The sequence below is a fragment of the Nocardioides sp. Root1257 genome, from assembly GCF_001425175.1.
In the GTDB taxonomy this organism is placed as follows: Bacteria; Actinomycetota; Actinomycetes; order Propionibacteriales; family Nocardioidaceae; genus Nocardioides.
Window position 1 is genome coordinate 850,022 of sequence record NZ_LMDV01000009.1, and the last position, 55,710, is coordinate 905,731.

Below are 55,710 nucleotides of genomic sequence, written 5' to 3' on the forward strand. Positions count from 1 at the left end.
GCGCCGTCATCGGTGAGCAGGCCCTCCCAGGCCTTGCACGCCGTGGTGCCCGTGAACGGGACGGCGTCGCCGCCGTCGATGGTGACGACGGTGCGGCACGAAGGCTGGGAGTCGTCGAAGCTCAGCACGGACTCGCCGGCCTCCGTGATGTGGGCGGCGTTGAAGCCCTGCCGCTTCGGGGCGCACCAGGCGACGGTCGACCTCTGCGACGCCAGGTCGACCTCGGCGAGGCAGTAGGCGCCCCCGTCGTACGTCGCGTGCAGGAGCGTGTCCTCGCCCAGCGCCCAGGTGCCGCCGGTCGTGGTCGGCGCGTCCGAGCGGCCGTTGAGCTCGTAGGCCTTGCCGGTCTCCAGGTTCGTGACCGTGGCGCGGCTGGGCCGTTGCTCCTGCTCGTCCTGCAGGACCACGACCGCCCAGTCGTCGTCGAGCATCGCGTCGCTGACCTGCCACCCGGGGTTGGCGGTCACCCGTCCCGAGCTGGTCGCGCCGCCGGACGTCTCCTCCAGCCGCCAGGTGGAGCCGTCGTCGGTGACGGTGAGCGTCCAGCCGTCGCCCCGCGTGACGGTGTCGTCGACGGAGCCGTCGACCGGCTGCCAGTCGAGCAGGTCCGTCCGCGGCGTCGCGGCCGCCGGAGCGTCCGCCGTACCGCCCTGCGTGGCGCTCTCGGTCGCGCTGGGCGTGGCCGACGACGCCGGCGGGGAGGAGCTGCTGGCGCTCGGGGTCGGCGTCGCTCCCGCGTCGGGCTCGTCGTCGGAGCCGTCGTCGGAGCCGCACGCGGCCAGGGCGAGCACCAGCGCGGCCGCGCCGGCGACGTACCGCAGGCTTCCGGTGCTCCGCCGCATCAGACGCCGACGTTGTGGAGGAAGTGGTCCTGGTTGGCGCGGTAGCTCTTGTAGGCGCCCCGCCACTGGACGCGGTCGATGTAGGGCTCGGACGGGTCGAAGCGCTGCTGGTTCCAGGGCTCGAAGTAGCCGAGCATGGCCGGCTTCTTCCCGTTCTTGTCGAAGCCGCGACCGACCTGGTAGTGCCCGGACGCGTCGTCGTCGAGGTAGGGGTAGTAGCGCTTGAGCAGGATCGGGTGCAGCACGACCGGCGCGTGGTAGTCCGCCACGTGCCGCATCATCAGCAGCATCCACTGCTTGTAGGACCAGTCGCCGATGTCGAGCGTGACGTACTTGCCGGCGTACGACTTGCGGTCCCAGCCGGTCGCGCGGTTGACGACGCGCACCATGTCGGTCATGCCGGTGCCGCTCGTGGTCGTGCCGAGACGGTGCGCCCAGTAGTCCTGGCTGCGGGCCTTGCCGGCCCAGCCCCAGGTGATCATCTGCATCGAGGTGGGGCCGCAGTAGTAGGTCCGGGTCTGCTCGGACGTCTGGTTGGTCTTCAGGATCTCCACGCGGCGCGGGTAGTCGCGACCGGTCTTGGCGACGGCCGCCGGCGGGGTGGTCGGGGCCGCGGTTGGCGTCGCCGCCGGGGTCCCGCTCGCGGCGGCGTTCGCCGTCGGCTGCGCCGCGCCCGTCGGGGTGGCCGAGGCCGTGGGGGTCGGCGTGGGGGTCGGGGTGGCGGACGGCTTCGTGCCGGCGGCCGGCGCGGCACGCCGTGCCTCCGGGTGCTCCGCGAGGAAGTCGTCGGGCAGCGCGACGCCCTGGATCTCGTGGCGGAGCAGCCAGACCTTGGCGACCGCGGTCGCCGCCGACTCGAGCTCGGCACGGTCGGCCGCTGCGCGGGCCTTCGGCGTCATCCGGGCCGAGCGCGCCAGGACGGCGGGGGCGTCGAGGTCGCCGGTGCTGATCCGGTCGGTGCGGCGCTCGGCCGCGCGGGCGGCCGAGGCGACCCGGGCGCGGACCTGCGCCTCGGTGTCGTCGGTCCAGCCGACGCCGAGGCAGTAGCGCTGACCGTCGAGGTCGGCGCAGCGGACCAGGTGGGAGTCGCTGCGCGCGAGGGCGGCCTTGGAGCCGGTGCGCCCGATCGAGCGGCCCTCGGCGACGACCCGGTCGATCTCGGCCTGCATGGCCGGCGTGATCCGCGACGGGCCCACGGCGTTCGCGCTTCGGAGCATCGCGGCCTTGGTGCTGCCGTCGCCCGAGGGGCGCAGCGCGCCGTCCTCGTCGCCGCCGCGCGGGATGAAGGGGGTGAGCGCGAGCAGGACGGCCAGGACGCCGATGGCAACGACGAGGGCGCGGGGGCGGGACATCAGTACCTCGAGTCCGAACGGGGAAGGGGACGCGGCCCGTCCACTGTCACCCTGGCCACTTGAATAGTCAAGCGAACCATGAGTCACAACAGTCACAGACCAGGTGTCGGATCGGCCGGGAGGGTCGCGGCCTGAGGAGTTGGTGATCCCAGGGATACCCGGTTGACCGGGTATCCCTGAACTTCTCGGGCTTTGCAAAGGCCAACAAGTTGATGAAGTGCCCGAGGAGTCCGGCCGCGCGCGGCCGGACGGAGGAAGTGGAGCGGATGACGAGATTCGAACTCGCGACATCGACGTCGAGCAGAGTGTCGCGCTCGTSAGCGCGRCCTTCCAGCTGAAGTGGAGCGGATGACGAGATTCGAACTCGCGACATCGACGTCGAGCAGAGTGTCGCGCTCGTGAGCGCGGCCTTCCAGCTGAAGTGGAGCGGATGACGAGATTCGAACTCGCGACATCGACCTTGGGAAGGTCGCGCTCTACCAACTGAGCTACATCCGCACGTCCGAGGGCTGGCTGCCCCTCGGTCGCGGCGATACTAGTCGATGGGCGCGAGCGTCGGACGCTTCGGGTCCAGTCCGTCGCCGGAGGAGCGCCCGGTGAGCCGGCGGTGCACCCACGGCAGGGCCATGCCGCGCACCCAGGCGATGTTCTCCCGGCGCTGCTCCGCCCTGGTCAGCGGCGGCCGATCCGTCAGCGGGAGTGGCTGCAGCCGGTGGGGTACGCCGAGGGTGTCGAGCACCTCGATCGCCATCCGCTGGTGCCCGGCCGGACCCATGTGCATGCGGTCGGCGTCCCAGTAGCGCCAGTCGCGGTACTCGCGCAGCGTCCAGTAGTCGACGATCGTCGCACCGTGCGCCCGGGCGCTGGTGCGGACGAGCTCGTTGTAGAGCGCGAAGCGGCCCCGCAGCGGGCGGTAGATCGCCGAGCCGCCCGGGTCGAACGCCGTGAACACGAGCAGCCGGGCACCGGTGGCCGCAAGGCGTCCGAGTGCGGCGTCGTACCGCTCGATGAGCGAGTCGAGGTCGACCTTGGGGCGCATGATGTCGTTGGCGCCGGCATAGATGGTGACGAGGTCGGGGTCGAGCGCGATCGCCGGCTCGAGCTGCTCGTCGAGGACGGCGGGCAGCTTGCGGCCGCGGATCGCGAGGTTGGCGTACCCGAACGACGGGGTCTGGTCGGCGAGGACCTCGGCGACCCGGTCGGCCCAGCCTCGGACGCCGTTGGGGCGCGACGGGTCGGGGTCGCCGACCCCTTCGGTGAAGGAGTCGCCGATCGCGACGTACCGCTGGAAGCTCACCGTCCCATTGTCGGTCTCGGCAGGCTCGACCACCGAGGCGGGGGCCACCGGTAGGGTGCGAGCGTGCTGCTGTCAGACCGCGACATCCTGGCCCAGATCGACGCCGGCCGGATCGCGATGGACCCCTGGGACCCGGCGATGCTGCAGCCGTCGTCCATCGACGTGCGCCTGGACCGGTTCTTCCGCGTCTTCGAGAACCACAAGTACCCGCACATCGACCCGGCGGCCGACCAGTCCGACCTCACCCGCGAGGTCGAGCCGGAGGGCGACGACCCGTTCATCCTGCACCCGGGTGAGTTCGTGCTGGGCTCGACGTACGAGGTCGTGACGCTGCCCGACGACATCGCCGCCCGCGTCGAGGGCAAGTCCTCGCTCGGTCGGCTCGGGCTGCTCACCCACGCGACCGCGGGCTTCGTCGACCCGGGCTTCTCGGGGCACGTGACGCTCGAGCTCGCGAACGTGGCGACCCTCCCGATCAAGCTCTACCCGGGCATGAAGATCGGCCAGTTCTGCTTCTTCCAGCTGACCTCGGCCAGCGAGCACCCGTACGGCTCGGAGAAGTACGGGTCGCGCTACCAGGGCCAGCGCGGCCCGACGCCGTCCCGGTCCTTCCAGAACTTCCACCGCACGCAGATCTAGCTCCTGCCCTGGGGCACCAGTGCAGGTTAGGCTAGCCTTACCTGCATGACGACGACCCAGCAGTCGCTGCCGATGATCCTCGACGTGGTCGAGGTGGTGCGCGTCGACCGGCTCTCGCCCGCGTTCGTGCGGGTCGAGCTGGGCGGCGCCTGCCTGGCCGACTTCGGCGTCGACGGTCCGCTGTACGACCAGCGGATCAAGCTCGTCTTCCCCGGCGTGCCCGGTGGACCCCCGCCGTCGTTCGAGGGTGCCGACGACTCCTGGTACGACACCTGGCTGAAGCGTCCGGTCGAGGACCGCGGCCACATGCGCACCTACACGATCCGCGACGTCCGGGGCGCGGGCGCGGACACGCGACTGGTGGTCGACATCGTCGTCCACCCCGACGACCACGGTGAGCCGGGCCCGGGCTGTGCCTGGGCCGCGGCCGCGACGGTCGGCGACCGGCTCGCGGTGATCGCGCCCCGGCGTGGGCAGTTCTACGGCGGCATCGAGTTCGAGCCCGGCACCGCGCGTCGCCTGCTGCTCGTGGGCGACGAGACGGCGGTGCCGGCGATCTGCGCGATCCTCGGGCAGCTGCGTCACGACGCCGTCGGCGCCGCCTTCCTCGAGGTCCCGAGCGCTGCGGACGTGCTCACCGTGCAGCACCCGGAGGGCGTCGAGGTGGTCTGGCTGGCCCGTGACGAGGACGACCACGGTGCCCGCCTGCGTCAGGCGGTGCTCGAGCACCTCGGTGTCGGTGGCGCCCCTGCGGCGGAGGTCGACGAGGTCGATCCGGACCTGTGGGAGACCCCGACGTACTCGTCCTCGGGTGAGGAGGTCGACGTCGCGACCTCGGTGGTCGGTCACGACCTGGACGACATCTACGCCTGGATCGCCGGTGAGTCCGCCGTCGTGACGGGCCTGCGCCGGGTCCTGGTGAAGGACCTCGAGGTCGACCGCCGCCAGGTCGCGTTCATGGGGTACTGGCGCAAGGGCGTGTCGATGTCGTCCTGATCGACGGCGGCGGCACTCAGTTGTCGACGCGGTCGGCGATGCGGCGCAGCCGCTGGGCGAGCAGGTGGCGGTGCGTGGTGGACGAGATGCGCGGGGTGGCGGCGCGGGCGATCCGCTCCGCGAGCTCCTGACGGTTGGCCTCGGCGTCGAGGATGACGTTGCTGTACTCCATGACAGTTCTCCTCTGGTGCGCGTTGCGGTGGGGGGTTGGGGACTGGATCAGGCCTCGGCGAGCACGATGTCGCCGCTGACGGTGCGGGCCCGGACCTCGACGTGGTCGGCGCCCGCCTCGGGCTGACCGGTGCCGGCGAGGGTCGAGCGGATGGCACCCGTGACGGTGGTGATGTCGGTCCAGACGGGGACGCCGGCGGGGACGCCGATCCGGACGTCGCCGGAGGCGCCCTTCGCGCTCACCTTGCCCCGGTGGGCGCGGCTGACGACGAGGTCGCCGGAGCCGGTGGTCAGCGAGACGTCACGGGTGGTGTCGCCGACCTCGAGGTCGCCCGACCCGGTCTTCACGACCGTCTGCCCGTGGGTCGTGGACATCCGGACGTCGCCGGAGCCCGTCGAGATCGAGGTGACGTCGTCGGTCTGTCCGATGGTGATGTCGCCGGACCCGCTCTTGATCTTGAGCGCCTCGCGGGCGGCTTCGATCCGGATGTCGCCGGAGCCGGTCTCGACGAGCAGCGGGCCGGTGGCGACGTCGAGCCGGACGTCGCCCGAGCCGCTGCGCACCTTGGCGTTGCCGACCGTGCCGTGCACGGTGATGTCGGCGCTGCCGGTCCGGACTACCGGCCGACTCCCGGTCGGCACGGTGACGCGTACGTCGAGGCGGGACTCGCCGCCGAAGAGGCCGCCGCGCTTGGGCCCGATGACCGAGATCTGCTCGCCGTCCTCGCGGACGACGGTCTGCTCGGCGTCGCGTCCGGTGACCTCGACCTGGGTCTGGTCGGTGTCGGCCGCGGTGATGTCGACGGTGCCCTTGGCGATCTCGACGAAGAGCTCGACGGGCTTCGGGGTGTCGAAGGTGTGCTGGGTCATGACGATGCTCCTGGTTTCGGGTGTGTTCATCCACGGGACCGGCGGTGCCGGGCCCGGAAGTGGGGGTGCTGGTGGGTGCTAGACCCAGCCGGACATGCGCTTCCCGGGGCGCTTGCCGCCGAAGGGGTCGCCGCCGGTGGCGAACGGGATGCTGGAGAGGTCGATGTCGACGTTGATCGCGCCCTCGCGGGTGGCGCCGCGGACGATGTTGACCAGCCAGGTGTTGAGGGAGTGGCCGGACCTGCTGGCGAGCTCCTCGGCCTTGGCCTTCACCGACTCGGGGATCCGCAGCGTGATCCGGGCGACGCTGCCGTCGTCCTCGGTCTCGTCGGCGTCCGCCGGTGCCGGCGGGAGGGCGCTCGGTGCAGCGGCCGGCGGGGCATGCACGGCGAACTCGAGCTCGCGTCCGTTGAGACGGACGTCGACGCCGCCGTCGGGGAGCTCGGCGGTGATCTCGGCGGCCGCCTGCGAGATGGCCTCCATCAGGGCCAGCCGGGCGGCGGGGTCGAGGGCGTAGCTGAGCCGCTCGGTGGCGGCCCGCGCCTCCGGGCCGGCGGCGTCCGCGGCCGCGAGCAGGTCGCGACGCAGGCTCTCGACGTACGGGGTGATGTCCATGAGCACCACGATGACATCATCGTGACGTCACGTCAAGCATCATGTGACGTCACGTGGCGTCAGCGGTGGTACGGCGTGCTCCGTCACGGGTTTGTGGGGCGCGCTCGCTGGGCACGAGGTCCGATGGTCCTTCCGGGTGTCCGCCACCGGATCGGTGCACGAAAGAGGCACTAGATGTCGAGTCCGACAGTTTTGGCCGCGCCCACGGCGATGGCGAGCACCATCATCGACGCGAAGTTCGTCGACTACCTGATGATCGGCATGTACTTCGCGGTCGTCCTCGGGATCGGCGTCCTCGCCCGACGGCAGATCTCCGACTCCCTCGACTTCTTCCTCTCCGGGCGCTCCCTGCCGGCGTGGGTGACGGGCCTGGCGTTCATCTCCGCCAACCTCGGTGCCGTCGAGATCATGGGCATGTCGGCGAACGGCGCGCAGTTCGGCATCCCCACCGTCCACTACTTCTGGATCGGCGCCATCCCGGCGATGCTCTTCCTGGGCGTCGTGATGATGCCCTTCTACTACGGCTCGAAGGTCCGCTCGGTGCCGGAGTTCATGTTCCGGCGGTTCGGCACCGGCGCGCACCTGGTGAACGCCATCTCGTTCGCGGTCGCCCAGCTGCTGATCGCCGGCATCAACCTCTTCCTGCTCGCGAGCATCGTGCACGCCCTGCTCGGCTGGCCGCTGTGGGTGGCTCTGATCGTCGCGGCGGCGATCGTGCTCTCCTACATCACGCTCGGCGGGCTCAGCGCCGCGATCTACAACGAGGTCCTGCAGTTCTTCGTGATCGTGGCCGCGCTTCTGCCGCTCACCCTGATCGGCCTGCACCGCGTCGGCGGGTGGGGCGGCCTCAAGGACGGCATCACCTCGGCCGCCGGCGCCCACCCCGACAGCATCGCGCCCGCCGAGCAGCAGCTGAACTCGTGGCCGGGCAACGCCCTGACCGGTTTCAGCTCCGACATCTGGTCGATCGTGGGCATCGTGTTCGGCCTCGGGTTCGTGCTGTCCTTCGGCTACTGGACGACGAACTTCGTCGAGGTCCAGCGCGCGATGGCCTCCAACTCGATCTCCTCGGCGCGCAAGACGCCGATCATCGGTGCCTACCCGAAGATGTTCGTCCCCTTCATCACGATCCTGCCCGGCATGATCGCGGCCGTCCTCGTCCACGAGGTCGCGAGCGTCAAGGCGGGGGAGGCGGTCCCAGGCGGGTCGTCCGGAGACGGGGTGACCTACAACGACTCGTTGCTCTACCTGATGCGCGACATCCTGCCGAACGGTCTGCTGGGCCTCGCGATCGCGGGACTGCTCGCGGCGTTCATGGCCGGCATGGCCGCCAACGTCTCGGCGTTCAACACGGTCTGGAGCTACGACCTCTGGCAGCGCTACATCGTCAAGGACCGCAGCGACAGCTACTACCTGCTGGTGGGCCGGATCGCGACGGTCGCGGCCGTCGTGATCGCGATCTTCACCGCGTCGCTGGCGTCGAACTACACGAACATCATGAACTACCTGCAGACGCTGTTCGGGTTCTTCAACGCACCACTCTTCGCCACCTTCATCGTCGGTATGTTCTGGAAGCGGATGACGCCGACCGCCGGTTGGGTCGGCCTCGTCTCCGGCACGCTCGCCGCCGTCGTGGTCGGCATCGCCAGCGAGGACGCGCTGGGCTCGCTCAGCCAGGGGTGGATCGGCATCAGCGGCCAGGGCGCGTCGTTCGTCGCGGCCGGTGCGGCGTTCGTCGTCGACGTGGTCCTCAGCATCGCGGTCTCCGGCTTCACCAAGCCGAAGCCCGTGGAGGAGCTGCGCGGCCTCGTCTACTCGGAGACCCCACGCGAGGACCTCGTCGATCCGGACGAGGCCGGCCGCCCGTGGTACCAGCGCACCCTGCCGCTCGCCGGCATCGCGCTGGTGCTGGTCATCATCCTGAACGTGATCTTCTGAGGAGCCAGTCATGCCACAAAGCCAGCACACCGCAGGTGCACTCGACATTCGCAACATCATCGGCGGCCTGATCGGCGCGTACGGCGTCATCCTCACGCTGATGGGCCTGTTCGGCGACAAGGAGCTCGACAAGACGGGCGGCGTCAACGCCAACCTCTGGGCGGGCATCGTGATGCTCGTGATCGGTGGGGCGTTCCTGATCTGGGCGCGGCTGCGTCCTGTCGTCGTCCCCGAGCACCCGACGACTCAGGACGACGCGGGGTAGAGCGCCAGGCTCTCGATCCGGCGGTCGTCGTCGCGATAGACCTCGAGCCGCAGCGGACAGCCGGTCCGGTCGGCCGACCTCACCAGGAAGGTGATCACGTCGGCCGACCCGGCCATCGACGGGTCGGGCACGCCGCAGCGCCCGAGGCCCTCGGTCACGGGCACCACGCGCACGGCCGGCACGGCGTACGTCAGCGGGTGCTTCTCGACGAGCGCGACATCGGTGGACGCGTCGCGCAGCGCTTCGAGCACACCTGAGCGACGCCAGGAGGCCGGGTCGGCAGCAGCGGCACCGCTGAGGACCTCACGCGGTGCGTCGCCGGGGTAGACCCACACGCGCGGCGCGAAGGTCGGTGCCGCGCCGTGGCCGTTGGCGAAGTCGAGCAGCTGCCACGCGACCTCCCGCTCGCCGTAGTCGGTCAGGCACGAGACGTCGGCCGGCAGTGCGGTGTAGACGACCACCCGGTCGCCCTTGTCGTACGACGCGCCCGCGGGCGGGGCGCTCGCGACCACGCGGTCGCGCACCTCGCAGGAGCGGAACGGGCGCAGCGACACCTCGAGGCCGCGCTTCTCCAGGAGGCTGCGCGCCGCCTCGCCGTCGTACCCGAAGAGCGAGGGGATCTGGTCGGCGCGGAGGTGGTCGGTCGGCGGCGGCTCCGGCCGCGTCACGGCGAACACGATCCCGACGGCGACCAGCGCGGTGGCCAACCCGGCGACCGCGAGCCAGCGGCGCCGGTGCTCGCGCGATGCGGGGGACGGGGGTCCGAGGACGGCGTCGGCCAGCGCCGCGTGCACCAGGGGGTCCGGGTCCTCGGCTCGTCGGATCCGGCGCTGCTGTCGCGCCAGCACCTGCTCCACGAGACCCGGTGCGGCCTCCGGATCCACCCCCAGCTCCTCCGCCGTACGCAGCAGCGAGTGCCAGCGTGCGTCGCGGTACTCCCGGGGATCCATGTCGACTCCTGTTCGGAGCCGACGCTACGCCTGGATGGGGTGGCTGCGGGTTTTGGCGGTCAGCCGGTGAAAGCCGCACGACACGCCGGTGGCACGCGGCGTGTCGTGCAGGTTTCGGACGACAGGTCGGTCGGTCAGAGGTCGAAGAGCGAGCCGGCCTCGTGGATGTCGACGTCGGTCTTCGGCTGGTGTACGTCGCCGCTGGCGGCCGGCTTCGGCTTCTCCTCGACCTCGGGCTCGGCCTTGTCCTCGGGCTCGGGCTCCGGGTCGGCCTTGTCCTCGGGCTCGGGCTCGGGCTCGGCCTTGTCCTCCGGCTCTGGCTCCGGCTCGGGCTCCTCGGGGGCTGCCGGTTCGTCGCTGGCGGCGGCCGTGGCGGCGGCGCTGAGTGCGGCGCCGTCCGGGATCGCCGCGGGAGCCTCGTCGGGCGCTGACTCCGGCTCGGCCTGGGCCTCGGGCTCCGGCTCGGGCTCCGGCTCGGGCTCCGGCTCCGGCTCCGGCTCCGGCTCGGCTTCGGGCTCCTCGGCCTTCGGCGCAGGGGCCGCTGCCGGCTCGGGGGCGGCGATGTCGAAGAGCGAGCCGCTCTCGGGGATGGTCGAGGTCGGGGCGGCGGCGGCAGGCGCGGCCTCTGCCTTCGGTTCCTCTGCCTTCGGTTCCTCTGCCTGGGGCTCCTCTGCCTGGGGCTCCTCTGCCTGGGGCTCCTCTGCCTGGGGCTCCTCTGCCTGGGGCTCCTCGGCCGGGGGCTCCTCGGGCGTCGGCTCGGGCTCCGCCGCCTTCGGCTCGGGAGCCGCGGCGGGCTCGGGGGCGGCGATGTCGAAGAGCGAGCCGCTCTCGGGGATGGTCGAGGTCGGGGCGGCGGCGGGCGCGGCCTGTGCCTTCGGCTCCTCCGGCTCCTCGGCCTTCTCCTCGGCTGCGGGCTCCGGTTCGGCCTCTGCCTCCGGTTCGGCCGCGGCGGACGTCTCGGCCTGCGGGGCCGGGGTGGGCTCGTCGGCGGCGATGTCGAAGAGCGAGCCGCCGGACCCGAGGTCGGCCTGCTTCGCCGCGGGCTTCTCCGGCGCGGGCTCCGCCTCCACCTCCGGCTCGGGGTCGGACGTGGCCTCCGGCTCCTTCTCGGCGGCCGGCTCGTCGCCGGCCACGTCGAAGAGCGAGCCGCCGGACCCGAGGTCGGCCTGCTTCGCCGCGGGCTTCTCCGCGGGCTTCTCCGCCTCGGGCGCCGGCTCGGCCTTGGGCTCGGCCGGGGCGTCGTCGCCGCCCAGGTCGAACAGCGAGCCACCACCGGCGGCGGGCTTCGTGGCCGGCGCCTCCTCGGTGGGCTCCTCGGCAGGGGTGTCGGACTTCGCCTCGGCCGGCTCGTCGAACATCGAGCCCGCGTCGTCGAAGAGCGACGAGCCGCCGGAGGCCTTGGCGGCCGGTCCCGCGTCCTCGGTCGCGACGACCGTGTCCTCCGTGATGGTCTCGTCACCGGCCTCGGGCTCGGCCTTGGTCTCGACCGGCTGCTCGCTCGGCTTCTCTGCCGGCGACTCCTTGGCGGCGGGCGGGGTGGCCGTCGTACCGGCGCCGGGTGCCAGCTTCGTGGCCATCTCGCCCTTGACTGACGCGAGCAGCATCTGGGCGACGTCGAGGATCTCGACCTCCTCGCGCGCCTCGCCCGCGGCCTGCTGGGCGGTGAGGCCGTCGGAGAGCATCACCCGGCAGAAGGGGCAGCCGACCGCGATCTGGTCGGCACCGGTGCCGACGGCCTCCTTGGTGCGGTTGACGTTGATCCGCTCGCCGAGCTTCTCCTCCATCCACATCCGGGCACCGCCGGCGCCGCAGCAGAAGGACCGCTCGGAGTTGCGCTCCATCTCGACGAACTCGGCGCCGGGCAGGATCTGGAGCAGCTCGCGCGGCGGCGTGTAGACGCCGTTGTGGCGGCCGATGTAGCAGGGGTCGTGGTAGGTGATCGAGCGCTTGTGGGCGCCGGCGCCGTCCTGGACCGGGGTCAGCTTGCCGTCGCGCACGAGCCGGTTGAGCAGCTGCGTGTGGTGCACGACCTCGAGCTCGACACCGAACTCCTTGTACTCGTTCTTGAGCGTGTTGAAGCAGTGGGCACAGGTCGAGACGACCTTCTTGACCTTGTACTCCTTGAAGGTCTCGACGTTCTGCTGCGCCAGGCCCTGGAACACGAACTCGTTGCCCGCGCGCCGCGCCGGGTCACCGGTGCAGGTCTCACCGTTGCCGAGCACGCCGAACGAGACGCCCGCCATGTCCAGCAGCTCGGCCACCGCGCGGGTGGTCTTCTTCGCCCGGTCCTCGTAGGCGCCGGCGCAGCCGACCCAGAAGAGCCAGTCGACCTCGTCCAGCGACCCGATCGTCTCGCCGACGACCTTCACCTCGAAGTCGAGGCCCTTGGCCCAGTCCATGCGGGCCGAGGCCGACATGTTCCACGGGTTGCCCTTGTTCTCGAGGCCCTTGAAGAGGCCGTTGAGCTCGGCGGGGAAGTTCGACTCCACGAGGACCTGGTAGCGGCGCATGTCGACGATGTGGTCGACGTGCTCGATGTCGACCGGGCACTGCTGCACGCAGGCACCGCACGACGTGCAGGACCACAGGACGTCCTCGTCGATCACGAAGTCGCCGCCCGGGGGGTTGTAGAACCAGTCCGTGACGTCGGTGCCCGCGCCGACCTCGGCGTCCTGGTCGGTCTTCCCGATCAGCGTGCGCTCGAGGGTCTGCGTGTTGCCCTCGGCGTCGTCGGCCGGCGCACCCGCGGTGGCGTACGCCGCCTCGCGCAGCCCCATCACCAGTAGCTTCGGGGAGAGCGGCTTCTCGGTGTTCCAGGCGGGGCACTGCGACTGGCAGCGACCGCACTCGGTGCAGGTCGTGAAGTCGAGGATGCCCTTCCAGCTGAAGTCGGAGAGCGACCCGACGCCGAGGACGGAGTCCTCGTCCAGGTCGTCGATGTCGTCGAGCGTGATCGCCTTGCCGTTGGACGTCAGCGGCTTGAGCGCGCCCAGCGCCGTACGCCCGGACGAGTCGCGCTTGAACCAGATGTTGAACCACGCGGTGAACCGGTGCCACGCGACGCCCATGGTGATGTTGCGGGCGATCACCAGCAGCCAGACCATCGCCAGCACGATCTTGAACATCGCGATGAAGAAGACGATGTTCTCGAGGGTGGCGTGGGTGTCGGGGTAGAGCAGGTCGCCGACGTACGAGCTGACCGGGAAGTGGAACCGGGTCGCGTCGGGGACGAGCTTCCACTCTGCGCCGCGGATGAAGAGGATCGCGGAGCCCTCCAGCAGCGCCATCGCCTCGACGAAGTAGGCCTGCCAGAAGGTCGAGCCGTAGAAGCGGCTCTGCCGGCCGAGCCGGCGCGGGTGGTTGAGCTGGCGGTAGACGATCAGGAAGACGATGCCGACGGTGCTGAGGACGCCGAGGGCCTCGATGACCCACTCGTAGAGGAAGAAGTGGCCGATGATCGGCAGCGCGAACTCGGGGTCGAAGAGCTGGAAGTACGCCGTGAACACGGACGCGCTGAGCACGATGAACCCGAGGTAGACGAACCAGTGCATGATCCCGACCCAGTGCCACTGCAGCATCCGGGTGTGGAGGAACGTCTCCTTCAGCATCGTCACGGTGCGCTTGCCCGGGCGGTCGGTGCGGCCGAGGGCCGGCTGGCCCTGGCGCAGCACGGCCAGCATCTGGCGCACCGCACGGGTCAGGAAGACGACGGCGACCGCGGTGATGGCGAGCGAGACGACGATGGCGAAGATCTGCATGGAGCGGGACTCCCTCGAGCGGCGGCAGTCGGGCGGATGACCACGCCGTACGGCGCGCCCGGTGAGCCTATTCCCAGCGACCGGTCGCGTCAGTCCCGTACCAGCGTGAGAAGGATCCTACCCGCAGGTAACTTGGGCTCGGGGTTCCGGGTCGACCCGGCGGGGTAGGACGCCGGCATGAGCGAGGACCCGCCCCCGGCGCAGATCCCTCCCGAGGGCGAGTGGGTGTTCGTGCGGCAGGACGACCGCTTCCTCGTCGGCGCCTTCGGCCGCGGGAAGTTCCGCACCTACGAGGTCGTCGGCAGCAGCGAGGCGGCGGTCGCCATCGTCGATCGACTCAAGTCCACGCCCCTGCACCGCGTCGCGGCGAGGATCGACCCCGACGACCAGGCCCGCGGGGTGCGGACGGCGGCCACCATTCTCGACCGCTGCCGGGCCCGCGGCGACCGGCCCGCTCCCGCCGACCTGCGGCCGGGCGACCTCCTCGACTGCCTCGGCCCCGAGACCGGACACCACCTCTACGCGCTCGGCACCCCGTTCTCCCGGCGCTCCCAGCCACCCAGCGACGTCGGCGCCCCCCGATTCGCCTTCCAGCTCGCGCGGCCGTTCCCGCCCGAGGTGCAGGAGGGGGTCACGGCGCCCTGGTTCGGGCAGCCCGGCGGCGGCGCGATGGTCGTCCTCGACCGGCCGATCCGGTGGTACGTCGACCAGGGCTTCCTCGACCCGGTCGGCGAGCCGATGCCACAGCGCTTCGTCGACTTCCTCAACGGGCTCGACAAGCTGCCCCCGTGGACCGGCCTCAGCTTCCGCGGCCTGCCGCCCGGCCCGTTCCCCGAGGAGGGCGCCACCATCCTTGCGGAGGGGGTGACGGCCACGTCGCGTGATCCGCGGGTCGCCACCGAGAACTTCGCCGTGCGCGGCCTGTGGGCGATCAGCGGCCGCAGCGGACGCGCGATCGAGCAGCTCTCGGCCGCGCCCGACGAGCGGGAGGTCGTCTTCCGGCCCGGCTCCCTCTTCACGGTCCTCAAGGTGGCCCGGCTCGGCGACCTCGCCGTCGTCCTGCTCGACGACGTGGCGTTCTGGGCCACCGGCGACCAGCCGGTCTCGGCCACGCCGCTCGCGGACTTCGCGAGGCTGGCGAAGGCTCGCATCGATGACGCCCTCGAAGGGCCTCAGGTCCAGGTGGCCGCCCCCGGGAAGTTCGTCGGCCCGATCTACTGACCGATCAGGTCCGCTTGATCCCGGTGACCTTGCCGGCCTTCGAGAAGGTCACGCGGACGACGACCCGCGGGTCCGAGTCGGACTTCGCGCAGAAGCGGTACGTCGCGCCGAGCCGCTGGAAGGGCTGGCCGACGGCCTTCATCACGGCGGTCGTGGTCATCCCGCGGTGCAGCAGCGAGCCGACGCGGGCGACGCTCTTGCGCAGACCCGGGTTGCGGCAGGAGTCGGGCTTGACGCCGTCGGCCCGCTCCCACATCTGCAGGTAGGCCTCGGCGCCGCGCGCCATGTCGTCCTCGATCTTCGCGCCGTCGCCGCGCTTCTGCTTGTCGGCGACCTTGGTCAGGTCCTGGATCCAGTCGGGGTAGAGGCCGTACTGCGCGACGCCGTCGGCGTTGATGTCGTAGACCCGCTCGCCGGCTTGCTGCTTGTCGATCGTCACGCCGCCGAGGCCCTTGAACGGGTAGGTGACCGGGTTGGACACGTCGGTGCCGCGCGGGTCGCCCTGGGCGCCGAGGCCGTTCATGTCGGCGCCGTAGCCGATCCCCCAGTAGTAGCGGGGATCCGCCCACCCGACGTGGGCGCGCCACTTCTCGACGAAGCCCGTCGAGTCGCCGGCGTACGGCGTGATGAAGCCGCCCTCCTGGTAGATCCGCGGGTAGGAGTCGGGGGTCGCCCAGGAGTGGCTGGAGATCACGCCGTGGTAGCCGAGATCGTCGATCTGGTCGAGCGCGGAGGCCCGCGCCTTCACGCTCATGTGGTCGGGGTCGAAGATCATGTGCCGCTTGGCCAGCCCCGGCGATCGTGTGCTCGCCCAGCGTCGTGAGGCCGCGGGAGTTGCAGTGGTGCGCGGGACCGTAGACCGGCAGCGCCGTGTGCAGCGTCGAGAAGAGCTCTCCGACGGCGCCGAAGAGCGCGTCCTGCTGCTCCGCCGAGATCTCGGGCCCCGCGAGCTGGTCGCGGTCGTGGGACTCGCCGTCGGCGGGCTCGCAGTGCCGCATGTCCCAGAACGAACCGGTCTCGAGGAAGTTCGCGGCGTTGACCGCGACGCCGACGGCTCCGTTGTCGCCGGCGACGCCCGCGAGGGCGTTGTCGAACTTGTTGACGAGCTCGACCTGCCGCAGGCCCATCCGCTGGAGGCTGTCGAGCTGCTCGTCGATGTCACCGATGTCGCACTGCGGGACGTCGAGCTTCATCGTGCAGCCGAACGGGACGCTGGTCTCCATGCCCATGACCACCGCCATCTTCCCGGCGTTGATGACCTTGCGGGCCTGGAAGGGGTTGGTGACGATCCGGTAGAAGCCCTTGCCGGGGCCGCCGAACTGCGCGTCGATGTAGTCCTGCATCTCGCGCATGTCCTTGGCCTGCCGGCGCACCGACTCCATGTCGTCGCACTTCGCGTACTCGGCGCTCTTCTTGAGCGGGTAGATCTTGCACAGCTGGTCGTTCTCGACGAGCAGGTTGACGAAGATCCGCTGGCCGCCGCGCCAGGACCGCTCGAGCCAGCGGTAGTAGGTGCCCTCGTGGGTCAGCGACTCCGGGGCCGGCCAGTCCTTGAAGGTCGGCCAGCCGATCGGGTCGTGGTGCGGCTCGCCGGACAGCACGGACTCGAGCACGCCGCCGTACCCGCCCGTCGCGGTGTGGTCCGGGCAGTCGACCAGCGCGTACGGCGCGCCGTACTGGTCCCAGGGCTTGCCGCAGTGGGCGGCTCCACCGAGGAACTCGAACGCCATGCCGTGAGTGTGCGCGTCGACGTACCCGCGCACCTCCTGGTACGGCGTCACGCCGGCGTGCGGGCGCCCGGAGATGTCGATCTGCGACTCGGGGTAGGCGGCGCAGCCGCTGCCGCGGGTGAGGCGGAAGGCGCTGGCGCCGCCGATCGTCAACGGCGAGCCGTTGTTGGTGAAGGTCATCGCGGCGCCGGAGCGCCGAGCTGTCCAGACGGTCGCGGGACCGGGCGCGGCGGCGGTCTTGCCGCCCGCGGTCAGGAACCTGCGGTCGGCGGTGTAGAGCAGGTAGTCGCCGAGGTCCGTCGGCTTGAAGAAGATCGGGGCGCCCGCGAGCGAGTAGCAGCCGTTGGCCATCGCGTAGCGGTCAGCGGGGTGCAGGGTGCGCGGCTGGGTCACCGCGGCGCTGGTCAGCTGCGGGTCCGGCATCCGGCGCTCGCGCTCGACGTACGACGCGCTCGCGGTCCGCTGGGCCGCGGTGGTCGGGTCCTTGGTGGACGCGCCGAGGTCGCCGGCGCGACTCAGGGCGTTCTTGTCGGCCTTCATCGTGGCCAGCGCGTTCTGGGCGTAGGCGTAGCGGGCCTGGAGGCCCCCGGAGCGGACGCCGGCCGCGCCCCCCAGGGCGACGGCAGCGACGACGAGCGCCGTGGCGGCGGAGAGGGCGATCACCAGGCGGCGGTGGCGGCGCGCGTCGTTCACGGGTGCTCCTTCGTGGTTGCTCGAAGCAACCAACGAGTGGACTACCCCGGGGGTACGGAGGTCGAAACCATCTCGGCCTCGCGGCGCCCGAGGCCCGCGACCGCCAGCAGGATCAGCGCGGTCCCCACGATCCCGGCCATACCGAGGCGCTCGTCGAGCCACAGCGCGGCGACGAGGGCCGCCGTGACCGGCTCCAGCAGGGTCGCGATGACCGCGGCGCTGCCCGGCACGGAACGCAGCCCGGCGTAGAAGAGGCCGTAGGCGAGCGCCATCGTGAAGACGCCCAGGTAGACCAGCGTCAGGCTGACGGTGGGGTGGTCGAGGTCCGCGGTCAGCGGGCCGCCGAACGCGGCGCAGGTCATCAGCGCGACGGCCCCGACGGTGGTCGTGGCCGTGGTGAGCGTCAGGGGGCTGGTGACGAGGGTGAGGGAGCGACCGACGGCCGTCGTGGTCGCGTACGTCGCCCCGGAGCCGGCCGCGAGCAGCACGCCCAGGGTCGGGTGCGGACCCGGGTCGTGGGCGCCGGCCGCCAGGCTGACCAGCACGAGCCCGGTGAGCGCCAGCACCAGCACGCCGATCTGCCCGACCGCCGGCACCGAGCGGCGGCGTACCGACTCCGCGATCGTCAGCAGCACCGGTGCGAGGCCGAGGCTGACCACCGTCGAGACGGAGACGCCCACGGCGACGACCGAGCCGAAGTAGAGGGCCTGGTAGGCCGCGGTCCCGCAGCCCACGAGCACCACCCGCCGGGGGTGCGCGCGGGCGAGTGCCAGCAGCGTCGGCAGCTGGCGCAGGGCGACGAGCACGACCAGCAGCACCACCGCGGCGATCGCCATCCGCCAGGCGCTGATGGTCAGCACCGGCATCGGGACGTCGTCGCGGATCACCTGGACGCCGAGCCCGCCGGTGCCCCACAGCACGCCGGCCAGGCAGATCTGGAGGAGGCCGAGGCCGGCACGCGGGGTCGGCGTCGTCACCGCACCATCCAACCGGGTGCCGCTCAGCCGGTCCAACCGCTTATCCGCCGGGTCAGACCGGCCGCAGTCGCGCCCACCTCGGCGGCCAGGGCGACCGCGTCGGTCGAGCCGCTGGGCTGGTCGGGGTAGGTGACGGCGACGGCCGCGACGGGGTGCTGGTTGTGGTCGGACACCGCCACGGCCACGCTCGCGAGCCCGGGAGTCACCTCGCCGTCCTCGACGGCGTACCCGCGTTGGCGAGTGTCGGTCAGCACCCGGCGCAGCGCGCTCAGGGTGCGCGGCCCGTGGCCGTGCCGGTCGACGAAGTCGGACGGCTGGGAGTAGAGCGCACGCACCTGCGGCGCCGGCAGCTGCGCGAGGATCGCGCGGCCGCTGGCGGTCAGCTGCGCCGGCAGCCGGACCCCGACGTCGGTGACCAGCGGCGGGCGGCCGGGCGCCCGCTCCTCCACGACGTACAGCACCTCACGTCCGTGCAGCACGGCCAGGTGGGCCGAGTGACCGACCCGGTCCACCAGGGTCGCGAGGGCCCGGCGGGCCAGGCGCTGCAAGGGCTCCTGGCGTGCGTAGCCGCTGCCGAGCTCGAACGCCGCGAGGCCGAGGCCGTAGCGGTGCTCCTCGGCGAGGTGGACGACGAAGCCCTCCTCGATCATGGCGTTGAGCAGGTGGTACGTCGTGCTTCGCGGCAGGTCGCAGGCGCGCATGATCCGGTCGAGCGGGACCGGGTCGGGCTGGCCGGCCAGGAACCGCAGCACCCGCATCGTGCGGGTCGCCGCGGGCACCTGGCTCATGCCCGAAGGCTACGGCTCCCGGCTACCCGGAGCGCCAGGACGGTAGTCGTCGGCCCGGTGGTCGACGTCCGGGTCGATCGCGTCGGCGGTCCGCAGGGAGTCCTCCTGGCGAGCCTCCTCGACGTGCAGCCCCTGCCGGGCCTCGGCGGCCTCCTGCTCGGCGCGCTCGGCCTCCGCGCGGGCGACCTCGGCCTTCGCCTCGGCCGCGGCGGCGTCGCGCTGCGAGGAGTCGATCGCCCCGGACTGGGCGACGGCCTCGGTGCGCAGGTGCTCGGCGTGCTCGCGTCGCTTGGCGTTGCGCCGCGCGGTGAGCGCGACGGCCAGCCCGACGATGACGAGCACGACGACCACGATGACGATGATCGTGACGGTGGTGGACATGGGTTCCTCCCTCTCTCCCGGAGGCCCGTACCCAGTTCAGCTCAGGGCACGCTCCTCGCGCACCGGGACCAGCGGAGCGGCCACCAGCGGGAAGAGCGCGGCCAGGGCGAAGGCCGCGGCGTACCCGAGCTCACCGATGGCGAGCCCCGCGAGCGGCGGTACGGCGGAGCCGGCGAGGAACTGCGCGGTGTTCTGGGCGCCCATCGCACGGCCCGACCAGAACGGGCCGGCACGCTCGGCGACGGCGGTGAACGCGAGGCCGTTGTCGGCGACCGTCACCAGGGTGGCCACGACGACGAGCAGCACCGCGACCGCGAGATCGAGCGCTGCGGTCAGGCCGAGCAGCGCCATCGTGACGGCGGCGGCCAGGGCGACCCAGCGCAGCGGCCGCAGCCGGCTGCCGACCACGTCGGAGAGCTGGCCGACCGCGATCCGGCCCAGCGCGCCGGCGACCTGGGCGAGCGCGACCAGCGATCCGGCCGCAGCCGGCGACCAGTCGCGCTCCTGCACGAGCCAGACCAGCGCGAAGGACCACACCAGGAACTGCGGGACGACGAGGAGCACCGAGACGCCGTGGATCCGGGCCAGGAAGGAGTCCTGCCGGTACGGATTGGCGACCGGTGTGCCCGCCGTCCGCTCCGGGCGCGGCGGGTCGACGACCACGGCGGCGGCGAGGAGCGCGGCGAGCGCGCAGGCGATCGTTGGCACCCAGAGCGCCGCCTGGACGCCGTGCCCGTCGGCGACGACGGCGATCGAGATCGCCGCCACCCCGACGCCGATCGGCTGCGACATCTGCCGGATGCCCATGGCGAGGCCGCGCCGTTGCGGTGGGAACCAGCCGACGACGACGCGGCCGCTCGCGGCGTTCGTGCTCGCTGCGGCGGCACCGGCGAGGAAGAGCGTGACCACCAGGAGCGACAGGCTGTCGGTCAGCGCGCTGGCGAGCCCGGCCAGCGTCGTGGCCGCGAGCCCGGTGAGCATCACGAAGCGCTCACCGCGCCGGTCGGTGACCCAGCCCCACGCGACCAGCGTGAGCATCACGCCGACGGTCGGTGCCGCGGCGACCAGGCCGGCCTCCGCCAGGCTGAGGCCCTCTCGCTCGTGGAGGGTCGGGATCAGGAACGCGGGCCCGTGGATCATCACGGCCGCAGCCGCCTGGGCCAGCGTGCTGGCGGCCAGCATCGACCACCGACGAGCGGTGGAGACGGTGCGGACCGGCGCGGTCGGCAGCTGACGGAGGCTCACGCCCCCAGTCAACGCCGCGCCGGTCCGCCTCTCGTGCTGCGTCTTGCAGGGTGATCTGTGAGATCGACGACCAGCGTCAGCTGACGATCTTCTTCAGCCGCTTGACGACGAGCCGCGCGTTGCCCAGTTCGATCACGGCGCCGCTGCCGTCGAGGACGGTGATCCGCAGCGCCGTCACCTTGATGCCGCCGGGGATCCGGGTGGTGATCGAGGGCTCGAGCTTGGCGACGCCGGGGATCTCCAGACCCTGGGCGGGCAGCGTCTGCGACTGACCGTTGACCACCAGCCTGCCGAGCGTCGTGCCGCGGGTGTTGGCCTTGAGCTTGGTGCGGTTCGGGCCGTAGCGCGCGACGTTGACCTGGCCCACGATGCCGGTGACCTGCAGCGCCCCGCCGAGGTTGATCGAGGCGACCCGGCTGCGCTCGCGACCCCACGCGCGACGCTTGTCCTGGTCGCCGACCGAGGAGCTCGAGGCGGCGCCGATGACGACCTGGCCGCCGAGGTCGAGTCCCGCCAGCTCGCGCTTGCGCTCGACGCCGTTCGTGCCCTGGCAGGGCATCTTCGTCAGGGGGTTGCGGCCGAGGCGGACGATGTCGCCCGCGGCGTTGCCCCCGATCGCGTACGCGTCACCGGAGAAGACGCCGATCGTCGCGCCGCGGCCGATCTGCGCGACGGCGTGCGCCACGCGGACGACCGAGCCGCTCTGGTAGAGCCGGACCAGGATGCCGTTGGCGAACACCTGGGCACCGTTGGCGGAGGCGTTGGCCTTCTTGTGGGCGAAGAACACCTTGCCGAACTGCGGGATCTCGACGGGCTGGCTCGGCGTCGGGAGCGGGAGGTCCATGGCGGGCCCCACGGGCGGCTGGAACTGGAGCTTGGCCAGGTCGGTGTTCGCCTCGGTCTTGAAGCCGGTTCCGTCGTGGAAGGCGTGCGCGGTGGTGGAGACTGCCGAGAGCGTCAGGGTGCCGAGCGGCGAGTCGCTGAGCACCACCTTGCCGATGGTGTTCTCGGCCCAGGAGGAGACCACGCCGTTGCTCCGGGTCGTCCACACCCGCGTCTTGATCCCGCTCAGCGTGCCCAGGCCGGGCAGCGCGACGTCGGCGACCTGGTTGTTCTTGTCGATGCCGGCCAGGTTGGTGCAGCCGATGACCTCGTACGCCGGCACGCCGGACTGCGCCGGCGCCTGACCGCCCTGGACCCGGGTGCCGTAGCCCCAGCTCTTGAGGGCGAACGGCGTGGCTGCGGGGTTCTTCGACCGCTCCTGCGCGGCCGGTGCCGCGTCCGCGACGGTGAGCCCGGTGCCGACGAGGGTGACGGCGAGTCCTGCTGCCATCGTCGCAAGCAAGGTCCGTGTACGTGCCATGGCCGTTTCCCTCCAGTTGCCGGTCCGTCCCCACGAACCGCCCGATGAGTGCACCTGTCCCCTGACAACGGTGGTGGCAGTCACTAAGTCACCTGTGACACCGGTCACGTCTCGGATCTCAGACGGTGGTGGGTTGTCGGGACCTGTCCCGTACCCGGAGCGGCGGCGAGGATGGAGCCATGACGACCGGCACCCGCGACCTGACCCAGCCCGTCGAGATCGGCGTCGGTGCGGTCTCCTTCGACGACCTGCTCGCCGTGGCCCGCTCCGGTGCGCCGGTGCGGCTCTCCGGGGACGCGCTCGTCGCGATCGACCGGGCGCGGGCCGTGGTCGACGAGCTCGCCGAGGCGCCCACCCCGGCGTACGGCATCTCGACCGGCTTCGGTGCGCTCGCGACCCGCCACATCCCCACCGAGATGCGGGCCCAGCTGCAGCGCTCGCTGGTGCGCTCGCACGCCGCGGGCTCGGGTCCCGAGGTCGAGCGCGAGGTGGTGCGCGCCCTGATGCTGCTGCGTCTCTCGACGCTGGCGACCGGGCACACCGGCGTACGCCGGGAGACGGCGGAGCTGCTGGCCGGGCTGCTCACCCACGGCATCACGCCAGTGGTGCGGGAGTACGGCTCGCTCGGCTGCTCGGGCGACCTGGCGCCGCTGTCGCACTGCGCGCTCGCACTCATGGGCGAGGGCGAGGTCCGCGACGCCACCGGGACGCTGCTGCCGGCGGCAGAGGCGCTGGCCGCGGCCGGTCTCGCCCCGGTCGAGCTGGCGGCGAAGGAGGGCCTGGCGCTCATCAACGGCACCGACGGGATGCTCGGCATGCTGGTCATGGCGATCGCCGACCTGCGGATGCTGCTCCGCACGGCCGACGTCGCGGCCGCCATGTCCGTCGAGGGTCAGCTCGCGACCGACCGGGTCTTCGCCCCCGAGCTGCAGGCGATCCGGCCGCACCCCGGCCAGGCCGCGTCGGCCGCCAACCTGGTCGCCCTGCTCGCCGGCTCGGGCGTGGTCGCGTCGCACCGCGGACCCGACTGCAACCGGGTCCAGGACGCCTACTCACTCCGCTGCTCGCCGCAGGTGCACGGCGCCGCACGCGACACCGTCGAGCACGCCGCGAGCGTCGCCTCCATCGAGCTGCGGTCGGCCGTCGACAACCCCGTCGTGCTCGCCTCCGAGGGACGGGTGGAGTCCAACGGCAACTTTCACGGCGCGCCCGTCGCCTACGTGCTCGACTTCCTGGCGATCGTCGCCGCCGACGTCGCGTCGATCAGCGAGCGGCGTACGGATCGCTTCCTCGACAAGGCCCGCAACCACGGGCTCCCGCCGTTCCTCGCCGACGACCCGGGCGTCGACAGCGGGCACATGATCGCGCAGTACACGCAGGCCGCGATCGTCTCGGAGCTCAAGCGGCTCGCGGTCCCCGCGTCCGTCGACTCCATCCCGTCCAGCGCGATGCAGGAGGACCACGTGTCGATGGGCTGGTCGGCCGCGCGCAAGCTGCGCCGCTCGGTCGACGGCCTGACCCGGGTCGTCGCGATCGAGGTCCTGACCGCTGCTCGGGCGCTGGACCTGCGCGCCCCGCTCGAGCCGGCGCCGGCGACCGGCGCCGTCATCGACCTGCTGCGCTCGTCCGGGATCGAAGGTCCTGGGCCGGACCGTCACCTGTCGCCCGAGATCGAGGCCGCCGTCCAGCTGGTCGCCTCCGGCGCGGTGCTGAGCGCCGCCGAGGGGGTGCTCGGGCGCCTGGGCTGACCCGTGACCTCTCAGGTCGGAGCCCGCCCGGTCGATCCACTCCGCATGACTCGGATCGACGGACGATCCGAAACGGAGGTGGATCGTGTCCAAGTCGTCCCTGTCGTCCCTCTCGCTGAGGACCAGGCTCCTCGCGGCGTTCCTGGTGGTCTCGTTGGCGAGCGTCATCGTCGCGGGCTTCGCGCTCACGCGGATGAACACCATCAGTGACCGTGCGCAAGCCGTCTACGAGCAGGGCACCGTCCAGCTCGACGGCACCCGCAACCTGCAGGCGCTGTGGTGGGAGTACGAGACCCACGACGCCCGTATGTCGATCACGGGCCTGCCGCCCGCGGTGCTGGCCGAGGAGCAGAAGGCCCAGGCCGCGTCGCTCGACGAGCTCAACTCCAGCATCGATCGCGTCAAGGGGATGGATCTCCCCGCGGACGTCGCCACCAACGTCGACGCGTTCGCCACGGCCATCCAGAGCACGATCGACGCCGTCGACCAGCTGAAGACCGGCACGCTCACCCCCGCCGAGTCGGGCGCGATCCTCAGCCAGCTCACCAGCCTGGCCGTCGACGCCCAGAAGGCGATCGACGCCGCCAACGCGGCCGAGCAGAAGTCGGCCGCCGACCAGGCGCAGTCGGCGCGCGACGCCTTCGAGTCGGCCCGCACCCTCACCATCGCGATCATCGTGGTCGGCCTGGCGCTCAGCGTCGGCCTCGGCTTCGCCTCCTCGCGCAGCGTCGCCGGTCCGGTCGACGCCACCCGCGACGTGCTCGCCCGGGTCGCCGAGGGCGACCTGACCGTCCGCGTGGACGAGTCCGGCGCCCGTGAGATCGCCGAGATGAACCGCTCGCTCAACCAGACCCTCGAGGCCTTCAGCTCCGTCATGGTCATGGTCCGCGACTTCGCCCAGCGCCTCGCCGGCTCCTCGGCCAACCTCAACGGCACCGCCGGCGCCATCGCCGTCAACGTCGAGGGCGTCGCCCAGCAGGCCGAGCTCGTCTCGTCGTCGGCGAGCGACGTGTCCCGCAACGTCGGCACGGTCGCCGACGGCTCCGAGCAGATGGAGTCGGCGATCCGCGAGATCGCCCAGAGCGCGAACGCGGCCGCCCAGGTCGCCGGCAACGCGGTGGGCATCGCCGAGAACACCACCGAGACCGTCGGCAAGCTCGGCGCGTCCTCGCAGGAGATCGCATCTGTCGTCAAGGCGATCACCTCGATCGCCGAGCAGACCAACCTGCTGGCCCTCAACGCCACCATCGAGGCGGCCCGGGCCGGCGAGGCCGGCAAGGGCTTCGCCGTCGTCGCCGGCGAGGTCAAGGAGCTCGCGCAGGAGACCGCGCGCGCCACCGAGGACATCTCGCGTCGCGTCGTCGCCATCCAGGCCGACACCAGCGGGGCCGTCGAGGCGATCAGCCAGATCAGCGCCGTCATCGCCGAGATCAACGACTTCCAGATGACGATCGCCTCGGCCGTGGAGGAGCAGACCGCGACCACGAACGAGATGAACCGCAACGTGCTCGAGGCCGCCAACGGGTCCGAGGGCATCGCCGACAACGTCGCCGGGATCGCCGGGGCTGCGGCCCAGACGCTCGCGAGTGTCAACGACGCCCAGCGCGCCGCCGGCGAGCTCGCCGAGATGGGTGCTCAGCTCGAGGAGGCGGTCGGCCGCTTCCAGGTCTGATCGAGGCCGCGCCACTCACCGACCCCGGTCGTCTCGCATCCGAGACGGCCGGGGTCGCGGCGTACTGGCGGCGGCCCGCCCCACCTCGTTCACTGGTGCCATGGCCTCGAACCCGCTGCCCGAGAACCCACGGCTCCCCATCCACGCCGCCCACGGCACCGAGCTGACCGCGAAGTCGTGGCAGACCGAGGCGCCGCTGCGGATGCTGATGAACAACCTCGACCCCGAGAACGCCGAGCGTCCCGAGGACCTCGTCGTCTACGGCGGCACCGGCAAGGCGGCCCGCAACTGGGAGTCGTACGACGCGCTCGTCCGTACGCTCACCACGCTCGAGGACGACGAGACGATGCTCGTGCAGTCGGGCAAGCCGGTCGGCGTGATGCGCACGCACGAGTGGGCCCCGCGGGTCCTGATCGCCAACTCCAACCTCGTGGGCGACTGGGCGAACTGGGAGGAGTTCCGTCGGCTCGAGGACCTCGGTCTGACGATGTACGGCCAGATGACGGCCGGCTCCTGGATCTACATCGGCACCCAGGGCATCCTCCAGGGCACCTTCGAGACGTTCGCGGCCGTCGCGGACAAGAGGTTCGACGGGACGCTCGCCGGGACGATCACCGTCACGGCCGGTCTCGGCGGCATGGGCGGCGCGCAGCCGCTCGCCGTCACCATGAACGACGGTGTCGTGATCTGCATCGAGTGCGACCAGTCGCGCATCCAGCGCCGGATCGACCACCGCTACCTCGACGTCCAGGCCGACTCTCTCGAGCACGCGGTCAAGCTCGCGGTCGAGGCCCGCGACGAGCGCCGGGCGCTGTCGATCGGCGTCCTCGGCAACGCGGCCGAGCTGCTGCCGGCGCTGCTGGAGATGGACGCGCCGATCGACATCGTCACCGACCAGACCTCGGCCCACGACCCGCTCTTCTACCTCCCGGTCGGCGTGCCGTTCGAGGAGTGGGAGGCGCGTCGTACGTCGGACCCGGCGGGCTTCACCAAGGAGGCGCAGGCCGCGATGGCCGCGCACGTCCGGGCGATGGTCGAGTTCCAGGACAAGGGCGCCGAGGTCTTCGACTACGGCAACTCGATCCGCGACGAGGCCCGCAAGGGCGGCTACGACCGGGCCTTCGAGTTCCCGGGCTTCGTGCCGGCGTACATCCGCCCGCTCTTCTGCGAGGGCAAGGGCCCCTTCCGCTGGGCCGCGCTCTCCGGCGACCCGGCCGACATCGCGGCCACCGACAAGGCGATCCTCGAGCTCTTCCCCGACAACGAGCGGCTCCGGAAGTGGATCACCATGGCCGGCGAGCGCGTGCACTTCCAGGGCCTGCCGGCCCGGATCTGCTGGCTGGGGTACGGCGAGCGCCACCTGGCCGGCCTGAAGTTCAACGAGATGGTCGCGTCGGGCGAGCTCAAGGCGCCCGTCGTGATCGGCCGCGACCACCTCGACTGCGGGTCGGTCGCGTCGCCGTACCGCGAGACCGAGGCGATGCTCGACGGCTCCGACGCGATCGCCGACTGGGCGCTGCTCAACGCGCTGGTCAACACGGCGTCGGGCGCGAGCTGGGTGTCGATCCACCACGGCGGCGGCGTCGGCATGGGCCGCTCGATCCACGCCGGCCAGGTCTGTGTCGCGGACGGCACCGACGTGGCCGCGCAGAAGATCGAGCGGGTCCTCACCAACGACCCGGGCATGGGCGTCATCCGCCACGTCGATGCGGGCTACGACCGCGCCGCCGAGGTCGCCGCGGAGCGCGGCGTCCGGATCCCCATCTCCGAATAGTCATCGGCAGGAGCGCCCGGACGCGGCGGACACGCACGACTTGCGGGCCGCGTGCCGGGCGGACGGGGTGGGGGCGAGGCCGTTCGCGAGCACGGTGACCGAGCCGACGCCGGCGGTCCCCGACGTCGCGCTGCCTCCGTTGGCGCCGGAGGTGCAGCCGCCCGCCAGTGCGACGGTGTGGTCGCCGGCCGGCACCGCGTCCGCCGTGATGCCGGTGAGGTGGATCGCGGGGAACCCGGCGTAGTCGAAGCTGATCGTCACCGCCTCGCCGAGCTGCATCGAGCTCGACAGGATCGGCGTGCCGTCGACCTGGATCCACCACCGCACGAAGCTGGACGACGGGCACTGGAGCTGGCCGCTGCCGGTGAACTCGACGAGCAGCCGTCCCGTCTTCGTCGTGGTGAAGGTGGCGGTGGAGGTCGTGACACCGGCCGCCGGGAGGGTCGGGGTGGCGCCGAGACCGACCACCTCGTTGACCTCCGCCTTCGTCAGGTAGGAGGCGGCCGGTTGCCCGCCGAGGTTCGCGGCGTTGCCCGCGTTCGTGGCCGTCGTCGCGGTCTTGGCCTTCGGCGCCACCGCGATGATGTTGTTGGGCAGCAGCCCGGTGCGCTTGTCGGTGGCGACCAGCTTGCCCTTGCGGGCCTTGACGCTGGCCTTGGCGCCGACCGCGTGCTTGTGGTCCACGGTGTCGGCGTTGAGGGCCTTCGCGATGGCGGGACCGCCGGCGAAGCCGACGGACATGACGAGTGCGGCCGCGGACAGCACGACGGCGATCCGGTTGCCCCTGCGGGGTTCGGTGGTAGACATCTCCCCACCATCGGCGCGGCGGTGTCGAGCCGCATGCCCCGTTTGGGTTGTATCTGAAGACGCATCCCCTGCTCGCGTGATGTGCCACAGTGAACCGCGTGAGCCAGCAGCCGGCCCGTGCTCGGGCGACGTTGACCGACATCAGCTCCCGCGCGTGGGAGCACCCCGCCGATCGGGGCGCCCTCGTCGCCCTGCGGAAGCTGAAGGGCTTCGACTCGCTGCTCAAGGCGATGTCCGGCCTGTTCAACGAGCGCGCCGTACGCCTGGTGTTCCTCGGCTCCGCCATCCGCGTGGACGAGAGGCAGTTCGCCCGGATCCACCGCCTGCTCGGTGAGGTGGGTCGCATCCTCGACGCACCGGAGCTCCCGGAGCTGTACGTCGTCACCAACCCGATGCCGGGCGCGATGACGATCGGCATGAACAAGCCGATCATCGTGCTCAACTCGGGCCTGGTCGACCTGCTCGACGAGGACGAGCTCCGCTTCGTCGTGGCGCACGAGCTCGGCCACGCGATGAGCGGGCACGCCGTCTACCAGACGATGCTGCAGCGGCTGCTCCAGTTCAGCGGGGTGCTCACCGCGATCCCGCTGACCGGCCTCGGCGTCCGCGCGGTCGTCGCCGCCCTCTACGAGTGGTCGCGCAAGTCGGAGCTGTCGGCCGACCGGGCCGGGCTGCTCGCGACCCAGGACCCGGCGACCGCCTTCCGGGTGCACATGAAGCTCGCCAGCGGCGGCCACCTCGACGACCTCGACGCCACGTCGTTCTTCGCGCAGGGCCAGGAGTACGACGAGGCCGACCTGCGTGACTCGGTGCTCAAGATGCTGCTGGTCGAGAACCGCTCCCACCCGTTCCTCGTCGTCCGCGCGACCGAGCTGCGGCGCTGGGTCGACTCGGGGGAGTACACCGCGATCCTCGGCGGCGACTACCCGCGCCGCCAGGACGACGACCAGGCGAAGGTCAGCGACGCGGCGAAGGCGGCGGCCGCGAGCTACTCCGAGAGCTTCCGGCAGAGCCAGGACGCGGTCGGCAAGATGGTCCACGACGTCGCCGGCGTCCTCGGCAGCGTCAAGGTGTGGCTGGACGAGACGTTCCGGCGGGGCGAGGGCTGAGCTCGCTCCTCCCGCTCATCGAGCGGGTCCCGGACGGCTGGTCGTCGGCGACGTACGACGGCCGGCGGTACGGCGTGACCAAGACCCTGCGCGCCGACGGCCGCGCCGTCTCGGTGTACGCCGAGGAGCTCGGCGGCACCGACGTGGTGAGCACGAACGTCTACCTGACCGGCGACAGCGTGGAGCTGCGGCCCTGCGAGATGCCCGCGGAGAAGGTGCTCGCGTTCCTGCGTGACGCCGCCTTCGATCAGGTGGACTGACGCGCCAGGAACGCCGACAGCGGCCCCGGCATCTCGGCCGAGCGCTCACCCCAGTCGTAGACCGAGACGGTCCCAGCGACGAGGTCGTGCAGCGCCCGGTGCTCGCGCTGCACCAGGATCATCAGGAAGCCGATGCCGAAGAGCAGCGCACTGAACGGGAACGCCAGGGTCCGCACCAACGCCTGGCGAACGGTCAGCGGGCTCCCGTCCGCGCCGACGACCCGGATGCCGACGATGCCCTTGCCGAGGGTCCGGCCGGCGACGGCGTGCGAGCCGAACGAGTAGACGAAGGCCCACAGCGCGAGTGCGCCGAGGGCCAGCGGACCCTGACCGCTGAGGTCGGTGAGCGAGCTGCCGAAGAAGATGCCGGACAGGAAGGCGAGACCCGCGACGCCCAGCGTGTACGACGTGGTGATGATCGCGACGTCCGCCGCGGCCGACACGCCGCGGGTGACCGGCCCCGCGTAGTGGCCGCTCACCGACATCCGCCGGCGGTCGTCGAGAGCGCCGTCGTCGTGCGCCAGCAGCAGCGGCGGTCCGATCGGCTGGGCGTCGAGGTCGCGGCGCAGCAGCCGGTTGATGATCCGGTCGATGACGACGTCGAGCGCGACCAGCTGGCGGCGGACCAGGTCGAGCGCCGATCCGGCGAGCTGGTTGGTGCTCTCCGCGACCAGCTCGGGCACCCCGGAGCGGCGTACCAGCGCCTCCAGGTCGACGTCGGCCAGCAGCGCCTCGACGTCGACCTTGGCGAGCAGGGCGTTGAGGTCCACGCGGTCGAGCAGGGCGTTGATGTCGATGCGACCCATCAGCGCGTCCGGGTCGATCCGCGCCACCAGCTCGTCGGGGTCGACGCGCGCCAGCAGGGCGGCGACGTCCACCCGCGCCATCAGCTCGTTGGGGTCGACGCGCGCCAGCAGGGCCGCGACGTCCACGCGCGCGAGCAGGCGGTCGGGGTCGACCCGGTCGAGCAGGTCGTCCGGCTCGATGCGGTCCAGCAGGGCGTTGACGTCGACCCGGGCGAGCAGGGCGTTCATGTCCACGCGGGCCAGCAGCGCGTCGGCGTCGATGCGGTCGAGGACGGCGTTGACGTCGACCTGCTCGAGCACGATGTCGGGGTCGATGACGCCGACGACGCGCTCGGTCACACCACCGGTGATCCGGTGGAAGAGCCCTCGCCCCTCCGGGTGCGCGTCGGCCATGTGCCGACGCTAGCGGTCCGAGGGGCTCTGGAGAATCATCGTGATCGGCCCGTCGTTCACCGACGAGACCTGCATGTCGGCTCCGAAGGAGCCGGTCTGCACGTGGGCGCCGAGCTCGCGGAGGGCGGTGCACACCGCGTCGTAGAGCGGTTCGGAGACCGGGCCGGGCGCGGCCGCCTGCCAGGTGGGTCGTCGGCCCTTGCGGGCGTCGCCGTACAGCGTGAACTGGCTGATGACCAGGATCGGCGCTCGTACGTCGGACGCGGACTGCTCGTCGCGCAGGATGCGCAGGTCCCAGATCTTGCGGGCGACCCAGGCGACGTCGGCCGGTCCGTCGTCGTGGGTGACGCCGAGGTAGACGAGCAGCCCGGCGCCCTCGATGGCGCCGACGGTCTCGCCGCCGACCGTCACGCTCGCGCCGAGGACGCGCTGGACGACGGCGCGCATCAGCCCTGCAGGGCCTGGATCGCCTCGTGGATGTCGAGCGTGCGACGGGCCGACTCGACGTGGAGGTTCTCGACCATCCGGCCGTTGTAGGTCACGACCCCGCTGCCAGCGCCGTCCTCGAAGGCCTGGATCAACCCGCGGGCATCCTCGACCGCCCGCTCCGACGGTGCGAAGGCGCTGTTGGCGCCCTCGACCTGGCCCGGGTGGATCAGGGTCTTGCCGTCGAATCCCATCTGGCGGCCCTGCTCGCACTCGGCGAGGAAGCCGTCGACGTCCTTCACGTCGTTGTAGACGCCGTCGAGGATCGCGATGCCGGCGGCGCGGGCCGCGAGGAGCGCGGTGTGCAGGCTGGGCAGGATCGGCGCGCGGCCGGGCACGTGCTCGGCGTACAGCTCCTTGACCAGGTCGTTGGTGCCCATCACGAAGCAGGTCAGCCGCTCGGACGCACGGGCGATGCTGAGCGCGTCGAGGATGGCGACCGGCGTCTCGACCATCGCCCAGAGCTTGGTGTGGTCGGGCGCGCCGTACCGCTCCAGCGCGTCGACGAGCTGCGCGACCTCGGCGGCGCTGTTGACCTTGGGGACGACGACCGCGTCCGGCCCGGCCTGCGCGGCCGCCTCGAGGTCGGCGTCGTGCCACTCGGTGCCGATGCCGTTGGCGCGGATGGTGAGGGTACGGCGGCCGTAGTCGCCGCTCGCCACGGCCGCCGCCGCGGCCTCGCGGGCGCCGGGCTTGGCATCGGGGGCGACGGCGTCCTCGAGGTCGAAGATGACGGCGTCGATCGGCAGCGTCTTGGCCTTCTCCAGCGCCTTGGCGTTGGAGCTCGGCATGTAGAGGACGCTGCGCAGCGGGGTGAACTCGGACATCAGGCCTCGACCTCGATCGCGTCGTACGCCTTCTTGAGCTCGGGATCGATGGCGGCCAGCTGCTCGGCCAGCTCCACCATCACCAGGCACTGCTTGAGGGAGGCGTCGTCCTCCATCTTGCCGTCGAGCATCACCGCGCCGGTGCCGTCGCCCATCGCGGCGGCGACCCGGCGCGCGTGCGCGACGTCCTCGACGCTCGGGCTGAAGACCTTGTTGGCGATGGCGATCTGCTTGGGGTGCAGGCTCCACGTGCCGACGCAGCCGAGCAGGAAGGCGTTGCGGAACTGGTCCTCGCACGCCACCACGTCGCTGATGTCGCCGAACGGGCCGTAGTAGGGGTAGATGCCGTGCATCGCGCAGGCGTCGACCATGCGCGCGATCGTGTAGTGCCAGAGGTCCTGCTGGTACGTCGTACGCGCGGCGTCGTAGTCGGTGACGCCGAGGTCGTTCTTGGGCGGGTCCTGGCGCACGAGGTAGCCGGGGTGGCCGCCGCCGACGCGGGTGGTCTTCATCCGACGGTCCGCGGCGAGGTCGGCCGGGCCGAGGCTGAGGCCCTGCATGCGCGGGCTGGCGCCGCAGATCTCCTCGACGTTGGCGACGCCGCGGGCGGTCTCGAGGATGGCGTGCACGAGGATCGGCCGGTCCAGGCCGGCCTTCGCCTCGAGCTGCGCGAGCAGGCGGTCGACGTAGTGGATGTCCTCGGCGCCCTGCACCTTCGGGACCATGATCACGTCGAGCTTGTCACCGATCGCGGGGACCAGGGTCGTGAGGTCGTCCAGCGCCCACGGGCTGTCGAGGGAGTTGATCCGGGTCCACAGCTGGGTGGGTCCGAAGTCGGTCTTCTTCGCGATCTCGACGAGGCCCTCGCGGGCGGCGACCTTGTTGTCCGCCTTGACCGCGTCCTCGAGGTTGCCGAGCAGCACGTCGACCGTGCCGACCATGTCGGGGATCTTCGCGGCCATCTTCGGGTTGCTCGGGTCGAAGAAGTGGATCGCCCGGCTCGGCCTCGCCGGGATGTCCGTCAGGGGCGTCGGGGCCCCCACGGCCAGGGGTCGGAAGAAGTCCTTCGGGCTCTGCGATCCGCTCATGTCGCGGAACGTAGCAGCGGATCGCTACCCGCCGGTATGACGGATCTGACAGCCGGCACCCGTTTCCCCGGTCGACCGGTGAAACGGGTGACGGGCGGAACTCAGGCGTAGGTGTAGAAGCCGCGGCCGGTCTTGCGGCCGAGCAGGCCGGCGTCGACCATCCGCTGCAGCAGCGGCGGGGCGGCGTACAGGGGCTCCTTGAACTCGTCGTAGAGCGACTCGGCGACGGCCTTCGTGGTGTCCAGGCCGATCAGGTCGGCGAGGGCGAGCGGTCCCTGCGGGTGCGCGGCACCGAGCACGAGGCCGCGGTCGATGTCCTCCGCGGAGGCGAAGCCGGACTCGTACATCCGGATCGCCGAGAGGATGAACGGGATCAGCAGCGCGTTGACGACGAAGCCGGCGCGGTCCTGGCAGTCGATCGCCTGCTTGCCGAGAGATCCCTCGACCCACGCGCGCGAGCGGGCGGTCGTGTCCTCCGACGTCAGCAGCGACGGGACCAGCTCGACGAGCTGGAGCACCGGCACCGGGTTGAAGAAGTGGATGCCGATCACCTGGGTCGGGCGCGTGGTGACGACGCCGAGCTTCATGATCGGGATCGACGAGGTGTTGGACGCCAGGATCGCGTCCGGCGCCTCAACGATCGCGTCGAGCGACTTGAAGAGCGCGACCTTGGCCGCCTCGTCCTCCACGATCGCCTCGACGACGACCTCGCGGTCCGCCACGGCCCCGAGGTCGGTCTCGACCCGGATGAGGCCCAGCACGTCAGCGGCCGACGCGATCTTGCCCTTGGCCTCCGCGCGCTGCAGCGACTTCTCCAGCCTGCCGAGCGCCGCCTTGGCGGCGTCGTCGGACGACTCCACCACGACCACGTCGTGCCCGGCGCGCGCACTGACCTCGGCGATGCCCGACCCCATCAGGCCACCACCGACAACTGCCACGTTCTTCATCTGACTCCCTCTCGAGGCCCTCGGCCATCAGCGTCGATTCCACCAGTGCCGCCTCCGGGGCGGTGCGGCGGGTTCGCTCCGTGGGACGCGGCGGGCCTCGCGGCGCTCCCGCCAGGAGGCGACGGTCTCGTCGACGTCGCGCGGCATCGTGATCAGCGGCGGCCCGGCGGAGAGCGAGTAGCGCGCCCGGATCACGCGCTCGTTGAAGTCCTCGACCTCACGTCGTACGTCGCGCTCGACGTTGATCGCGTCGAGCCGCTCGTCGAGCTCGGCGTCCTCCTTGCGCAGCGCGATGCTGGGCGGCAGCACGGCGATCCGCTCGCGCTCGACGAGCTTCTTGAGCCACCAGTCGGGGTCGTGCTCGCTGCCGAGGCCCTCGATCGGCTTGCCAGCCCCGGGCAGGTTCTCGAACTCGCCGCGCTCCTGCGCCTGCCGGATCTGCAGGTCCACCCAGGTGTTCTGGTGCTGGATCCGGGCCGCCGCGGCCGCTCGGTCGGCCTCGCGGCTGCGCGGCTGCTCCGGCTCGTCGGGCTGGTCCTCGGTCGGGTCGTCGGTCGGGGGCATCGGGCTCACCTCCTGCCCCACCCAGGTTACTGAACCAGCGGGAGGGCCGGCTCCTCGGCGACGTTCTTGGGCAGCATCAGCAGGGCGAGGGCCGCGCACAGGGCGGCGACGGCGCAGACCGTCCAGACCGTGAGGTAGCCCGACAGCGGGGCGTGGCCCTCGGTCGGGTCGTCGATCGAGCCGGTCGCCGACAGCGCGATCGCGAAGATCGCCGACGCGATCGCGCCGCCGATCGTCTTGGTCGCGTTGGTCATGCCGGTGGCGAAGCCGGTGCGCTCCGGGGGTGCGGCGGCCGCCGCGGTCGCCGGCAGGGCCGCGACCAGGGCGCCGGAGCCGAGGCCGGCGACGGCCATGTTGATCAGCGCCTGCCAGGTCTCGTGGTGGAAGGGCAGCCACAGCGCGTACCCGATCGCGACCAGCAGCGACGACATCACGAGTGCACCGCGCGGGCCGAGCACCCGGGAGGTCAACGGGAGCGTGAAGGCACCGATCGCGAGGAAGATGACGTAGACGCCGATCAGCGTCGACACGAAGCCGGCGCTGGCGCCGAGGCCGTAGCCGGCGACGTCCGGATCGGTGCGGGCGAACGTCGACAGCGGGATCTGGGCGCCGAGCACCGACATGCCGAAGAGGAACGCCGTGAGCTGCACGGGCCACTGACCGGCGGTCTGCAGCAGGCGTACGTCGACCAGCGGCTCGGCCTGCGCGAGCTCGTAGCGGCCGAAGACGTAGAGCACCACCAGGCCGAGCGCGATCAGCGCCCACGGCAGCGGGCTGCCCGGTCCGTCCAGGCGAATGGCGATCAGGCCGCCCATCACGAGACCGATCGACGAGGTGATCAGCACCAGGCCACCGACGTCGATGCCGCCGGTGGCGGTGCCCTCCATGTCCTCGATGCCGAACCAGATGACGACGAAGCACAGCGTCACGGCGATCGCGGGGAGGGCGAGCAGCACCGTCATCGACGTCGCCTCGACCAGCGCACCGGAGGTGAGCGCCCCGATGATCACGGCCAGCTCGAGGGCACCGACCAGGATCGCGGCCGACCGCCGCGTGAGGTGGTTCTGGCGGGGAGAGCCCGCCGTGCGCCGGTAGATGATCGCGACCTCGAGCGGCAGCCAGACGACGTACGCGCCCTGCAGCGCCGAGCCCACCAGGAAGGTCGCGAACGACGGCGCGAACGCCATCACCCAGGAGCCCAGCGCCGTGACGGCGGTCGAGAGGAGCAGCACCTTCTTGTGGCCGACCAGGTCGCCCATCCGCGCGAGCGGCGGCACGACGAGGGCGGAGACGATCAGCTGCGCGGCTTCGAACCAGTTCACGTCGGCGTCGGCGATGCCGAGGTGGTCGGCGATGTCGCTGAAGATCGGCGTGTAGTAGCCCTGCAGGATGCCGCTGGCGAGCTCGACGCAGACCAGGAACCCGACGATCGCGAAGAGGCCCTTGGTCGCCGTCGCGGTCGGGCTCGGGCTCGGCGACGTCGTCATCCGGGGATCCTCTCGATCAGCAGCTGGTACCAGCGCACGCCGTCGACGAAGGCGTCGACCCCGAGGTGCTCGTCGTACGAATGGATCGACTCACGCTGCGCCTTGGTCATCCGGAACGGTGCGAACCGGTAGACCCGGGAGCAGATCTGGGTGAAGAACCGCGAGTCGGTGGCCGCCATCATGACGTACGGGGCGGGGATCGCGTCGGGAAAGACGTCGGCGATCGTGGACTCGATCAGGGCGAACGCCTCGTCGTCGATCGGGGAGATCGGGCTCGGCTCGTTCTCCTCGACGACGCTGATCTGGACCTGGTCGTCGGCGATCGTCTTGCGGACGTGCTCGAGCACCCCGGCGACGGTGTCGCCGACCATGATCCGGATGTTGACGCCGGCCTTGGCGGTCGAGGCGATCACGTTCAGCGCGGGCGAGCCCGAGAGGGTGGTGATCGCGAACGTCGTACGCGTCATCGCGGCCGGCTCGGGTCCGGCGGCGATCAGGGCGCGGGTCAGCACGGGTCGCAGCCGGCTCGCGTTGGCCATCAGCGGCCGCAGGGCCCGCGGGGCGTGCGGCGCCATCCGGCGGAACAGCTCGACGGTCGGGTCGGGGACGCTGGCGGTCATCGGGTTCTTGTCGAGGCGGGCCAGCGCCTTGGCGAGCCGCACGGTCGGGCCGTTCCTGGCGGGGGTCGAGGCGTGCCCGCCGCGGCCGTCGACGCGCAGCTCGAGCGAGGTGACCCCCTTCTCGGTGACGCCGACGACGCCGACCGGCACCGCCACCCCGGGGAACGCCTCGGCCGCGATCGCGCCGCCCTCGTCGATCACGAACCAGGGCGCGACGCCGCGGCGGGTGAGCTCCTCGACGGCCAGCACCGCCGACGTGCCGGACACCTCCTCGTTGCAGCCGAAGGAGAGCCAGACGTCCTGGGCGGGGGTGAAGCCCTGCTCGAGCAGCGTCTCGACGGCCACGCAGATCGCGACCAGCTCGCCCTTGTCGTCGAGGGTGCCGCGGCCCCAGATCGAGCCGTCGTGGATCTCGGCGCCGAAGGGCGGGTGCTGCCAGGGGGCGTCCTCCTCGACGGGGACGACGTCGAGGTGGGCCATCAGCACGACCGGCCGCGCGTCGCTCGCGCCAACCCAGTGGAAGAGCAGTCCGTGCGTGTCGACCCGGGTCAGCTCGAGACGCTCGTGCAGCAGCGGGAACTGGCGCGCGAGCTCGGCGACGAACGCGTCGAACGCCGCGACGTCGACGAGGTCGGGGTCCCGGTTCGAGACGGTCGGGATGCGGACCAGGGCTTGCAGCTTGGCGACGGCGGGATCGATCACGGACGGAGGCTATTCGTCTCGGATGTGAGACTGCAGGCTGGTGTGGCTCGTTGACCCGGCGGCACTACGCCGATGGACTGGGCTGGTGCTCCTGCCGAGTCCCCCACCGCCCGCGATGCACGACGTCCGTCGTCCGCTTGCGCGCGCGCCGCGTGGGGGAGCCCGCGGCGCCTGCGCCGTCGTCGACCGGGTGGTGGCCGATCGTCACGACGCCGACCGGGTCGAAGTCGCTGGGGATGCCGAACGCCTCGCGCACGGCCGCGTCCTTCTCGGGTGGCACGCCGATGAAGCAGGAGCCGAGGCCTGCGTCGGTCGCCGTCTGCAGGATCAGCAGGCTCGCCATCGCGGTGTCCATGTCCCAGAACGGCTTCGGCCAGCGCGCCTCGTCCTGGTCGGTCCAGCCCTTGTCGTCCTCGGCGTACCGCCGCAGGTAGGCGGCCTTGCTGGAGCACGGCAGGATCACGACCGGCGCCTTCATCATGCCGGTCAGCCACTCGTCGGGGTGGTCGATGTCGTCGGCGGTGGCGACCCAGAAGCGTCGTACGTCGTCGGGGGTGTCGAGCACCAGGAACGCCCAGCCCTGGCTGAACCCGGCGTTCGGTGCGCGGGTCGCGTTGTGCAGCGCGAGGTCGATGACCGCCGGGTCGACCGGGTCGGTCGAGTAGGTGCGGACCATCTTGCGGTGACGGACGACGTCCTGGAACTCCATGGCAGCCAAGGATAGGGAGAGCGATGCCTGACGACTTCGAGCGGATGTGGGGCGACCTGTCCCCGGTGGGTCGCTCGGCGTCCTCGGGCGGCTACTTCCGGCAGCCCTTCGCGTCCGCGGAGCGCGAGCTGGCGGCGTGGTTCGAGGAGCAGTGCGTGGCGCGCGGGCTGCGCATCGAGCGCGACGACTTCGGCAACGTCGTCGGCTGGTGGGACGTCGGCGACGGCCCTGCGGTCCTGACGGGCTCGCACCTGGACTCGGTGCTCGACGGAGGCGCGTACGACGGCCCGCTCGGCGTCGTGTCGGCCCTGGCCGCCGTCGACCTGATGCGCTCGCGCGGCGTCGTGCCGACCCGACCGGTCGGGGTGTCGGTGTTCGTGGAGGAGGAGGGATCGCGCTTCGGCCTCGCCTGCCTGGGCTCGCGGCTGGCCGTCGGAGCCATCTCCTGGGACGTCGCCCGCGAGCTGACCGACCGGGACGGGGTGGCGCTGGGTGACGTGCTCGCCGGCGGGTCCTCCACCCTGCTGGACGGCGTCGGCACCTTCGTCGAGCTGCACGTCGAGCAGGGTCGCGACCTCGTCGACCGCGGCGCTGCGGTCGGGGTGGCGAGCGAGATCTGGCCGCACGGGCGCTACCGCTTCGACTTCACCGGCGCCGCCAACCACGCGGGGACCACCCGGATGGAGGACCGCGCCGACCCGATGCTGACCTACGCGATGACCGTGCTCGCGGCCAACAAGCAGGCCCGGGTGGCCGGCCAGCGCGCGACGTTCGGGCGGGTCGCGGTCGAGCCCAACGGGACCAACGCGGTGCCGTCGCGGGTGACGGCGTGGCTGGACGCGCGGTGCTCCTCGGACGACGCGTTGGCGGCGCTGGTCGACGAGATCACCCGCCAGGCCTCGGAGCGCGCCGGGCGCGACGGGACGGCGCTGGCGGTCGTGGCGGAGTCCGTGTCGGGCTCGGTGGCCTTCGCGCCGGACCTCGCCGCCGAGGTGGCCGCCGACCACGAGGGCGGCGACTGGCCGATCATCCCGACCCAGGCCGGCCACGACGCCGGCATCCTGTCTGCTGCTGGGATCCCGACCGCGATGCTCTTCGTCCGCAACCCGACCGGCATCTCGCACTCGCCGCTCGAGGAGGCGTCGGTCGCGGACTGCCTGGTCGGCGTCTCCGCCCTCGCCGACACCCTGGACAGGCTCACGCGATGACCGGCCAGAGATCGAGCTTCCTCCTCGAGCGCGCCTGGGTCGACGGCGCCGTCCAGTCCGACGTGCTCGTCGAGATCGAGGACGGCCGGTTCACCTCCGTCACGCCGGGCGGCTCCGGCGGCACCCGCCTCCGCGGCCTCACCCTCCCGGGCCTGGCCAACTGCCACAGCCACGCCTTCCACCGGGCGCTGCGGGGGCGGACCCAGCGCGAGCGGGGGACCTTCTGGACCTGGCGCGACCAGATGTACGCCGTGGCCGGACGGCTCACGCCGGACACCTACTTCGAGCTCGCCCGGGCGACCTACCGTGAGATGGTCGCGGCCGGCTACACGAGCGTGGGTGAGTTCCACTACCTGCACCACCAGCCCGACGGGACGCCGTACGACGACCCGAACGCGATGGGTCACGCGCTCATCGCCGCGGCCGCCGAGGCCGGCATCCGGATCGCGCTGCTCGACACCTGCTACCTCAGCAGCGGGTTCGGGCGGCCGCCGGAGGGCGTGCAGGTCCGTTACACCGACGGCGACGCCGACGGCTGGGCCGCACGGCTGGCGGGTCTCGACGGGCTCGACCACCCGACAGTGATCGGCGCGGCGATCCACTCGGTCCGGGCGGTGCCGCGCGACCAGGTCCCCACGGTCGTCGAGGCGGCCGCCGGCCGGCCGCTGCACGTCCACCTCTCCGAGCAGGTCGCCGAGAACGACGCCTGCCTCGCGACGTACGGCGTGACGCCGACCCAGCTGCTGCACGACGCCGGCGCGCTCGGGCCGCGCACCACGGTGGTGCACGCCACCCATCTCACGGGCGCCGACATCACCCACCTCGGCACCACGCGGACGAGGGCCTGCTTCTGCCCCACCACCGAGCGCGACCTCGGCGACGGCATCGGCCCCGGCCGCGCCCTCGAGCTGGCCGGCGCGGTGCTGACGCTCGGCTCGGACAGCCACGCCGTCATCGACCCGTTCGAGGAGATGCGCGCGCTCGAGCTCGACGAGCGGCTGGCCACCCAGCAGCGCGGGCACTGGACGGCCGCCGAGCTGCTCGCGGCCGGCACCGCCCACGAGTCCCTCGGCTTCGACGACGCCGGGACCATCGCGGTCGGCCAGCGCGCCGACCTCGTCACCCTCAGCACGGAGAGCACGAGGACCGCCGGCGCCGGCGACGACGAGGCCACCGCCGTCTTCGCGGCCACCGCCGCCGACGTGACCCACGTGGTGGTCGACGGCCGCGTCGTCGCGACCAGCGACGACCACGAGGACATCGGGCGCGAGCTCGCGATCGCGATCGGGAAGGTCCACGCATGAGCAGCACCCTCATCACCCACATCGGCGAGCTGGTCACCAACGACCCGGATGCCGACGACCTGCTCGGGGCCATCTCCGACGCCGCGCTCGTCGTCGAGGGCGGCAAGGTCGCCTGGGTCGGGACCGCGGCCGTCGCCCCGCCCGCTGACGAGCAGGTGGACGTCGCGGGGCGGGCGGTGCTGCCCGGCTTCGTCGACTCCCACTCCCACCTGGTCTTCGCCGGCGACCGCTCCCAGGAGTTCGCGGCGCGGATGACCGGCACGCCGTACGCCGCCGGTGGCATCCGCACCACGGTCGCCGCGACCCGCGCCGCGACCGACGAGCAGCTGACCAGCCACGTCGCGCGGCTCGTCGACGAGATGCGCCGCCAGGGCACCACGACGGTCGAGATCAAGAGCGGCTACGGGCTCACCGTGCGCGACGAGGCGCGAAGCCTGGCGATCGCGCGCCAGTTCACCGAGGAGACGACGTTCCTGGGTGCGCACGTCGTGCCCGAGGGCGACCCCGCGGCGTACGTCGAGCTCGTGACCGGCCCGATGCTCGACGCCGCGAAGGAGCACGCCCGCTGGATCGACGTCTTCTGCGAGCGCGGCGCGTTCGACGAGGACCAGGCCCGCGCCGTCCTGGCCGCCGGCGAGGCGGCCGGACTGCGCGGACGGCTGCACGCCAACCAGCTCACCTACGGCCCCGGCGTCCGGCTGGCTGCCGAGCTGGGCCTCGTCGCGGTCGACCACTGCACCTACCTCTCCGACGAGGACGTCGCCGCGCTCCGCGACTCCGGCACCGTCGCCACCCTGCTGCCCGGCGTCGAGTTCTCCACCAAGCAGCCCTACCCGGACGCCCGCCGGCTCCTCGACGCCGGCGTCCGGGTCGCGCTCGCGAGCGACTGCAACCCCGGCTCCTGCTTCACCAGCTCGATCCCGCTCTGCATCGCCCTGGCCGTCCGCGAGATGGGGATGACCCCCGCCGAGGCCGTCCACGCCGCGACGTACGTCGGCGCTCAGGCCCTCGACCGCGACGACATCGGCGCGCTCACCGTCGGCCGTCGAGCCGACCTGGTCGTGCTCGACGCCCCGAGCCACGTCCACCTCGCCTACCGCCCCGGCGTCCCGCTCGTCGCCGCGACCTGGATCGGCGGGCGCCCGGTCTAGGAGTCCTCGAGTGCCTCGAGGAGGAGCGCGTACGTCGCGTCCTCGTCGAGGCCGGTCGTGTCGATCCGGATGGTGTGGGGCCGCTGGCTGAGGTGCTCGTCCAGGTGGCGACGGATGCGCTCGACCAGGTCCGATCCGGGATCGACCAGGGCTTGCTGGACCCGCGCCTCGACCTCCGTGGCCGGCCGCTTGTCGTGCAGGCGTCGCAGGTGCTCGGCCACGTCGACCAGCAGCGCGACCTCGACGTACGTCGCGTCCGCGGCCGCAGCGACGCCTGCGAGAGCCGCGTCCGGGTCCCGGTCGTGGACGGTCACCAGCTGCGGCAGGACCACGTCGTGCCCGGACCGGAGATGCCGGAGGGCCAGGTCCCGTGCCTGGCCGCGCGCCACGTCGAGGGCGGCCGAGAAGTCGTCCCGCCAGCCGTCGACCAGCCCGGCGAGATCGTCGAGATCCAGGACCAGGGTCTCCGGGTGCTCGTCGGCGTACCGGCGCGCGAGCGTCGACTTCCCGACCCGCGACGGGCCGTTGAGGTGGATCAGTCGCGGCACGGCGCGACCCTACGTCGGGTGCGGCGCACCGATGAGTTCCGGCAGCCTGGCCGATCATGACGTCCATGAAGCTGCTGCTGACGTCGGGAGGCGTCACGAACCCGAGCATCCACGCCGCGCTCGTCGAGATGCTCGGCAGGCCGATCGAGGAGTGCACGGCGCTCGTGGTCCCGACGGCGCAGTGGGGGCACCCGATGTGCGGCCCGGTCGGGGCGCGGGGCTTCGTCGTCGGTGGACCGCCGTGGCTGCTGGCCGGGATGGGGTGGCGGTCGGTGGGACTGCTCGAGCTCACCGCGCTGCCCACCATCGGCGCGGACCGCTGGGTGCCGTGGGTCCGCGAGGCCGACGTGCTGCTGGTCGATGGCGGCGACGCGACGTACCTCGCCCACTGGATGCGTGAGTCGGGGCTGGCCGACCTGCTGCCGTCGCTGCCGGACACCGTCTGGGTCGGGGTGAGCGCCGGCAGCATGGTGATGACGCCCCGGATCGGCTCGATGTTCGTCGAGTGGACAGGTGCCGCCGACGACCGCACCTTGGGGGTCGTCGACTTCTCGATCTTCCCGCACCTCGACGTGTTCCCGGACAACACGATCGCCGCGGCGGAGCAGTGGGCGGCCGAGGTCGGGGTGCCGGCGTACGCGCTCGACGACCAGAGCGCGATCAGGGTCGTCGACGGTGCTGTCGACGTCGTCTCCGAGGGGACCTGGCAGCGGCTCTAAGGCGCCTGCGCGCCGGCGGGCACCTCAGATAAGGCACCTTCCCGATGTGCCGGACTACCTCAGGCGACCACTGTCGTCTCATCGCCCTAACCCATGAGGCGAGGAGCTGAGGAGCCGACCATGTACGACAACACCATCCACCGTGACTACGTGAAGACCGAGCTGGAGTACCGGCTCGACCGGGTCCACTCGGACATCGCGACCCGCCGCCAGCGCCGCCGGATGGCGCGATCCGAGGACCAGGGGGGCCTCACCTGGAACAAGCTGCGCTGATCGGCCGCCCGAGATGGCCAGCGCGGAAATCAGCGAGCAGATGACAACAGAACACGGGATCATGGTCGACGTGGCAGCACACACGAGTCGGACCCTGGTCGGGCGAGACGCCGAGCTGACGGAGGTTGCTTCGTCGCTCGGCGTCGGTCCGTCCGGGACCGGTACGCCGGAGCCGGGTGGTGTCGTGCTCCTGTCGGGCGACGCCGGCGTCGGCAAGACCCGCCTGCTCGTCGAGCTGCGCGACCTCGCCTTCACCGAGGGCTGGCAGGTCTTCGCGGGCCACTGCCTCGACTTCGGTGACAGTGCGCTGCCCTACCTGCCCTTCTCCGAGGTGCTCGGCCGGATCGCCGCCGACCTGCCTGACGTCGTCGAGCAGGTCGCCTCGCAGTACCCCGCCCTGACCCGGCTGCAGCCCGGCCGCCGGGTGCTCGGCTCCGCCGACAGCTCCTCCGGGGGCGGCGCCGAGGGTGGCGCCCTCGACCGCGCCGACCTCTTCGAGGCGGTGCACACCCTCCTCGAGACCGTCGGAGCCCGCACCCCCGTCCTGCTCGTCATCGAGGACACCCACTGGGCCGACCAGTCCACGCGCGACCTCCTCAGCTTCCTCTTCTCGCGTCCCTTCGACGGGCCGGTCGCGGTCATCGCGTCCTACCGCTCCGACGACCTGCACCGCCGGCACCCGCTGCGTCGCCAGGTCGCCGAGTGGTCCCGGATCCGGGGCGTGCAACGGGTGGCCCTGCCGCCGCTGTCCGACGGCGACGTGCGCACCCTCATCGCCGAGCTGGTGCCCGAGGGCCTGGCCGAGAACGAGCTCGTCGGCATCGTCGACCGCGCCGAGGGCAACGCCTTCTTCGTCGAGGAGCTGACCAGCGCGGCCGCCGGCCCCGGCCGCTGGGTGCCCGACGACCTCGCGGACGTGCTCCTCGTCCGGCTCGACCGGCTCGACGAGACCGCCCGGCTCGTGGTCCGCACCGCGAGCGTCTCCGGTCGCCGCGTCTCGCACGACATGCTCGCCGCGACGTCGGGGCTCGACGCCGCCGCCCTCGACGAGGGCCTGCGCAAGGCGGTCGAGATGAACGTCCTCGTCGCCCAGGACGGGCGCTACTCCTTCCGGCACGCGCTCCTCGGCGAGGCGGTGTACGACGACCTGCTCCCCGGCGAGCGGGTCCGGCTGCACGCGCGGTACGTCGAGGCGCTGCAGTCCGGCGCCGCCGGTGGCACCGCCGCCGAGCTGGCCCGGCACGCCCGGCTCGCGAACGACCTCGACACCGCCCTGACCGCGAGCATCCAGGCCGGCGACGAGGCCGCGACCGTGGCTGGACCCGACGAGGCGGCCTTCCACTACCAGCAGGCGCTCGAGCTCCTCAGCGACCCGCGTCGCTGCGAGCGCTCCGAGGTGGAGGTCGACAAGCTCGTCATCGCCGCCGCCGAGGCGCTGAGCGAGAGCGGCGACCCGCAGCGGGCGGTCGCGCTGATCCAGGAGCAGCTGGACCGGCTGCCCGACGACGCCCCGCCGCGCTGGCGTTCGCGGATGCTGACCGCCCGCGCCGGGATCCTGATCGTCGTCGACACCGACGAGGACCCCACGGAGATCTCCGCCGAGGCGCTCGCCCTGGCCCCCGAGGGCGAGAACAAGTGGCGGGCGCGCGCCCTCACGGTGCACGCCCGGGTGCTCGCCGGGATGGGCCGCTACGAGGAGGCGCAGACCGTCGGGATGGAGGCGCTCGCGCTCAACGAGCGGCTCGACCTGCACCGGCTCGCGTCCGAGGCGATCACGACGCTCAGCGGCCTGAAGAAGACCGGCCCCAAGGAGGGGCTCCGCGAGGCGCTCACCGACGCGGTCGCCCGCGCCGAGCAGGTCGACGCCGTGCACGCCGAGCTGCGCGCCCGCTTCCTGCTCGGGCGCTCGTTCGAGGACTGGGCCGAGTTCGACCAGTCGGAGGAGTGGTTCCGCAGTGCCATCGACCGGGCTGTCGGCGCCGGGCTGACCTGGGCGCCGTACGCCCTCGAGTCGCGCGTGCAGCTCTCCTGGATCCGGTGGGTGCGGGGCGCGTGGGACGACGTGCTCGACCTGACCGACCTGCACGGCGAGACGCCGCCGCCGATCCCGCGGGCGATCCTGTCCGCGCTGCGGATGAGCGTCGAGCAGGGGCGCGGCGCCGACGTCGCGGCCGAGGCCCGCAAGCTGCGCCGGTTCTGGGCGCGCGAGGGTGCGGTCGCGATCCACTCGGCCGCCCTCGAGATGGTCCAGGCGGGTCGCCGCGGCGACGCCGCCGGCGCGGTCCAGGTGTACGACGACGTGGTCGCCGTGCTCGGCCGCACCTGGCACGAGTGGTTCAGTGCGCGGATCCGGTTCGGCGCGATCGCGGTCGCCGCCGTGGCCCGGTCGATGGCGACGATGTCCGCCGCCGAGCGCGCGGCGTACGTCGACAAGGTCGAGCGGATCAGCGAGGACGGCCACCAGGTCGTGAAGCGCTACTCCGACCCGTCCGGCCACTGGGGACCCGAGGGCAGGGCCTGGAAGAAGCGGCTCGACGCGGAGACCCTGCGCGCGCGCTGGCTCACCGGGGTCGATGCGCCGCCGCAGGACGTGCTGGTCGAGACCTGGCGCGAGACGGTGACCTGCTTCGAGGACTTCGGGCACGCCCACGAGCTGGCCCAGGTGCGCACGACGTACGCCGGGATCCTGCGTGCGACCGGCGACACCGCCGGCGCCCGCGAGCAGGGCGACCTGGCCCGCGAGGTCGCACACCGGCTCGGCGCGCAGCCGCTGCTCGACGAGCTCAAGGCGCTCGGGTCGACCGCACAGCGGACGGAGAGCACGCCCGACTCGCTGACCCCGCGGGAGACCGAGATCCTCACCCTGGTCGCCGACGGGCGGTCCAACGGCGAGATCGCCAAGCAGCTCTTCATCAGCGCGAAGACGGTCTCGGTCCACGTCTCCAACATCCTCGCCAAGCTCGACGCGTCCGGTCGCACCGAGGCGGCCGCCATCGCACGTCGCAAGGGCCTGCTGCCCGGCTAGACCGGCTGGAGCCGACGGGGGCCGGCTGCGGTTGGCGGGCGCTCGCGCGGGTAGAAGGCGCGAGTGACCGCCGAGCCGACGCCGCTGCGCTTCCGGCAACGGGGCGAGGGTTGGCACCTCGACCCCCGTCGCAACCTGCTGTTCAAGGCGGCCGGTCTGCTGGTCCTGGTCGCGCTCCTGGTGGCCGCGAGCGGATGGCTCGCTGCCGGCCACCCGCTCCAGGCCCTGGGACTGGCGGTGGCCGGAGCCGCCCTCGGCGTGATCCCCTTCGACCGGACCACCCGGCGACTGCCGGCCCGGACTGTCGTCCTCGACGGGCAGCCCGGGCTGCTGGTGCCGACCCACCCCGCGAAGCGGTCGACCGTGCTCGCGCTCGCCGTGCTGGGACTCATGCTGCTGGCCGGTTCGGTGGCGGCGGGCGTCGTCGGGGTCCGGGACGGCAGGGTCGGGGGCGCGATCGGCGGCGCCGTCCTGGCGATGTTCGGGCTGCTGCTCGTCGTCGGCGCCGGGGGTGCTGCCCGGGAACGGCAGGCCCTCGAGCGCGGGCTCGTCCTGCTCCCGGCCGGCCTCGTGCTCCGCACCGGCCGGCGTACGCCGCTGCTCCCGTGGGACGAGATCGCCGGCTTCCGGGACCACTGGTCGCGGCCGGGCCGCAAGATCCTGTGGACGGAGGTCACCGACCAGGTCGACAGCTGGCTGAGCGTGCAGCCCGTCCCGGGTGCGGGCTGGCCGCCGGACCCCCTGCGGGCGAGGACCGGGACACCGGACCCGACGATCAAGGTGGCCGCGATCGCGGTGGACCCGGTCGTGGTGCTGGCCGTCCTCCGCCTCTACCTCGCGCACCCCGAGCTGCGTGCGGAGCTGGCGACGGAGCGCGCGGTGCACCGCGTGAACGACACGGCCCGACGCGGAGTGCTCGGCTGACGTTCACCCCTCGGCACGGTGTACGCCGGGGGCGCGTGGGTACATGATCGACACCTACGCACGCGACCCCCAACACCCGATCCAGGGAGGACCCCTATGACCCCCGAAGAGCCCCTCAGCGACGACGACATGACCACCGGCCCGGGCGGCGACGTCCCCACGGGTGGCGGTGACGCCGACGGCACCGACGGCGACGGCACCGACGGCGACGCGACCGACACGACGGACGGCGACGGCTCGGACAGTGACGGCACCGACGGCGACGCGTCGGACGGCGACGGCACCGACGGCGATGGCGCGGACGGCGACGGCTCCGACAGCGACGGCACCGACTCCTGAGTTCTCCGTTGACCGGCGGGGCGCTCGACCTGCTCAGCGGTGACGCCCGGACCTTCCTGGAGAAGGTCTGGGCGTCTCGCGTGCACCTGCACCGCGCCGACCCGGCCGCCCTCGTCGGCCTGCTCTCGCTCGACGACGCCGACCACCTGCTGACCTCGACCGCGATCCGCACCCCCGCGATCCGGGTCGCCCAGGACGGCTCGGTGCTGCCGGAGTCGTCGTACACCCGCGGCGCGACGCTCGCGGGCAAGCCCGTCACCGGGCTCGTCGACGCCCGCAAGGCGCTCGCTCTGTTCGACGGCGGCGCGACGATCGTCTTCCAGGGCCTGCAGCGCTACTGGCAGCCGCTGACCGAGCTGGTCGCCGAGCTGGAGCTCGAGCTCGGCCACCCCTGCCAGGCGAACGCCTACCTGACGCCCCCGGGTGCGCAGGGCTTCGCGGTCCACTCCGACACCCACGACGTCTTCGTCTTCCAGACGGCCGGCTCCAAGCAGTGGGAGGTCCACGGACCCGACGGGCCGGAGGAGGTGCTGCTGGAGCCGGGGCTCTCGATGTACCTGCCCACCGGCACCCCGCACGCCGCCCGCGCCCAGGAGACCGTCTCCCTGCACGTCACGCTCGGCATCAACCAGCTCACCTGGCGCGGCCTCGTCGAGCGCAGCATCAAGCCGGTGCTGGCCGATGTCCCCGACGAGCACCTGCCGGCCGGCTACCTCGACGAACCCGGCCAGCTCGCCGACGCGCTCGCCGACCGGCTCGAGTCCCTCGCCGACGCCCTACGCCGGGTCGACGCGCCGGCCGCGGTCGAGGCCGAGATCCGCCGGTTCCTGACCTCCCGGCCGCCGCGGCTCGCCGGCGGCCTGCGCGACGTGCTCGGCCGCGACACGATCGACGCGACGACCCGCCTGCGCCGCCGACCGGGGCACCCGTGCGTGCTGCTCGACCGCGGCGACCGGCTCGACGTGCTGCTCGGCGACCGCACGATGACCGTGCCGGCCCGGATCCGCGGCGCGCTCGAGGAGGTCCGGACGCGGGGCGAGCTCACCCCCGCCGACCTGCCGCTGGACCCGGAGAGCAACCTGGTGCTGTGCCGACGACTGATCCGCGAAGGGCTGCTGGAGATCGCGTGACACCGCCCGAGCCGGGGTTCCGCTGCGCGGCCGCCAGCCTGCTGCGCGACGAGCCCGTCCTCGGCACCGCCACCCACGTCCGCACCTGGCTGCTCCTCGAGCACGTCGGTCCGTGGGGCGACAAGGCGCTGCGCGACGCACGCCTGCCCGAGGGCCTGGGCGCCGAGCTCCAGCGCCGCGCCGCCGAGCACCGGGCCAAGATCCTGCTGATCCGCCGCTTCAGCTCGACCCCCGACGGCGACGGGCTGCGCGTCTTCGCTGCGTACGCCGACCCGGTGCGCCCGCGCCTCGAGGTCGGACGCCTGGCCGACCCGCGCGAGGCGCTCGACGTCGACCTCGGGTCGCTGCGAACGGGCGGGTCGAGCGGCCTGGCGCCGTACGACGGGTCGATCTTCTGCGTCTGCACCAACGGCCGCCACGACGCCTGCTGCGCCGAGCGCGGCCGGCCGGTGGCGAAGGCGCTCGACGGAGCGCGACCGGAGGAGACCTGGGAGGTCTCGCACGTCGGCGGCGACCGGTTCGCCGCCAACATGGTCGTGCTCCCGCACGGGCTCTACTACGGGCGCCTCGACCCGGTCTCCGCGATCTCGGTGGCGGGCTCGCACCTCTCGGGCCAGCTCGACCTCGACCACCTGCGCGGGCGGTCGTCGCAGCCGACGGGGGTCCAGGCCGCCGAGATCTTCCTGCGTCGCGAGCTCGCCGAGACCCGCGAGGACGCGCTCGTCCTGGCCGGGCGCTCGTCGGACGGCACGGTCGCCTTCGAGGTCGGTGGCGCGACGTACGACGTCCAGGTCCGCACGGTCCGCGACACGACCGCGCGCCTCACCTGCAAGGCCGGCCGGGACAACCCCGTGCCGGCCCACGAGCTGGTGTCGGTCAGGCGCCGTTCCTGACGCCGGCCAGCACGCCGGACCCCTCGTCCCACGCACCGGTCAGCACGGCGTCGACGTCGAGCTCCTCGCCGACCCGGCGGACGACGACCGTCTCGAGGTCGGCGGGCACCTCGGTGCCGACGGCTCCGGTCCCGGCGACGGCGACGCTGGGCTCGCGCGTCTCGCGCTCGCCGTCGACCTCGAAGTACTCCTCGGCGCCGACCCCACCGGTCAGCACCGTGGCTGCCAGGGTGTGCCGCCACACCGGGTCGGCGGTCGCGTCGTAGACCCAGCGGGTGCCGAGCGCCGAGTGCTCGGTGGTGCCGACGAGCGCCGCCTCGGCGCCCTGGAGGGGCGCCGAGCGATAGCTCAGCGGCACGTGCAGCACCACTCCGTCGTCGCTGCGGAGCAGGATGCCCTCCAGGCCGACCTCGCCGTCGGGGTCGTCGAGGCGGTAGCTGCCGAACGGCTTCAGGCCGGTCAGCCCGTCCGCCCACGGCTGGCTCGGCAGCCACGCGGCGAGCAGCTCGGACTTCGACGGGGTCAGGGACGCGTGGTGGAGAAGGGCCATGGACCGACCCTAGACGTGCCCCCGACGTGACCGCCGACGTGCAGACTGGGGTGATGGCCGTCACCGCCGACCGCATCGACCTCGCCCCGCTCGTCGCCGCCCTGCCCGACGGAGCCGTCGTCACCGACGTCGAGCGGATGGACAAGTACCGCTGGGACCGCGCGCTCGACCCGGCCGCCGGCACGCCGCTCGCGGTGGTCCGCGCGACCTCGACCGCCGACGTGCAGGCGGCCGTCCGGTTCGCCGCCGAGCGCGGAATCGGGGTCGTCCCGCGCGGCGCGGGCACCGGGCTGTCCGGGGGCGCGACGGCGCAGGACGGCTGCCTCGTCGTCTCGACCGAGCGGATGACCTCGGTCGAGATCGACCCGACCACGCGCACGGCGGTGGTCGAGCCCGGAGCGCTCAACGTGGCGGTCAAGCAGGCCGCCGCGGCCCACGAGCTCTGGTACCCGCCCGACCCCTCGTCGTACGAGATCTGCTCGATCGGGGGCAACGTCGCCACCAACGCCGGCGGCCTGTGCTGCGTGAAGTACGGCGTGACGACCGACTACGTCCTCGGCCTCACCGTGGTGCTCGCCGACGGCACCGCGGTCGAGCTCGGCGGGCCGCGGCTCAAGGACGTCGCCGGGCTGTCGCTGACCAAGCTCTTCGTCGGCAGCGAGGGGACCCTGGGCATCATCACCCGCGTGGTGCTCCGGCTGGTCCCGGCGCTGCGCGCCCCGTCGACGCTGGTGGCGACCTTCGGGTCGCTCGACGCCGCGACCGCGACCGTCCTCGACCTCACCCGGCGGCTGCGGCCCTCGATGCTCGAGCTCATGGACCGGACCTCGATCAACGCCGTCGAGGACCTCACCCGGATGGGCCTGGACCGCGACGCCGAGGCGATGCTCGTCATGCAGTCCGACGAGCCCGGTGCCCGGGCGGCCGAGGAGATCGCCGAGATGGCGAAGGTCTGCGACGGCAACGGCGCGGCCGAGGTCTTCCACACCGACGACCCCGAGGAGGGCGCGGCGTTCGTCGCGGCCCGCCGGATGGTGATCCCGGCGATGGAGCCGCACGGCTCGCTGCTGCTCGAGGACGTCGGAGTGCCGCTGCCCCAGCTCGGCGCCCTCGTGCGCGGCATCGAGGAGATCGCGGCCGATCGCGACGTGCTGATCGCGGTCGTCGCCCACGCCGGCGACGGCAACACCCACCCACTGATCGTCTTCGACCCGGCCGACGCCGACCAGTCGGCCCGCGCGAACGCGGCGTACGCCGACGTGATGGACCTCGGCATCGCCCTCGGCGGCACCATCACCGGCGAGCACGGCGTCGGCCGCCTGAAGCGACCGTGGCTCCCGGACTACCTCGGCCCCGACGCCCTCGCCCTCAACGAGCGCATCAAGCACGCCCTCGACCCGCAGGGCATCCTCAACCCGGGCGCGGTCTTCGACATCGGTGGTTTCGAGACAGGCGCTAGCGCGCCTTCCTCAACCGTCGGTCCCGGTGGTTGAGGAAGGACGAAGTCCTGTCTCGAAACCACCACCGTGTGCGCGCATTCAGCTGAACGCTGCGAGGACGTGCTTGTTGAGGTCCGGGTAGCGCATCAGGTGCGCGCCGCCGTTGATGTCGAGCACCTCGCCCGTCACCCACGCGGCGTTGGCGAGGTAGACCGCGGCCTCGGCGATCTCGTCGGGCGTGCCGGAGCGGCCCAGGGGAGTGTTGGCGAGGTAGTCGTCCTCGATCCCCGCGATGTCCATCGCCGGCTGGGTGAGCGGTGTGACCACGAGTCCGGGCGCGATCGCGTTGACCCGGATGCCGCGCGAGCCGAGCTCCAGCGCGGTGACCTCGGTGAGCATGGAGAGGCCCGCCTTCGCGGCGCAGTACGGCGCCAGGCCGGCGCCCGGCTGCCGGGCGTTGAGGGACGACAGCGAGATGATCGAGCCGCCCGCGGACAGTCGCTGGCCCGCGTGCTTCATCACGATGAACGCCCCGGTCAGGCAGACGTCCACGACGCGGCGCCACTCCTCGACCGCGAGGTCGGTGACCAGGCCGAGCGTCGAGACGCCGGCGCTGTTGACCACCGTGTCGAGACGTCGGTGCGACGCCAGCACGCCGTCCAGGAACGCGACGACCGTCGCCTCGTCCGTCACGTCGACGCCCGGCAGGTCGGCGACCTCGACCCGCCAGCCCTCCGCCGTGAACCGGGCGGCGATGGCCGCCCCGATACCCGACGCACCACCGAAGACGACCGCCACGCGGCCGGACTGCTCACCCATGTCACTCCCTCGCTGTTAGTTGACGCGTGTCAACTTAGGGCCTAGCGTCCCCTGCGTGCTACCCACCACGGCGGTCATCGGTGCCGGCATCAGCGGCCTCACGGCCAGCAAGATGCTCAACGACTACGGCGTCCCGTACACCACCTTCGAGTCCTCGGACCGCGTCGGCGGCAACTGGGCGTTCGGCAACCCCAACGGGCACAGCAGCGCCTACCGGTCGCTGCACATCGACACCTCGAAGCACCAGCTGTCGTTCCGGGACTTCCCGATGCCCGACGACTACCCGGACTTCCCGCACCACACCCAGATCAAGGACTACCTCGACGCGTACGCCGACGCGTTCGGCCTGCGCGAGCACATCGAGTTCCGCAACGGCGTGGTCAGCGCGAAGCGGCTCGACGCGGGCGGCTGGGAGATCCTCGACCAGGCCGGTGAGACCCGCCGCTTCGACCTGCTGGTCGTCGGCAACGGCCACCACTGGGACCCGCGGATGGCCGACTTCCCGGGTGAGTTCTGCGGCGAGACGATCCACTCGCACCACTACATCGACCCGTGGACGCCGCTGCACCTGATGGACAAGCGGATCCTCGTCGTCGGACTCGGCAACAGCGCCGCCGACATCACCGTCGAGCTCTCGCAGCGGGCGCTGCGCAACGAGGTCACCCTGTCGACGCGCAGCAGCGCCTGGATCGTGCCGAAGCTCGTCGGTGGCAAGGCCGCCGACATGAACTACCGCACCATCCCGCAGCTCCCGCTCTCCTGGCAGCGCAAGGCCGCCCAGTGGGGACAGCGGTTCACGTACTCCGACCCGACGCTCTACGGACTGCCGGCGCCCAACCACAAGTTCTTCGAGGCGCACCCGACCCAGTCCGGGGAGCTGCCGCTGCGGCTCAAGTCCGGCGACGTCACCCCGAAGGGCAACGTCGCCCGCCTCGACGGCGAGACCGTGCACTTCGAGGACGGCACGTCGTCCGACTTCGACGTGATCATCTACGCCACGGGCTACAACCTGACGTTCCCGTTCTTCGACCCGGAGTTCCTGAGCGCCCCGGAGAACAAGATCGACCTCTACAAGCGGATCTTCAAGCCCGGCGTCGACGACCTGCTCTTCGTCGGGTTCGCCCAGTCGACGCCCACGCTCTTCCCGTTCGTGGAGAGCCAGGCGCGACTGATCGCGGCGTACGCCGTGGGCGAGTACGTCCCGCCCTCGATCGCCGAGATGCACGAGACGATCAAGGCCGACGACCACCTCTACATGGGGCACATGCTCGACCGGCCGCGGCACACCCACCAGCTCGACTACTTCGTCTACGAGCACCAGATGCGCACCAAGGAGCTGCCGGCCGGACGCAAGCGCGCCCAGGCCCACGGAGCGCCCGTGCTGGCGGGGCGCGCGTGATGGCGCCGGGCGCGACCAAGGGCGACGAGCGGCGTACGGCGCTCCTGGAGGCGCTGGACGCCTACCTCCAAGAGAGCACCCTCGACGCCATCAACATCGCGGACATCTCGCGGCGCGCCGGGGTGACCCGCTCGGCGTTCTACTTCTACTTCGAGAACAAGGCGGCCGCGGTCGGCGCCCTGATGGACGAGATGTACGACCAGGGCTGGGACGCCGCCGACCTGCTCGGCGGCGACGAGGTCATGCAGGAGCGCGTCACCACCGCCATCCGCACGATCTTCCGCGGCTGGGGCGACCGCATCCACCTCTACCGCGCGATGCTCGAGGCGCGCGCGACCAGCTCCGCCGTACGCGACCAGTGGGACGCCTACCAGGCGTCGTTCATCACCGTCGTCACCGCGGTCATCGAGGGGGAGCGGACCGCCGGGCGCGCGCCCGCCGGTCCCGACGCGCACGCCGTCGCGACCGCCCTGCTCGACCTCAACGCCCAGACGCTCGGCCGGCTGGTGCACGCGCCGGCGGACTTCGACTGGGACCGGCACCTCGAGGCGGTCGTCCACGTCTGGCTGACCAGCATCTACGGGAGGACCGCATGACGGTGGAGCAGATCAAGCACGACGACCTGACCTTCGTCTCGGGCGGCGTCGAGTGCGCCGCGTGGCACTTCACCGGTGCGGGCGACGCGCTCGCCACCGACGCCGGGCGCCCCGTCGTCGTGATGGCGCACGGCCTCGCCGGCACCATGGACTCCGGCCTGCAGCCCTTCGCCGAGGCGCTCGCCGCCGCCGGCCTCGACGTGCTCGCCTTCGACTACCGCGGCTTCGGCGCCAGCGCGGGTACGCCGCGGCAGACCGTCTCGATGGTGGGCCAGCTCGAGGACTACCGCGCGGCGATGTCGGCCGCGGCCAGGCTGCCCGGCGTCGACCCGCAGCGGATCGTGCTGTGGGGTGTCTCGCTCGCCGGCGGCCACGTCATCTCCGCGGCCGCCCAGCGCGACGACGTCGCCGCGGTCGTGGCGCTGACCCCGTTGGTCGACGGTCTCGCCGCCGGCCGCTACGCCCTCGAGACCCACACCAAGGCGGAGATCCTGCGCTCCACGGTCGCGGGCTTCCGCAGCAAGATCGGCAAGCCGGTGATGATGCCGGTCGTCGCCCCCGCCGGACAGTTCGGGGCGATGACGATCGAGGGGTCGATGGAGGACTACCTCGCCATCGCCGGTCCGACCTGGGTCAACGAGATCGACGCGACCGTCGGCATGGAGCTCGGCGGCCACCGCCCGGTCAAGAGTGCCGGTGAGGTGCGATGCCCGGCGCTCTTCCAGGTCGCCGACTTCGACCGCAGCGCGCCGCTCCAGTCCTCGATGAAGGCCGCCTTCGCCGCTCGCGCCGAGGTCCGGCACTACCCCTGCGACCACTTCGACGTCTACGCCGGCAAGCCGTGGCACGACGCCGTGGTCACCCACCAGGTCGCGTTCCTGACCCGCGTGCTCGGGTAGGGGATCCCAGGGATACCCGGTTGTCCGGGGATCCCTCAACTGGGAGGGCATTGCAAGCCCCGCGAAGTTCACGAAGTGCCCTCGGAGTCAACCGCTGGCGAGACTATTGACGGCCATTCAATAGCGGGCGTACCGTCGCCAGGGTGACGATCCTGGACGACGTGGACCAGCTCACCACCGAGCGGATGCGCCGGATGAGCCCCGGCAACCAGGGCAAGCTGCCGCCGGTCGACATGACCGGGCTGCCCCCGGGGCCGAAGTGGCCGGTGCTGCTCCAGACGGCCGGGCTGCTGCGCTTCCGGCACTGGTTCCACCCGCACCTGCGCAAGAAGTACGGCGACGTCTTCACCGTCCGCCTGGCACCAGGCGGCCGGCCGCTGGTCTTCTTCACCCGGCCCGAGCAC

At 72.2% G+C, this 55,710-nt stretch carries 55 protein-coding genes and 1 tRNA gene (2 of these 56 only partly in view); 28 read left to right on the plus strand and 28 right to left on the minus strand.

The genetic code is table 11. The features are described from left to right. The 4 genes from ASC77_RS18130 to ASC77_RS18145 form a co-directional block, all read right to left on the minus strand. Positions 1–842, minus strand: partial view of a hypothetical protein gene (locus tag ASC77_RS18130; RefSeq protein ID WP_056156173.1) — the 5' portion only. 322 nt of this gene lie to the left of the window's left edge; 842 of the gene's 1,164 nt are visible here — the first part of the coding sequence; its start codon is at positions 840–842; its stop codon lies beyond the left edge, outside the window. Next, the gene (locus ASC77_RS18135) at positions 842–2,194 is read right to left on the minus strand and encodes a C39 family peptidase (RefSeq protein ID WP_056156175.1); all 1,353 of its coding nucleotides are present in this window, start codon (positions 2,192–2,194) and stop codon (positions 842–844) included. Before ASC77_RS18135 ends, ASC77_RS18130 begins: the two co-directional genes overlap by 1 nt. Positions 2,195–2,616: 422 nt before the next feature. Next, a tRNA-Gly gene (locus ASC77_RS18140) sits at positions 2,617–2,692 on the minus strand. A 37-nt stretch (positions 2,693–2,729) separates the two neighbouring features. Beyond that, positions 2,730–3,491, minus strand: a complete 762-nt coding sequence (locus ASC77_RS18145) for an SGNH/GDSL hydrolase family protein (protein ID WP_056156609.1) — start codon at positions 3,489–3,491, stop codon at positions 2,730–2,732. Positions 3,492–3,554: 63 nt separating this feature from the next. Between ASC77_RS18145 and dcd the strand changes: the two genes are divergently transcribed. Next, positions 3,555–4,130, plus strand: a complete 576-nt coding sequence (gene dcd / locus ASC77_RS18150; RefSeq protein ID WP_056156177.1) for a dCTP deaminase — start codon at positions 3,555–3,557, stop codon at positions 4,128–4,130. A gap of 45 nt (positions 4,131–4,175) precedes the next feature. Next, positions 4,176–5,126: a siderophore-interacting protein gene (locus ASC77_RS18155; protein WP_056156179.1), complete on the plus strand. Its 951-nt coding sequence runs from the start codon at positions 4,176–4,178 to the stop codon at positions 5,124–5,126. Positions 5,127–5,142: 16 nt separating this feature from the next. Here ASC77_RS18155 and ASC77_RS26765 read toward each other — a convergent pair whose 3' ends face one another. The 3 genes from ASC77_RS26765 to ASC77_RS18165 all read right to left on the minus strand — a co-directional run bounded on the left by ASC77_RS26765 (position 5,143) and on the right by ASC77_RS18165 (position 6,782). Continuing rightward, complete coding sequence (locus tag ASC77_RS26765; protein ID WP_156391164.1) at positions 5,143–5,298, minus strand: hypothetical protein; 156 nt, start codon at positions 5,296–5,298, stop codon at positions 5,143–5,145. A gap of 47 nt (positions 5,299–5,345) precedes the next feature. After that, complete coding sequence (locus ASC77_RS18160) at positions 5,346–6,167, minus strand: DUF4097 family beta strand repeat-containing protein (protein WP_056156181.1); 822 nt, start codon at positions 6,165–6,167, stop codon at positions 5,346–5,348. A gap of 78 nt (positions 6,168–6,245) precedes the next feature. Next, entirely contained in the window at positions 6,246–6,782 is a 537-nt protein-coding gene (locus ASC77_RS18165) for a hypothetical protein (protein WP_056156612.1), read from the minus strand. 210 nt (positions 6,783–6,992) lie between these two features. Between ASC77_RS18165 and ASC77_RS18170 the strand changes: the two genes are divergently transcribed. After that, complete coding sequence (locus ASC77_RS18170; protein WP_156391189.1) at positions 6,993–8,720, plus strand: sodium:solute symporter family protein; 1,728 nt, start codon at positions 6,993–6,995, stop codon at positions 8,718–8,720. A gap of 10 nt (positions 8,721–8,730) precedes the next feature. Further along, a complete protein-coding gene (locus tag ASC77_RS18175; RefSeq protein WP_056156187.1) occupies positions 8,731–8,985 on the plus strand; it encodes a hypothetical protein in 255 nt (84 codons plus the stop codon). On the opposite strand, the gene ASC77_RS18180 is transcribed toward ASC77_RS18175, so the two are convergent. Then, positions 8,967–9,935: a Stk1 family PASTA domain-containing Ser/Thr kinase gene (locus tag ASC77_RS18180; RefSeq protein ID WP_056156190.1), complete on the minus strand. Its 969-nt coding sequence runs from the start codon at positions 9,933–9,935 to the stop codon at positions 8,967–8,969. The genes ASC77_RS18175 and ASC77_RS18180 overlap by 19 nt on opposite strands. A gap of 134 nt (positions 9,936–10,069) precedes the next feature. Further along, positions 10,070–13,693, minus strand: coding sequence for a heterodisulfide reductase-related iron-sulfur binding cluster (locus tag ASC77_RS18185; RefSeq protein WP_056156193.1), 3,624 nt, complete (start codon positions 13,691–13,693; stop codon positions 10,070–10,072). Between the two features lie 177 nt (positions 13,694–13,870). Between ASC77_RS18185 and ASC77_RS18190 the strand changes: the two genes are divergently transcribed. Then, positions 13,871–14,914, plus strand: a complete 1,044-nt coding sequence (locus ASC77_RS18190; protein WP_056156196.1) for a TNT domain-containing protein — start codon at positions 13,871–13,873, stop codon at positions 14,912–14,914. Between the two features lie 4 nt (positions 14,915–14,918). Here the strand turns inward: ASC77_RS18190 and ASC77_RS18195 are convergent, their stop codons facing one another. Further along, a complete protein-coding gene (locus ASC77_RS18195) occupies positions 14,919–15,689 on the minus strand; it encodes a hypothetical protein (protein ID WP_056156200.1) in 771 nt (256 codons plus the stop codon). A 221-nt stretch (positions 15,690–15,910) separates the two neighbouring features. Here ASC77_RS18195 and ASC77_RS18200 point away from each other — a divergent pair, with 221 nt between their 5' ends. The 3 genes from ASC77_RS18200 (at position 15,911) to ASC77_RS18210 (ending at position 17,209) form a co-directional block, all read left to right on the plus strand. After that, a complete protein-coding gene (locus tag ASC77_RS18200) occupies positions 15,911–16,210 on the plus strand; it encodes a hypothetical protein (RefSeq protein WP_156391165.1) in 300 nt (99 codons plus the stop codon). Between the two features lie 216 nt (positions 16,211–16,426). Next, on the plus strand, positions 16,427–16,651 hold the full coding sequence (locus tag ASC77_RS18205) for a hypothetical protein (RefSeq protein WP_056156205.1): 225 nt from the start codon (positions 16,427–16,429) through the stop codon (positions 16,649–16,651). 369 nt (positions 16,652–17,020) lie between these two features. Beyond that, positions 17,021–17,209 (plus strand): hypothetical protein, encoded by a 189-nt coding sequence (locus ASC77_RS18210; protein ID WP_056156208.1) that lies wholly within the window; start codon positions 17,021–17,023, stop codon positions 17,207–17,209. Between the two features lie 169 nt (positions 17,210–17,378). On the opposite strand, the gene ASC77_RS18215 is transcribed toward ASC77_RS18210, so the two are convergent. The 5 genes from ASC77_RS18215 to ASC77_RS18235 all read right to left on the minus strand — a co-directional run bounded on the left by ASC77_RS18215 (position 17,379) and on the right by ASC77_RS18235 (position 22,061). Beyond that, positions 17,379–18,314, minus strand: a complete 936-nt coding sequence (locus ASC77_RS18215) for a DMT family transporter (RefSeq protein WP_056156211.1) — start codon at positions 18,312–18,314, stop codon at positions 17,379–17,381. 23 nt (positions 18,315–18,337) lie between these two features. Continuing rightward, positions 18,338–19,102, minus strand: coding sequence for an IclR family transcriptional regulator (locus ASC77_RS18220; RefSeq protein ID WP_056156214.1), 765 nt, complete (start codon positions 19,100–19,102; stop codon positions 18,338–18,340). A 9-nt stretch (positions 19,103–19,111) separates the two neighbouring features. After that, positions 19,112–19,483 (minus strand): hypothetical protein, encoded by a 372-nt coding sequence (locus ASC77_RS18225; RefSeq protein WP_056156216.1) that lies wholly within the window; start codon positions 19,481–19,483, stop codon positions 19,112–19,114. 36 nt (positions 19,484–19,519) lie between these two features. Beyond that, complete coding sequence (locus ASC77_RS18230; RefSeq protein ID WP_235547778.1) at positions 19,520–20,728, minus strand: MFS transporter; 1,209 nt, start codon at positions 20,726–20,728, stop codon at positions 19,520–19,522. A gap of 76 nt (positions 20,729–20,804) precedes the next feature. Continuing rightward, entirely contained in the window at positions 20,805–22,061 is a 1,257-nt protein-coding gene (locus tag ASC77_RS18235; protein ID WP_056156219.1) for a choice-of-anchor P family protein, read from the minus strand. A 209-nt stretch (positions 22,062–22,270) separates the two neighbouring features. On the opposite strand from ASC77_RS18235, the gene hutH reads away from it, so the two are divergent. The 3 genes from hutH (at position 22,271) to hutU (ending at position 27,285) form a co-directional block, all read left to right on the plus strand. Next, positions 22,271–23,839 carry a histidine ammonia-lyase gene (hutH, locus tag ASC77_RS18240; protein WP_056156221.1) on the plus strand — a complete coding sequence of 523 codons (1,569 nt, stop codon included), beginning with the start codon at positions 22,271–22,273 and terminating at the stop codon, positions 23,837–23,839. Between the two features lie 85 nt (positions 23,840–23,924). Continuing rightward, a complete protein-coding gene (locus ASC77_RS18245) occupies positions 23,925–25,511 on the plus strand; it encodes a methyl-accepting chemotaxis protein (protein ID WP_056156222.1) in 1,587 nt (528 codons plus the stop codon). A 100-nt stretch (positions 25,512–25,611) separates the two neighbouring features. Beyond that, a complete protein-coding gene (gene hutU, locus ASC77_RS18250) occupies positions 25,612–27,285 on the plus strand; it encodes a urocanate hydratase (protein ID WP_056156225.1) in 1,674 nt (557 codons plus the stop codon). Here hutU and ASC77_RS18255 read toward each other — a convergent pair whose 3' ends face one another. After that, complete coding sequence (locus ASC77_RS18255) at positions 27,286–28,092, minus strand: hypothetical protein (RefSeq protein ID WP_056156228.1); 807 nt, start codon at positions 28,090–28,092, stop codon at positions 27,286–27,288. 98 nt (positions 28,093–28,190) lie between these two features. On the opposite strand from ASC77_RS18255, the gene ASC77_RS18260 reads away from it, so the two are divergent. Together ASC77_RS18260 and ASC77_RS18265 are read left to right on the plus strand one after the other, a co-directional pair. Continuing rightward, a complete protein-coding gene (locus ASC77_RS18260) occupies positions 28,191–29,201 on the plus strand; it encodes a M48 family metallopeptidase (RefSeq protein ID WP_056156615.1) in 1,011 nt (336 codons plus the stop codon). Further along, complete coding sequence (locus ASC77_RS18265; RefSeq protein WP_235547780.1) at positions 29,165–29,461, plus strand: peptide methionine sulfoxide reductase; 297 nt, start codon at positions 29,165–29,167, stop codon at positions 29,459–29,461. The genes ASC77_RS18260 and ASC77_RS18265 overlap by 37 nt, the downstream gene beginning before the upstream one ends. Here ASC77_RS18265 and ASC77_RS18270 read toward each other — a convergent pair. From ASC77_RS18270 to ASC77_RS18310, 9 genes are all read right to left on the minus strand, one after another. After that, positions 29,449–30,660: an RDD family protein gene (locus ASC77_RS18270; RefSeq protein ID WP_056156232.1), complete on the minus strand. Its 1,212-nt coding sequence runs from the start codon at positions 30,658–30,660 to the stop codon at positions 29,449–29,451. The genes ASC77_RS18265 and ASC77_RS18270 overlap by 13 nt on opposite strands. A 9-nt stretch (positions 30,661–30,669) precedes the next feature. After that, entirely contained in the window at positions 30,670–31,107 is a 438-nt protein-coding gene (gene dtd, locus ASC77_RS18275; RefSeq protein WP_056156235.1) for a D-aminoacyl-tRNA deacylase, read from the minus strand. After that, on the minus strand, positions 31,107–31,973 hold the full coding sequence (locus ASC77_RS18280) for an HpcH/HpaI aldolase/citrate lyase family protein (protein WP_056156238.1): 867 nt from the start codon (positions 31,971–31,973) through the stop codon (positions 31,107–31,109). Before ASC77_RS18280 ends, dtd begins: the two co-directional genes overlap by 1 nt. Beyond that, entirely contained in the window at positions 31,973–33,061 is a 1,089-nt protein-coding gene (locus ASC77_RS18285; protein WP_056156241.1) for an HpcH/HpaI aldolase/citrate lyase family protein, read from the minus strand. The genes ASC77_RS18280 and ASC77_RS18285 overlap by 1 nt, the downstream gene beginning before the upstream one ends. A gap of 101 nt (positions 33,062–33,162) precedes the next feature. Next, positions 33,163–34,008, minus strand: coding sequence for a 3-hydroxybutyryl-CoA dehydrogenase (locus tag ASC77_RS18290; protein ID WP_056156244.1), 846 nt, complete (start codon positions 34,006–34,008; stop codon positions 33,163–33,165). Positions 34,009–34,035: 27 nt separating this feature from the next. Next, on the minus strand, positions 34,036–34,572 hold the full coding sequence (locus ASC77_RS18295; protein ID WP_056156620.1) for a DUF1992 domain-containing protein: 537 nt from the start codon (positions 34,570–34,572) through the stop codon (positions 34,036–34,038). 26 nt (positions 34,573–34,598) lie between these two features. Beyond that, positions 34,599–36,059: an MFS transporter gene (locus ASC77_RS18300; protein ID WP_056156247.1), complete on the minus strand. Its 1,461-nt coding sequence runs from the start codon at positions 36,057–36,059 to the stop codon at positions 34,599–34,601. Next, positions 36,056–37,381, minus strand: a complete 1,326-nt coding sequence (locus ASC77_RS18305) for a M20/M25/M40 family metallo-hydrolase (protein WP_056156250.1) — start codon at positions 37,379–37,381, stop codon at positions 36,056–36,058. The genes ASC77_RS18300 and ASC77_RS18305 overlap by 4 nt, the downstream gene beginning before the upstream one ends. A gap of 64 nt (positions 37,382–37,445) precedes the next feature. Beyond that, entirely contained in the window at positions 37,446–38,090 is a 645-nt protein-coding gene (locus ASC77_RS18310) for a nitroreductase family protein (protein ID WP_056156251.1), read from the minus strand. A 23-nt stretch (positions 38,091–38,113) separates the two neighbouring features. Between ASC77_RS18310 and ASC77_RS18315 the strand changes: the two genes are divergently transcribed. From ASC77_RS18315 to hutI, 3 genes are read left to right on the plus strand one after another with little or no spacing between them, the layout of a single operon-like run. Further along, complete coding sequence (locus tag ASC77_RS18315) at positions 38,114–39,298, plus strand: allantoate amidohydrolase (RefSeq protein WP_056156253.1); 1,185 nt, start codon at positions 38,114–38,116, stop codon at positions 39,296–39,298. Continuing rightward, the gene (locus ASC77_RS18320) at positions 39,295–40,602 is read left to right on the plus strand and encodes a formimidoylglutamate deiminase (RefSeq protein ID WP_056156257.1); all 1,308 of its coding nucleotides are present in this window, start codon (positions 39,295–39,297) and stop codon (positions 40,600–40,602) included. Before ASC77_RS18315 ends, ASC77_RS18320 begins: the two co-directional genes overlap by 4 nt. Then, a complete protein-coding gene (gene hutI / locus ASC77_RS18325) occupies positions 40,599–41,753 on the plus strand; it encodes an imidazolonepropionase (RefSeq protein ID WP_056156259.1) in 1,155 nt (384 codons plus the stop codon). The genes ASC77_RS18320 and hutI overlap by 4 nt, the downstream gene beginning before the upstream one ends. Here hutI and ASC77_RS18330 read toward each other — a convergent pair. Then, entirely contained in the window at positions 41,750–42,301 is a 552-nt protein-coding gene (locus ASC77_RS18330; protein ID WP_056156262.1) for an AAA family ATPase, read from the minus strand. The two genes, hutI and ASC77_RS18330, sit on opposite strands and share 4 nt — an antisense overlap. Before the next feature lie 56 nt (positions 42,302–42,357). Here ASC77_RS18330 and ASC77_RS18335 point away from each other — a divergent pair, with 56 nt between their 5' ends. From ASC77_RS18335 to ASC77_RS18360, 7 genes are all read left to right on the plus strand, one after another. Beyond that, complete coding sequence (locus tag ASC77_RS18335; RefSeq protein ID WP_321163702.1) at positions 42,358–43,020, plus strand: Type 1 glutamine amidotransferase-like domain-containing protein; 663 nt, start codon at positions 42,358–42,360, stop codon at positions 43,018–43,020. 120 nt (positions 43,021–43,140) lie between these two features. Further along, positions 43,141–43,293 carry a hypothetical protein gene (locus ASC77_RS26770; RefSeq protein WP_156391167.1) on the plus strand — a complete coding sequence of 51 codons (153 nt, stop codon included), beginning with the start codon at positions 43,141–43,143 and terminating at the stop codon, positions 43,291–43,293. A gap of 70 nt (positions 43,294–43,363) precedes the next feature. Beyond that, positions 43,364–46,318, plus strand: a complete 2,955-nt coding sequence (locus ASC77_RS27795) for a helix-turn-helix transcriptional regulator (RefSeq protein ID WP_162249835.1) — start codon at positions 43,364–43,366, stop codon at positions 46,316–46,318. A 63-nt stretch (positions 46,319–46,381) separates the two neighbouring features. Continuing rightward, a complete protein-coding gene (locus ASC77_RS18345; protein WP_056156271.1) occupies positions 46,382–47,242 on the plus strand; it encodes a hypothetical protein in 861 nt (286 codons plus the stop codon). 96 nt (positions 47,243–47,338) lie between these two features. Continuing rightward, a complete protein-coding gene (locus ASC77_RS18350) occupies positions 47,339–47,581 on the plus strand; it encodes a hypothetical protein (protein WP_056156275.1) in 243 nt (80 codons plus the stop codon). An 8-nt stretch (positions 47,582–47,589) separates the two neighbouring features. Beyond that, positions 47,590–48,711 (plus strand): cupin domain-containing protein, encoded by a 1,122-nt coding sequence (locus tag ASC77_RS18355; protein ID WP_235547782.1) that lies wholly within the window; start codon positions 47,590–47,592, stop codon positions 48,709–48,711. Beyond that, positions 48,708–49,604 (plus strand): sucrase ferredoxin, encoded by an 897-nt coding sequence (locus ASC77_RS18360; RefSeq protein WP_056156278.1) that lies wholly within the window; start codon positions 48,708–48,710, stop codon positions 49,602–49,604. Before ASC77_RS18355 ends, ASC77_RS18360 begins: the two co-directional genes overlap by 4 nt. On the opposite strand, the gene ASC77_RS18365 is transcribed toward ASC77_RS18360, so the two are convergent. Beyond that, positions 49,588–50,154 carry a CG0192-related protein gene (locus ASC77_RS18365; RefSeq protein ID WP_056156281.1) on the minus strand — a complete coding sequence of 189 codons (567 nt, stop codon included), beginning with the start codon at positions 50,152–50,154 and terminating at the stop codon, positions 49,588–49,590. The genes ASC77_RS18360 and ASC77_RS18365 overlap by 17 nt on opposite strands. 53 nt (positions 50,155–50,207) lie before the next feature. On the opposite strand from ASC77_RS18365, the gene ASC77_RS18370 reads away from it, so the two are divergent. Beyond that, positions 50,208–51,647, plus strand: a complete 1,440-nt coding sequence (locus tag ASC77_RS18370) for an FAD-binding oxidoreductase (protein ID WP_056156624.1) — start codon at positions 50,208–50,210, stop codon at positions 51,645–51,647. Positions 51,648–51,692: 45 nt separating this feature from the next. Here the strand turns inward: ASC77_RS18370 and ASC77_RS18375 are convergent, their stop codons facing one another. Beyond that, positions 51,693–52,412: an SDR family NAD(P)-dependent oxidoreductase gene (locus ASC77_RS18375; RefSeq protein WP_056156284.1), complete on the minus strand. Its 720-nt coding sequence runs from the start codon at positions 52,410–52,412 to the stop codon at positions 51,693–51,695. Between the two features lie 55 nt (positions 52,413–52,467). Between ASC77_RS18375 and ASC77_RS18380 the strand changes: the two genes are divergently transcribed. The 4 genes from ASC77_RS18380 to ASC77_RS18395 form a co-directional block, all read left to right on the plus strand. Further along, positions 52,468–53,811 (plus strand): flavin-containing monooxygenase, encoded by a 1,344-nt coding sequence (locus ASC77_RS18380; protein ID WP_235547784.1) that lies wholly within the window; start codon positions 52,468–52,470, stop codon positions 53,809–53,811. Next, positions 53,811–54,407: a TetR/AcrR family transcriptional regulator gene (locus tag ASC77_RS18385; RefSeq protein ID WP_056156287.1), complete on the plus strand. Its 597-nt coding sequence runs from the start codon at positions 53,811–53,813 to the stop codon at positions 54,405–54,407. The genes ASC77_RS18380 and ASC77_RS18385 overlap by 1 nt, the downstream gene beginning before the upstream one ends. Then, a complete protein-coding gene (locus ASC77_RS18390; protein WP_056156289.1) occupies positions 54,404–55,306 on the plus strand; it encodes an alpha/beta hydrolase in 903 nt (300 codons plus the stop codon). The genes ASC77_RS18385 and ASC77_RS18390 overlap by 4 nt, the downstream gene beginning before the upstream one ends. Before the next feature lie 143 nt (positions 55,307–55,449). Then, positions 55,450–55,710, plus strand: the 5' portion of a protein-coding gene (locus ASC77_RS18395) for a cytochrome P450 (protein ID WP_156391169.1). It continues 1,113 nt past the right edge of the window; 261 of the gene's 1,374 nt are visible here — the first part of the coding sequence; the start codon lies at positions 55,450–55,452; its stop codon lies off the right edge, out of view.

What these genes read in the sequence shown, in the direction of transcription:
- ASC77_RS18135 (WP_056156175.1), bottom strand. Translation starts at nt 2,194, where the DNA reads ATGTCCCGCCCCCGCGCCCTCGTCGTTGCCATCGGCGTCCTGGCCGTC.
- ASC77_RS18155 (WP_056156179.1), top strand. Translation starts at nt 4,176, where the DNA reads ATGACGACGACCCAGCAGTCGCTGCCGATGATCCTCGACGTGGTCGAG.
- ASC77_RS26765 (WP_156391164.1), bottom strand. Translation starts at nt 5,298, where the DNA reads ATGGAGTACAGCAACGTCATCCTCGACGCCGAGGCCAACCGTCAGGAG.
- ASC77_RS18160 (WP_056156181.1), bottom strand. Translation starts at nt 6,167, where the DNA reads ATGACCCAGCACACCTTCGACACCCCGAAGCCCGTCGAGCTCTTCGTC.
- ASC77_RS18165 (WP_056156612.1), bottom strand. Translation starts at nt 6,782, where the DNA reads ATGGACATCACCCCGTACGTCGAGAGCCTGCGTCGCGACCTGCTCGCG.
- ASC77_RS18170 (WP_156391189.1), top strand. Translation starts at nt 6,993, where the DNA reads ATGGCGAGCACCATCATCGACGCGAAGTTCGTCGACTACCTGATGATC.
- ASC77_RS18175 (WP_056156187.1), top strand. Translation starts at nt 8,731, where the DNA reads ATGCCACAAAGCCAGCACACCGCAGGTGCACTCGACATTCGCAACATC.
- ASC77_RS18180 (WP_056156190.1), bottom strand. Translation starts at nt 9,935, where the DNA reads ATGGATCCCCGGGAGTACCGCGACGCACGCTGGCACTCGCTGCTGCGT.
- ASC77_RS18185 (WP_056156193.1), bottom strand. Translation starts at nt 13,693, where the DNA reads ATGCAGATCTTCGCCATCGTCGTCTCGCTCGCCATCACCGCGGTCGCC.
- ASC77_RS18190 (WP_056156196.1), top strand. Translation starts at nt 13,871, where the DNA reads ATGAGCGAGGACCCGCCCCCGGCGCAGATCCCTCCCGAGGGCGAGTGG.
- ASC77_RS18195 (WP_056156200.1), bottom strand. Translation starts at nt 15,689, where the DNA reads ATGATCTTCGACCCCGACCACATGAGCGTGAAGGCGCGGGCCTCCGCG.
- ASC77_RS18200 (WP_156391165.1), top strand. Translation starts at nt 15,911, where the DNA reads ATGTCCCAGAACGAACCGGTCTCGAGGAAGTTCGCGGCGTTGACCGCG.
- ASC77_RS18220 (WP_056156214.1), bottom strand. Translation starts at nt 19,102, where the DNA reads ATGAGCCAGGTGCCCGCGGCGACCCGCACGATGCGGGTGCTGCGGTTC.
- ASC77_RS18225 (WP_056156216.1), bottom strand. Translation starts at nt 19,483, where the DNA reads ATGTCCACCACCGTCACGATCATCGTCATCGTGGTCGTCGTGCTCGTC.
- ASC77_RS18235 (WP_056156219.1), bottom strand. Translation starts at nt 22,061, where the DNA reads ATGGCAGCAGGACTCGCCGTCACCCTCGTCGGCACCGGGCTCACCGTC.
- hutH (WP_056156221.1), top strand. Translation starts at nt 22,271, where the DNA reads ATGACGACCGGCACCCGCGACCTGACCCAGCCCGTCGAGATCGGCGTC.
- hutU (WP_056156225.1), top strand. Translation starts at nt 25,612, where the DNA reads ATGGCCTCGAACCCGCTGCCCGAGAACCCACGGCTCCCCATCCACGCC.
- ASC77_RS18255 (WP_056156228.1), bottom strand. Translation starts at nt 28,092, where the DNA reads ATGTCTACCACCGAACCCCGCAGGGGCAACCGGATCGCCGTCGTGCTG.
- ASC77_RS18270 (WP_056156232.1), bottom strand. Translation starts at nt 30,660, where the DNA reads ATGGCCGACGCGCACCCGGAGGGGCGAGGGCTCTTCCACCGGATCACC.
- dtd (WP_056156235.1), bottom strand. Translation starts at nt 31,107, where the DNA reads ATGCGCGCCGTCGTCCAGCGCGTCCTCGGCGCGAGCGTGACGGTCGGC.
- ASC77_RS18280 (WP_056156238.1), bottom strand. Translation starts at nt 31,973, where the DNA reads ATGTCCGAGTTCACCCCGCTGCGCAGCGTCCTCTACATGCCGAGCTCC.
- ASC77_RS18285 (WP_056156241.1), bottom strand. Translation starts at nt 33,061, where the DNA reads ATGAGCGGATCGCAGAGCCCGAAGGACTTCTTCCGACCCCTGGCCGTG.
- ASC77_RS18290 (WP_056156244.1), bottom strand. Translation starts at nt 34,008, where the DNA reads ATGAAGAACGTGGCAGTTGTCGGTGGTGGCCTGATGGGGTCGGGCATC.
- ASC77_RS18295 (WP_056156620.1), bottom strand. Translation starts at nt 34,572, where the DNA reads ATGCCCCCGACCGACGACCCGACCGAGGACCAGCCCGACGAGCCGGAG.
- ASC77_RS18300 (WP_056156247.1), bottom strand. Translation starts at nt 36,059, where the DNA reads ATGACGACGTCGCCGAGCCCGAGCCCGACCGCGACGGCGACCAAGGGC.
- ASC77_RS18310 (WP_056156251.1), bottom strand. Translation starts at nt 38,090, where the DNA reads ATGGAGTTCCAGGACGTCGTCCGTCACCGCAAGATGGTCCGCACCTAC.
- ASC77_RS18315 (WP_056156253.1), top strand. Translation starts at nt 38,114, where the DNA reads ATGCCTGACGACTTCGAGCGGATGTGGGGCGACCTGTCCCCGGTGGGT.
- ASC77_RS18320 (WP_056156257.1), top strand. Translation starts at nt 39,295, where the DNA reads ATGACCGGCCAGAGATCGAGCTTCCTCCTCGAGCGCGCCTGGGTCGAC.
- hutI (WP_056156259.1), top strand. Translation starts at nt 40,599, where the DNA reads ATGAGCAGCACCCTCATCACCCACATCGGCGAGCTGGTCACCAACGAC.
- ASC77_RS18335 (WP_321163702.1), top strand. Translation starts at nt 42,358, where the DNA reads ATGACGTCCATGAAGCTGCTGCTGACGTCGGGAGGCGTCACGAACCCG.
- ASC77_RS26770 (WP_156391167.1), top strand. Translation starts at nt 43,141, where the DNA reads ATGTACGACAACACCATCCACCGTGACTACGTGAAGACCGAGCTGGAG.
- ASC77_RS18350 (WP_056156275.1), top strand. Translation starts at nt 47,339, where the DNA reads ATGACCCCCGAAGAGCCCCTCAGCGACGACGACATGACCACCGGCCCG.
- ASC77_RS18365 (WP_056156281.1), bottom strand. Translation starts at nt 50,154, where the DNA reads ATGGCCCTTCTCCACCACGCGTCCCTGACCCCGTCGAAGTCCGAGCTG.
- ASC77_RS18370 (WP_056156624.1), top strand. Translation starts at nt 50,208, where the DNA reads ATGGCCGTCACCGCCGACCGCATCGACCTCGCCCCGCTCGTCGCCGCC.
- ASC77_RS18375 (WP_056156284.1), bottom strand. Translation starts at nt 52,412, where the DNA reads ATGGGTGAGCAGTCCGGCCGCGTGGCGGTCGTCTTCGGTGGTGCGTCG.
- ASC77_RS18385 (WP_056156287.1), top strand. Translation starts at nt 53,811, where the DNA reads ATGGCGCCGGGCGCGACCAAGGGCGACGAGCGGCGTACGGCGCTCCTG.
- ASC77_RS18390 (WP_056156289.1), top strand. Translation starts at nt 54,404, where the DNA reads ATGACGGTGGAGCAGATCAAGCACGACGACCTGACCTTCGTCTCGGGC.